This is a genomic window from Caviibacter abscessus (assembly GCF_001517835.1).
GTDB classification, from domain to species: domain Bacteria; phylum Fusobacteriota; class Fusobacteriia; order Fusobacteriales; family Leptotrichiaceae; genus Caviibacter; species Caviibacter abscessus.
Genome location: NZ_LOQG01000036.1, coordinates 57,672 through 115,342 on the forward strand (window position 1 = coordinate 57,672; position 57,671 = coordinate 115,342).

Below are 57,671 nucleotides of genomic sequence, written 5' to 3' on the forward strand. Positions count from 1 at the left end.
TATTTTATCATATTTTAAAGGTATTTACAAATTTAACAAATGCATTTATTTTAATAAAAAAACAGTAAACCCTTTTTGATTTACTGAATTTTATCTAAATATAATTTTAAATAATTGAATGATTATAATCATCATTCCTATAAAAAATATAACCCATGCTGACTTATAATTTTTAGATGCTACTGCATCTTTAATCATTAAAATCCAACTTACAAAACACATCACAAAACTTATAAACATCAATAGCAATCCTATTGGCATAAATATTTTAAAAAACTGATTTGGGTAAACTACTCCAGAAAAAACAATTAGTAAAAGTATTGCTAATCCAATTACTCCTATAAAAATAGATATTTTAAATAATTTTTTACTATACATCATATTCTCCTTTTTAATTGTTGAAGTTTAAGACTTATTAATTTTTGAACTACTTCATCAGAAAGAGACCATTTTCTTTTTGTCATTTCATAATAGTACTTAGCTATCATCTCTTGCGTTTTATCAATTGTAATGGTATCAAGATTTTTAAAGTTAAAAAAAATAAATTTATTAATAGCTTTTTCTTCTTGCATTTGCACTCTATTTTTAATTAGAACAGTTTCATAAGTTTCTAAATTTGTCTTAGTACATAAGTCATCAATTACATTCATTATCCAAGATAATTCTGTTAATACTTCCTCTTTAAACTCTTCTTTTACCATTCCTGCCATTGTAATTTTCTTCTCCTTTCACTTTATTTTAACTCTATTACTTTATTAGCTATATCTTTAACAAATTTTCTATCATGTTCTACAAATATTAAAGTTGGATTTACCTCTTTTATAATTTCTTCAATCTGTATTCTTGAAATTACATCTATATAATTAAGTGATTCGTCCCAAATAAATAAATGAGCAGGTTTTGCTAAACTTATTGCAATTAATACTTTCTTTTTTTGTCCATCACTATAATTTTGCATTTCCACTTCAAATAGTTCTCTTGAAAAATCTAATTTTCTAAGAATTGTCTTACACAAAGTTTCATCAACATTTTGTTTTGAATGTAGCTATTTAAACTCCCAGTTAAATCAGATGTATCTTGAGGTATATATGATATTTTCAAATTACTTGCTAATTTTATCTCTCCTGTATAATTACAATTTAGTCCTAATAATATTTTAATTAATGTTGATTTTCCGCTTCCATTTTGACCATATATTGCTACCCTATCGCCTCGTTTTATTTCAAAACTCACATTATTTAATACCTGTTTTTCTCCATAATATGCCAACAAGCTATTTACTGATACTAACTCATTTTTGTGATAATGTAGTGAATTTAATATTAAAGTTTCTTTTGTTTCAATATCCTTTAATAAATTTTGTTTTTCTTCTATCGCCTTATTTTGTCTATTTTCTAAATTCTTTGACCTTTTCATCATTTTAGCTGACTGATGTCCGATATACCCTTTATCAGATCTTAAACCTGATATAGTTACTCCATTTTTTGTTTTTTCAATTTTATCAGGCCAAACTTTACTTTGTCTTGCAGATTCTTTTAACCTTTTAATTTATCATTTTTACTAATTTCAAATTGATCTTTTCTCATTTTATTTTCATACCAAGATGTAAAATTACCTGTTTGAACATCAATAGAATTTCTGTTAATTGAAATAATATGATTTATACACCCATCTAAAAAATCTCTGTCATGAGAAATAAGTAAAAAACCTTTCTTATTTTTCAAATATTCACTTACAATTTTTCTGCCAGCCATATCTAAATGATTTGTAGGTTCATCAATAAGTAAAAATCCATTTTCTTTAGTAAATAAAATTGCCAAAAGAACTTTTGTTTGTTTTCCTTTTGATAAAATTCTAAATTCTCTATAAATAATATCTTCCTCTAGATTTAATAAATTAAGCTCTTTAAATAATTTCCACTCTTGTTCATATGATGTTAATTCCTGAAACAATTCTATACCCAATTTTGAATTATCAGTTATATTTGGTGGAAATTTAATAAAATCTACACTTTTATTTATTTTTCCATTATAAACTTCTTCATTTAAAAGTAATTTAGAATAGTGTTGATTTTCCAATTAGTATCAAAATAAAATGATACGTTATCAAATATAGGATTTATATATCCATAATATGAAAAGCTTAGGTTTTCAATTTTAATCAAAGAGATAAAATCACATCCTTATTTTATATTATACCATATTCTTTTGTATTTTATCTCTAAATTTTCATGGTAAAGACCATGTTTTTTTGATATAATTCATATTAAAAGGGGAGATAAAATTGGATATTAATTTTAAATTTAATGATATAACTTTAAATGTCAGAGTTGCCGGTATTTATATAAAGAATAATAAAGTGCTATTTAATAGACATAAAGACTCTACTTTTTATAACTTACCCGGAGGAAGAATAAAACTTGGTGAATCAAGTAGTAACGCTTTGATAAGAGAATATTTTGAAGAAACAAATGAACATATTGAAATAATATCAAAACCATATATTTTAGAAAACTTTTTTTCAAGAAATGGAAATAATTATCACGAATATCTTTTTTTATACATTATAAATATTAAAAGTCTGAAAAATTTAGATAACTATAGTCAAGATAATCAAATTTTTAATATGTTTACAAAAGAAGAAATAATAAAATTAGATATTAGACCCTTAGAAGTTAAAAATTATTTAATATCTCTTCTTTCGGAGGAAAATAATGGATAATATACCAAAGCACATCGCTATTATTATGGACGGAAATGGTCGTTGGGGAAAACAGTATAACGGTAGTAGAAGTTATGGGCATAAAATTGGAGCACAAGTTTTAGAAAATACAATAAAAGATTGTCTTGAATTAGGAATATCTTATCTTTCAGTCTATGCTTTCTCAACAGAAAATTGGAAAAGGTCATCAATAGAAGTATCAACTATATTAAAACTATTTTATTCATATCTGGAAAATAAAAAAAATGATCTAATGGATAAAAATGTAAAATTAGTTGTTTCAGGTTCTACAAATATGATTCCTGATAAATTATTAAATAAAATAAATGAAACTTGCGAGTATTTAAAAAACAACAAAAAAATGGTTTTTAATATTTGCTTTAATTATGGTGGAAGACAAGAAATTATAGAGGCAATAAATAAGATAATAAAGGATAAAAAAGAATTTATTGATACTTATGAATTTCAAAATTATCTTTATTCTCCTAAAATTCCTGATCCTGATTTAGTTATTAGAACAGGCGGAGAAACTAGAATAAGTAATTTTTTACTTTGGCAAATCTCATATAGTGAACTATATTTCACTGATGTATTGTGGCCTGATTTTAATAAAGATGAACTAAAAAAGGCAATAGAATATTACTCAAAAAAAGATAGAAGATATGGAGGATTAAATGTTAAATAGAACTTTTTTATTTATTTTTATACCATTTTTAATATATAGTTTTTTAAGTACAAATATATCAATTTTAATATTTACCGAAGTTATTATAGTTTTTTCGTTATTTGAATTATACGAGATGTTTAAAAGAAAATCCATTGCAGTATATGATTATTACGGTATACTTGTAGGATTTTTAATTCCTATATTTGTTTATTATAGAAAAAATCCGGTGCTACTTTTAATATTTTCCGCTTTAATATTAGCGGTTCTTCAAATAAGTACAAATAAAATAGAAAAAGCTATTGAGAAATTATCTTTTACTTTTTTTGGTATTTTATACATAGCCTTTTCTTTTACTTACACAATTAAAATTAAACAATTAGAAAATGGTGGAGCACTACTTCTTTTTGTATTTTGCTTAATATGGGTTTGTGATACATTCGCATATATTTTCGGTATGACACTTGGAAAACATAAATTTTCAAGAATATCTCCTAATAAATCAATAGAAGGTCTTTTAGGTGGTTTTCTGGGAACTTTATTACTTTGTTTTAGTTATGAACACATCCTTTATTACGCTTCAATATTAATTTCTAAAATAATAAATACACCTGTGCTAAAAGTTAAAATCTTTGATTCAAAATATGAAATGATAATATTTGCTTTTATAGTTACTGCTTTAGCAGTTCTAGGTGATCTATTTGAATCAAAATTAAAAAGAGAATTTGGTATAAAAGACAGTGGTAAAATTTTATTAGGGCATGGTGGTTTTTTAGATAGATTTGACAGTGCTTTATTTGTTCTACCTTTTGCTTTTTATATTTTTAAACTCTTTGTAAATTAGGTGAAATAAATGAATTATAAAATAAAGATATTTTTAAAAAAAGATATTGATTTATCTAATAATAAAGTAATGGAATTTATTGATACATTTAATGAAAAGTTTGATGTTTTAGATGAAAATTTCATATTTTATGAAAACAATTCTATTGAATACTACAATGAGTTAAAACTTAACTGTTATTTAAATTATCATATAAATGCAAAAAATCAAAAAGATATATCCCTTTTTTTAGAGACATATAACTTTATAGATAAATTTAATATTACTGTTGAAAACAATTTGAAAAATAACGAAGATATTGTTATAAACACAAAACAAATTGATAAATTAGTAAACAGTATAGATAAATTGTTTTTTATAAGAAAAGAATTTCAAGAAATGACAAAATATTTAGATGAAGAAAAAAAAGAAAAATACTCTAAATTATTAAAAGAGCTTTCTCTAACTAAATATTTTTTAAAAAAGGAAACTGTAAATCTTAGAATTGTTGACTTAGAAGAACAATTAAATAAAATGGATAAAACATTAAAAGAATACGGTCAATTATTTGGTTTAGATTTAAAATTAAATTTTAAAATTGTTGATTTAAAACTTGATAAAATCCTATTTTTCAACATAAAATCAGCATTAATAGATGTGATTTATAATATAATTTTAGCTGAAGTTGACAGAAAAAATATTGAACTTAATTACTCTAAAAATAATGTATTTAACATATATTTACTATTAAAGCAAGAATTTAATCAATTAAAAATAGAAATAAGTGCTCATAATCATAAATTAAATTACAATAAAATAATAGAAAGATTTTTGGAACAAAAAATTATTGAAGAAAGTAATGTTTATTCAAAAAATGAAATATACAATATGATGTTTACAAATGATTTTTTAGCTTCTTCTAAAGATTACGAAATAAAAGAAAGAGAACTAGCTCTTCTTAATTTTTATAACACTTCTAAAAATTTAAACGGTAAAATGTATATAAGACGCAACGAAAATGATGAAATTACATATGTTGCCAAAATACCGTTACAATTTTTAATACTTAATGCAACTATTGTTAAAATTAAAGAAAACTATTATGCTATTGAAACAAAGTGTATAGAAGATATTTCAGACTTTTTTATAACTAATACTTTTACAACTAACAATTTTATGTATTATAAAAATAAAGAAGCTGAACTTCCAATTATTAATATGTACAATGAAGCTATAAAAGCACTTACTGTTGTTATAAAAAATCAAAGACATGTATTTTTAACAGATGATCTTTTGTATCAAGAACAAATATTTGTTAGACCTCTTCAAGTTGATTCAAACATGTACATAGGAGATTGTCTTTTAAAGGATAATAAAAGAGCATATATCATAGATTTTAATAAATATTTACAAAAAGGTGTAAAATATGAAAACTAATAATTTTGATTCTATTTTAGAAAATGATATAAAAATAATACGTGAAATATCAGACTTTTTACTAAAAATTGTAAATCCTGAAGAAATTGATTTTCAAATATGTATAAAAAAGATAAATAAACTTGAAAATGACACATTTTCATTAACCAATATACATGATATTGATTTATTAAGTAACATAAAAAAGATATTTTTAAATATTGATAGAAATAAATTTTTGTTTTTTGAATTTAAGTATGACTTATTTTCCGTATTATCAAAAATAGAACAACTCTACTCAAGTTACAAAGATATCGGGATAAAACAAGATAATAGTAAAATAAAAAAAATTGAAAGCGAATTAATTGATTACGATAAAAAATTTTCAAATGATTTATACATTAAAAACAAAGATAAAACTTATTACTATATTAAAATAACACTTGATACAAGTGTCCCTTATTTTTATTTATCAAGAAAAAATATACTTAATCATCTTAGAGAATATGGAAAGCCATATAATTATATACCCATTTCATTAGATGATGATTCATATAATTACTTTATTTTAGACTATAAAGTAGATAATAGTATAAATGTACAAGAAATTTTTGAAAATCTAAAAAAAATAGATGATGCTATAATAAAATATACACTATTTAAAGTTAATAATGAAAATAATATATATAATATTAAATTTTTCATAAATGAAAAAATAAATGAACATTCTTGTATAATGATTAACACTCTTAATTTCATTGATTTAATTCATTATAAGGATTTTTATGATACTTATGTTGAAGCTAAAAATCAGATACATATAATAAATAAACTTTTAAATTTAAAAAATGAAAACATAAATTTAATACTTCTTAAAAAAATTAGTGACAGAGAATCTAAGATATTTTTACCCAATGGTATTACAAAAAATAATATAACAAAAATAAAAAAAATAATTGAATATATCTTAATAGATAAGACTATTTCAGAGATTTTATATTATGGTAATATTGACTTTTATGGTTTACAAATGTTAAAATATTTGAGAAAAAGATATAATACTGAATTTAGTGAAATAGTTTACTAAATTTTTAAATGGAGGAATTATGCAAACGATTACAAAAGATCAACTAAAGGAAAAAGTTGAACTTGCATTAAGAAGACAATATGGTAAAACTGTAGATGAAGCTCATGAATATGAAATTTATTACGCCGTTGCTAGAGCTACAATGGACGATATTGTTGAAAAATGGTACAACTGCAAGAAATCACAAGCACAAGATAAAGTTAAACAAATGTATTATTTGTCGGCAGAATTTTTAATGGGTAGATATTTAAGTAATAATTTAATAAATCTTCAATATGATAAAATTGTTAAAGAAGTTTTATCTGAACTGAATGTAGATATTGACAAACTTGAAGATAATGAAATGGATGCAGGACTTGGAAATGGTGGTCTTGGTAGATTGGCTGCTTGCTTTCTAGATTCACTTGCAACATTAAGCTTACCAGGACATGGATATGGTTTAAGATACAAATATGGTATGTTTGAACAAAAAATTGAAAATGGTTTTCAAGTTGAATATCCTGATGACTGGACAAAATATGGTACTCCTTGGTCTATTATAAGACTTGATAGAACATTTGAAATTAAATTTGGTGGACAAATTGAAATACATAAAGATGAAGTAGGAAAAGAATATTATAAAAGAGTAAATACAGAAAATGTTAAAGCTATTGCTTACGATGTACCTATAATAGGTTACGGAAATGGAGTTGTAAATACATTAAGACTTTGGGAAGCAAGATCACCTGAAGGATTTGATTTACAATTATTTAATGCTCAAAGATATATGGCTGCTTCTGAAAAAGCTGTAGAAGCTGAAGATATTTCAAAAGTTCTATATCCAAATGATACTGAAAGAAGCGGGAAATGGCTTAGACTTAAACAACAATACTTCTTTACATCAGCTTCATTACAAGATATAGTTAGAAGATATAAGGCAATTTATGGAAATAATTTTGATAAATTTGCTGACAAAGTTGCAGTACAATTAAACGATACTCACCCTGTTGTAGGAATACCTGAACTTATGAGAATTTTCTTAGACCAAGAAAAATTAAGTTGGGATGAAGCTTGGGAAATATCAAAAAATGTATTTGCATACACTAACCATACTATTTTGTCGGAAGCTCTTGAAAAATGGGATATCTCATTAATTCAACCTTTACTTCCAAGAATTTACCAAATCATTGAAGAAATAAACAGAAGATTTGTAAATGAATTAAAAGAAAAATATAGTAATGACTATGACAGAATAAACAGAATGAGTATAATAGCAAATGGACAAGTTAAAATGGCTTGGCTTGCAATTGTTGGTTCTCATCAAGTAAACGGTGTTGCAGAGCTTCATACAGAAATTTTAAAACATCAAGAATTAAAAGACTGGTATGATTTATATCCAGAAAAATTCTTAAATAAAACTAACGGTGTTACTCAAAGAAGATGGCTTCTTAAAGCAAATCCTGAGTTAGCAGAATACATAACTAGTCTTATTGGAGATAAATGGATAACTGATTTATCAGAACTTAAAAAATTAGAAAAATATATTGATGATGAAAAAGTATTGAACAATTTATTAGAAATTAAATTAAATAATAAGAAAAAACTTGCTAAATATATTTTAGATACAACAGGTGTTGAAGTAGATCCTAACTCTATATTTGACATACAAGTTAAAAGATTACATGAATATAAGAGACAATTACTTAACGTCTTACATATCATGAATTTATATAATAAATTAAAAGAAAATCCATTACTTGACATAGAACCTAAAACATTTATATTCGCAGGGAAATCAGCTCCTGGATATAGAAGAGCTAAAGGTATCATAAAATTAATAAATACAGTAGCTCAAACTATAAACAACGATGCAAGTATAAATGGTAAAATTAAAGTTGTATTCTTAGAAAATTATCGTGTATCATTAGCTGAAAAAATATTCCCTGCTGCTGACTTATCAGAACAAATTTCAACAGCAAGTAAAGAAGCTTCAGGTACAGGAAATATGAAATTTATGTTAAATGGTGCTATGACAATAGGTACAATGGACGGTGCAAACATAGAAATAGTTCAAGAAGCTGGAATTGAAAATGAGTTTATATTCGGATTAAGTTCTGATGAAGTTCAAAGACTTGAAGAATGGGGTAAATACAATCCTATGGAAGAATACCACGTTGTTGAAGGACTTAAAGAAGTTATAGACCAATTAACTGATGGTACTTATGATGATAATCATACAGGACTATTTAAAGAATTAAGTAACTCATTATTATATGGTGTTGACGGAAATAGACCTGATACTTATTTCGTATTAAAAGACTTCGCACAATACAGAGAAGCTCAACAAAAAGCATCTAAAGCTTTTAAAGATAAAACTAAATGGGCTAAGATGATGCTTAAAAATATAGCAAATTCAGGTAAATTTACTTCAGACAGAACAATTGAAGAATATGCTAAAGAAATATGGAACATTAAACCATACGAAGTTAAAAATTACATTAAATAATAAATGTAAAAGACTAATTCATTAATGAGTTAGTCTTTTTTATAAAAATATGCTAGAATACTTATAAAAAAAACGGAGGAATAAAATTGGATATTTTGCCGCAGATACTATTTATTTTGATATTAATCTGTATTAACGGATTTTTTTCTTGTGCGGAAATAGCGATAGTATCAGTCAATAAAAGTAAACTTAAAGTTTTAATTGAAAATAAGGATATAAGAGCAATAAGGTTGCAAAAATTAATAGATTCACCAAGTAAAATGCTTTCAACTATACAAGTTGCAATAACATTATCTGGATTTTTAGCATCTGCAAGTGCTGCCATAAGCATTTCAGATAAGTTACATTTAATTTTGGAAAATTTAAATATTCCATATACAAGACAACTATCGGTATTTATTATTACTATTTTATTATCATACATAACATTAATATTAGGTGAGCTTGTTCCAAAAAGAATTGGTATGCAAAACTCATATAAAATTTCACTTAAAGTTGCAGGAATAATCACATTTATATCTATAATTTTTACACCTATTATAGCAATACTTACAATTTCAACAAATATGGTTGTATGTCTTTTTGGACAGAAAAAATCAAAATCACAAGATGATATATCAAAAGAAGAAATACTTGCAGTTATTAATTCAGGTTCTCTTGAAGAAAATGAAAAAGAGATGCTTGAAAATATAATAGAATTTGATGAAAAATTTGCAAGAGAAGTAATGATTCCAAGACCAAGTATATACGCAATTCCAAATGATACACCTATATATAAACTATTTGATATGGATGATATAACAAGATATTCAAGAATACCTGTATATGATAATAATCTTGATAATATAATAGGTATACTTCACACTAAAGATTTAATAAAAATATCAAGAGATTCTAAAGACACAGTGGAAAGTATAATAAAAGAAGCATATTTTGTTCCTGATACAAAAAAAATAAGTTCTTTATTTATTGAAATGAAAAAACAAAATAAACATCTTGCAATATTAATTGATGAATATGGCGGAGTTTCAGGTATAGTAACATTAGAAGATTTAATTGAAGAAGTTGTTGGAGAAATAACAGATGAATATGATAAAGAAGTTCATGATATAACAGAAATAGGTAAAAATAAATATTTAATCAGTGCTGAATTATCAATTAGTGATTTAAATGATTTTTTTAAAACAAACTTTGATTCTGATTATTATGATTCTGTAGGTGGACTTTTAATTGAAAAATTAGGCTTTATTCCTGATGACAATCAACGTATTGATGAAATTATCATTGACAATACCTGTTTTAAAATACAAAAAGTAAAAAATAAAAAAATACAAAAAATCATTATAACAAGAAAAGAGGAAAATAATGTATAAATTAATTGCTACCGATATGGATGATACATTACTTACATCACAAAAAAACATATCACCGGAAAATATGAAAAGTATAATTAAAGCCCAAGAAAAAGGAATAAAATTTGTACTTGCAAGTGGAAGACCAACTTTTGCTATGAATGATTTTGCAAATCAACTACAACTTGAAAAATTTGGTGGATATATAATATCATACAACGGTGCTGCTATAACTGATTGCAAAACAAATGAAACAATATTTTCTCTAGGTCTTAATAAAGAAGATATCTTTTTTCTATTTGATAAAGCTAATGAGTACAATGTATCAATTATAACATATAACGATGATGTAATTTTATACAATAAATACACAGAGTACATTGATCTTGAAGTTGAATGTACTAATTTTAAGACAAAACAAATTTTGGACTTATCATCAATTGATTTTACTAAGACAATGAAATGCATGATAATTGCACATCCTGAAAAAATAAAAGAACTTTATTTAAAATTAAAAACAATTGTTGGAGATAAATATTATCTATCAATATCTAATCCACACTTTTTAGAAATTACTAATATAAATGTAAATAAAGGTAATACAATTAAGTATTTATGCGACATATTAAACATAGATGCAAGTGAAATAATTGCATGTGGAGACTCATATAATGATTTAGATATGCTTAAGCTTGCCGGTCTTTCTGTTGCAGCCGGAAATGCTTTAGATGATATAAAAAAAATATGTAAATATGTATCAGTAAATCATAATGAAAATATACTTGAAGATGTTATAAAAAAATATTTATAGTACTTAAAAATCTTGCAATTATACTATTTTTATGATAATATTACACTATGTAAATAAAAGCTATTTTAATGGAGGAAAAAAATGAGAAAAATTATTATAGCAGGAAATTGGAAAATGAATAAAACGAGTTCAGAAACCAAAACTTTTTTTAATGAACTATTACCATTAATTACTAATATTAAAGCTAATGTTGTAGTTGGTGTTCCTTTTACATCAATACCCGCAGCAATTGAAGCAACTAAAGGAAGTATAATAAGCATAGCAGCACAAAACATGAATCCAAATGAATCAGGTGCATATACTGGTGAAATTTCACCTCTTATGTTAAAAGATTTAGGTGTTGATTATGTAATTCTTGGACATTCAGAAAGAAGAGAATATTATAAAGAATGTGATAAATTTATTAACCAAAAAGTAAAATCTGCTTTAGCTCACAATTTAAAACCAATTTTATGTATTGGTGAAAAATTGGAAGAAAGAGAAAGTAATATTACTAATGATATTATAAAAACTCAATTATTAGGTGGACTGGAAAATGTTACAGCTGATGAAGCTAAAAACGTTGTTATTGCTTATGAACCTGTTTGGGCAATAGGTACAGGTAAAACTGCTACTCCTGAAATGGCTCAAGAAGTTCATAAATTTATAAGAGAATTATTAATTTCTCTTTATTCAAAAGAAGTTGCCGATGAAATTACTATTCAATATGGTGGTTCAATGAAACCTGAAAATGTTGTTGAATTATTAAAACAAGAAGATATTGACGGTGGTTTAATAGGTGGTGCAAGTCTTACACCTAATTCATTTAAAGAATTAATATTAGCCGGACAGGAGGGCTAATTCATGAAAAGTTTATTAGTTATATTTATGATATTACTCTCAGTTATACTTGTAGTTGTAATATTACTTCAACCTGATAAAAGCCAAACTGTTGCTAAAACAGAAAGTGTGCTGGACCAAGAAAAAGATGGAATTGAAAAATTTACGGAATATGTAGCAGTTCTATTTCTAGTCTCGGCAGTTATTTACAATGTTATCAGATAATTAGTTATATTTTATAGGAGGTTAGAGAAAATGTCAAAAAAAGAATTTATTGAAGCTTTCGCAGCTAAATCAGGAGAAAATAAAAAGAGATCTGAAGAATTATTAAATCACTTCTTAAATTTAATAGAAGAAAATTTATTAGAAGATAGAGACGTTCAATTTGTAGGTTGGGGATCATTCTCTACTAAAATTAAAGAAGCTAGAAATGGTAGAAACCCTAAAGATGGTTCAGTAATCAGCATACCTGCGAAAAAAATTGTTAAATTCAAAGCTGGTAAAAAATTAGCTGACGCAGTTGCTAACACTAAATAATAATATTGGAAAGTTGTTAAATTACAACTTTCTTTTTTATAATCTCAATCAAAAAAATTCTTAAAATTGATACTTTGTCATAAAAAAATTGACCTCTAGATTTAGCGGTCAAATTTTTTTTATTAATGTCTTTCTCTTGAATAAAGTTTATTTATTTTTCTAATCTTTTGGGCTACTTCATCAGTAAGTAATGAACCGTCTATTCTCCAACTCCAGTTTCCTAAAGTTGCAGGAATATTCATACGTGATGAATTATCTAATTCTAAGAAATCTTGTATTTGAGTTATAGCAATATTGGCTACACTACTCCAAGCTCCTCTAATAAAGCCCCATACATATCCTTCTTCTTTTGTTAATTTTAGATAATCAATTGCAAAATCAAGTTCTACTGAACCTTGTTTATTATCAAACCAACCTTTAACAGTATCACTATCATGTGTGCTAGCATATGCTGCCCAGTTTCTTTCAATGTTGTGAGGTAAAAAATCACTTTCATTATTTGGATCATATGCAAATTGCATCATTTTCATTCCAGGAAAACCAGTTTGTTCTCTAAATTCAACTACTTCTTTAGTAGTATAACCTAGATCTTCTGCAATTATTTTTATATCTCCAAGTTCTTCTTTTATCTTTTTGAAAAGTTCATATCCCGGACCTTTTACCCATTCTCCTCTTTTAGCATCTATATCTCCTTTAGGTATCGACCAATAAGCTTCAAATCCACGGAAATGATCTATTCTAGTTATATCAAATAGTTTTAAAGTTTTTTCAACTCTATTTACCCACCATTTATAACCATCATTTTTCATGTATTCCCAATTATATATCGGATTTCCCCATAATTGTCCTCCTTCTGAAAATCCATCAGGTGGACATCCTCCAACTTTATCATCTAAAAATTGTTCTTTATTTGCCCATACATCAACTGAATCATATGAACAATAAATTGGTAAATCTCCTATTATTTGAATACCTTTACTATTTACATATTTTTTTAATTCATTATATTGCTTGTAAAACATATATTGAACAAAATATTCATAATTTATTTCATCTTTTAATTTTTCAGTATATTCTTTTATTGCTTCATCTTTTCTATTTTTTATATCACAAGGCCAAGTATCCCAAGGATTACCTCCTAAGTGATTTTTTATTGACATAAATAAAGCATAGTCACAAATCCAATCTTCATTTTCTTTAACAAAAATTTCAAGTGATTTATAATCTTCAAATCTACTATATGCTTTTTTTAGTATTGGTAATCTATTATTGTATAATGTTCCATAATCAACTCTACTTGTATCATTTCCAAAATAAATATCTTTATATTCTTCTTCTTTTAAAAGCCCTTCTTTAGCTAATAAATCTAAATCAATAAAATAAGGGTTTCCTGCAAATGATGAAAATGATTGATAAGGTGAATCTCCGTATCCTGTTGGTCCTATAGGTAATATTTGCCAATAATGTAAACCAGTTTTTACTAAGAAATCGCAAAATTTATAGGCTTGTTCTCCAAAAGTCCCTATTCCATATTTTGACGGTAGTGAACTTATGTGCATTATAACTCCACTTTTTCTTTCTGTATTTATTGCTTTGTAATCATATTCTTTATCCATTAAAATCTCCTATTCTATTATGTTTGTTTCAATTATGCTAAAGTTGATTTTATTTTCTACTTTTTTAAGCTTATTTATTAAAAGCTTACAAGCAGCTGAACCCAGTTCTTTTACATTTATATCAACAGTCATAAATTTGTATCTTCCATACTTTCTAAGTGAAGTGTTATTATATCCCGTTACTTTTACATTGCCAAAACCTTTGTCCTGTAATACTTTAGTTGCGGCTATTGCAAACACATCATCCGTTGTAATTATTGCATCAACTTTTTTATGTTCTATAAACTCCTCTATTAGATTATATGCATACTCTTCATTAAAAGTAGACTCAAGAACATTTGATTTCATCACATTAATCCTATATTCATGTAATGCTTTTTCATAACCACAATATCTAAATTTAGTAACATTAAGAGATTGCGGTCCTCCTAAAAAGCATATCTTTCTTCTTCCTTCTTCTATCATTTTCTTTGTTATATAGTAGCTAGTTTTTATATTATCATTATCTACCCAAAGATAATTATTTATTTTTTTAGGAGTTCCTATTATTACAAATGGAAAATCAACATCTTTTAAATACTTAAATAATGTCTCATCTTCATATGCTCTTAAAAATATCAATCCATCAACCCTATTACTATTAACCAGGGCTTGTATATTATTCATCTCTTTTTCGCTGTTGCTACAATGAATATATAATGTGTAATATCCACTTTCAAGTAATTTATCGCTTATATTACTAATTATTTCAGAAAAAAAGTTGTTTGATAAAGGATCGATATCTTGTGAATTAAGTACTATCCCTATAATATTTGTATTACTGTTTGTCAAGCTTTGTGCTATTGAATTTGGAATGTATTTCAATTCTTCAATAGCTTGTCTTACAATTTTTTTTGTAGATTCACTAATTACAGAACTATTCGACATTACTCTTGAAACAGTTGCTATACTTACATTAGCTCTTTTGGCAACATCGGATATTGTTACTCTTTTCAATTGTTATACATCCCCATTCTTTTATATTCTATTACCTTCTGAATCAAAGAAATGTAATCCATCTACATCAAATTTAAAGTTATGTACTTGACCTACTTCATACTCATAATAACTTGGAACTGTTATTATTAATTGTTTTCCATCTTGAAGTTTTACATATAAGGCTTTTTCTTTTCCTAACATTTCTATTACATCTATTTTTGCTGCAAATCCATTAATATCTGATTGTTCTGATGAGAATCTTTCACTTCTTATTCCCACTGTTACATTTTGCCCTTCATATTGTGAAAGTTTTTCTTTCATTTCACCATAAGCATCTATTTTAACTTCTCCACTTGTGCTTACAAATAAACCATTTTCAATTTTACCTTCAATAATATTCATTGTAGGTGATCCTATAAATTTAGCAACAAATAAATTTGCTGGTCTATTATAGAAATCTTCCGGTTTACCTACTTGTTGTATTACACCTTTATCTAATAACACAATTTTAGTTGCCATAGTCATAGCTTCTGTTTGATCATGTGTTACATAAATAGTTGTTGTTCCTAAATTTTGATGTATTCTTACAAGCTCAACTCTCATGTGTTCACGAAGTTTTGCATCAAGATTTGATAATGGTTCATCCATTAAGAATATATCAGGTTTTCTAACAATAGCACGCCCAAGTGCAACCCTTTGTCTTTGTCCTCCTGATATATCTGAAGGTTTTGAGTATAGATAATCTGTTATTTTTAATATTTTTGCAGCTTCTAATACTCTATCATGAATTAATTTTTTATCTATTTTTCTCATCATAAGTGAGAATGCCATATTATCATAAACTGTCATATGTGGATATAGTGCGTAACTTTGGAACACCATTGCAATATTTCTATCTTTTGGTGCAAGTTTATTTACCACTCTATCTCCAAATACTAATTCACCTTCAGTTATTGAATTAAGTCCAGCTATCATTCTAAGTAATGTACTTTTTCCACAACCTGATGATCCAAGTATTACACAAAAATCTTTATCATTTATTTCTAAATTAATATTTCTTATTGTAAAGTTTTCTCTTCCTTCATACTTTTTACCAATATTTTTTAATTCTACTTTCATCTTATCTCCCTCTATCCTTTAACTGAACCTGACGCAAGTCCTGATACTAGTTCTTTTTGTAATACTGCAAATAGTAAAACAATAGGTATTGCTGTTAGCAGTCCTCCTGCTGCGAATGCCGGTTGATTCATTGTTCTTTGGTCTGTAATAAGTGTGAATAAACCTGCTGCAAGTGTATAACTTTTTGGATTAGTAAGTAATACTTTCGGTAGTAAGTAATCCATAAATGGACCTATGAATGACCATAATGCTATAATTGCAAGCATTGGTCTTGCAATAGGCATTACTATAAGTCTATATATTTGCATATTTGAACAACCATCAATTTTTGCAGCTTCATCTAATTCTGTTGATATAGAATCTATATATCCTTTTAATATGAAAGTATTTCCTGCTATACCACCTATTGCATATATCAATATTAATGTCATTTGTCTTGTGAAAAATGGAAATATTGAAGTTATTATTTGGTGCATAGTAAAGTAAGCAACTATTCCTCCAAATGCAGGTATAACTTGTATTAACATTATTGCCATAAGAGATTGTTTTCTACCTTTAAATCTAAATCTTGAATAAACATAACCTGTAAATGATACTACAAGTAATGTTAAAAAGGCTGTTGAAAACGCAATATATAAAGTATTAACAACCCATCTTAAATATAGAGTTTTTGTAAATAAATATTTAAAATGTTTTAATGAAAACATAAATTTACCATTTAATATTATATTTTGTTCTTGTGCCCCATTAAATGATGATAATACCATTTCAATTAGAGGTACTATTATAAGTATAGCCCAAGAAATTAGTAGTATATAACTTATAGCTAGGTTAATTTTTCCTACAAGTGTTAAAGGTGGTTTATCTGATAAGTATAAATTATTATTTTTCTTTTTCATTATAGTTTTTCCTCCTTAAATGCCTTAGAATTTTTATAACCTATAAAAGCTACTATCATAAGTCCTATTGATATAAATATTGTAATTGCTGATCCTGCTGCTTGATATCTATTTTCTATTGTAAGTTTATATATATATGAAATCAATAAATCAGTAGATCCTGCTATATTTCCATATTTAGATGGTAAGAATGGACCACCACTGTTAAATAGGTAAATAGCAGAGAAATTATTAAAATTAAATGTATATTGACCAACTAAAAGAGGTGATGTTTGAAACAATACTAATGGCACAGTTATTTTAGTAAGCCTTTGATAATTTGTTGCTCCGTCCATGTCTGCTGCTTCATACAAGTCATTTGGTATTGCTTGTAAAACTCCTGTTGATAATAAGAAAACATATGAACTTCCAAGCCATGTTTGCATTAATATCAAGAATATTCTTGTATATGTTGGACTTTGTTTTATCAGTATATCTGTTCCTGTTATAATATGTAATATTCTTGTAATAGATCCTGTTGATGAAGCCATTATACTAAAGAACATAATTGTGATAAATGCAGGTACTGCCCAAGGTAGAAGATATATTGTTCTAAATATAGCCTTACCTTTTATTCTTTCATTATTTGCAATTATTGCTAACATAAATCCTACAAATACTGCAAGTGATGTTGCACCGAAAGTCCATATCAATGTCCAACCTATAATTAACCAGAATGGTCCTCCAGCAATTCCTTGTCCTTTTAATAATAATTTATAATTATTAAGACCTAACCAACCAAATTTTGATTGATGATTTGGATCCATTCCTGTAAATGATAAGAATATTGTTGTCATTATTGGAACAATTACTATAAATAGTATTAATATAAATGCAATTGTTGCAACTATATATGGTAATCCTTCTTCTTTTAAATTTTCTATTGTTTCAAAGAAAACTCTAGGTCTTACACCTTTTAATTTATCATTTAAAACCTTTTTTACATCATAAAATGATAAGTAAAAAATCGCAACTACTATACATACTAAAATTATGGCAATTATACCTTCAATCATAAATATCATAGATTTATCAAGTTTTTTACCATTTTGTGCTAAAGTATAAAGCCCATATAACCCTTTACCTTGATAATTCCCAAATCCAAGTGCATAAGGTATAGCTGCTAAATAAATGAATAAAGTTCCTATAAATGCCATCAATGCTTTAAAATATTGACCATTTAAAAATTGACCAAGTCCTGGTATAGGTAATGTTAAGTAAGGTAATGCCTTATTTACACCTTCAACTTCTACAGGAGTTCTTCTTCTAATATCTGAAATATCGTATTCTAAAATGCTTATATCTGATTTAATATCGTGTTTTAAAGAGTATTCTAAACTTCTTTTTTCGCTTTTTAACGCAACACTAGGTATTGCCAGCTTAACTATTTCAAGTTCATCTTTTATTCCTCTTTTTAGCATTTTTACAGCATTTGAATAAGCTTTGCCTGAAATAATGCCTTCTTCTTTTTTAGCCTTTAAATCTTCAATACCTTTTTGTAATTGTATTTTCTTTTCAGCTATTGCATCTTGATATTCTTTTTGTTTTTGGTTTTCTATATGAGTTTTTATATTTTTTGAAGCCTCATTGATTTTTATAAGTGTCTCTCTAATAGCTTTATGTTTTGAAATAATCTCACCAATTCTAGTCATTTCAAGATAGCTTACTTCAAAGTAATACTTAGCATCATAACTAAGTTCAACATAATCTTTATAGAAGTCATATTTTTTCTTGGCAAGTTCTTGTCTTATAGCAAGTTTTCTTAATATACCAGTTTCTTCATTAACTTCTATTTTGAAATTTTTTAATTTATCATTGAACTCTTTTTCTTTTTTCAAAAACTCGTCTAATTTTTTCAAATAATCCAAGTCTTGTCCACCGGAAGCCTTAGCTTTTAGATGTAAGTTTTTTCTCTCGTGTTCAATGTCATAGCTGTCAAATAATTTTTCACTAATCATCGCACTTATCCTTTCTCTTGATTTATTAATGTTACTATGTATATTGCAACTAATATTTGCATAATAATACTTATATAATAAAATATTAAATCTTTTCCTAATGGATATACAAATAACTTATATAAAATATTTGAAGCTATAAGTATTAACCATATTAACTTATATGTTTTATCTATTTTTATTTTCTTATGTATTATAAAAGTATAAATTGCTAAAAATATATAAATTATAATATTAAAAAAATAATTAATAGTATTAGCTATAATATAATCCTGCCTTGATATTTTTTGTATATAAATATTTATATCTTTTGTTATTACAAGTGATTGTAAACTTTCAATAACTATGACTAAAAATACCATAGCTAATAATATTAACAGCTGTTTTTTATTTATGTAAAATTTATTATTCATTGTTCCCCTATAATATAAAATTGAGTAAGAGCAAAAATAACTCTTACTCAATTAACATTTTTTTATTTTCCAAGGTTTGTTAATAAAGCTTTAAATGAAGCTTGTATTTCTTTATATGCATGTTCAACAGTTGTAGGTTTTTTAGCATTCCATGAAAGTATTGCATTTTGCCAAGTATCCCATACTTGTCCCCATTCTTCAAGTAGTGGTCTGTATGCAGCTTTGTCATAAGATTCTAACATTGAAGTAACAACTTTCTTTTCAGAAGCTGATAAATCTGATTTTTCATAAGTTTCTTTTGTTACATTTTCCATAACTTTTCCAGTTGTTTTGAAAAATTCTACCGCATAAGCAGGGTTCATTAATTCAGATATTAATTCTTGAGCTAATGCTAATTTATTAGCATCTTCTTCTATTCTTGCATTAATTCCTAAAGCCCATCCACCTTTCCAGTGTCTTAATGCTTTTCCAGCAAATGTTAAGTTGCTTATAGGTAATATTTCAAGATTTTCTGCTCCTGCAAGAGAAGTTAAAGCAGATGTAGACCATGGTCCTTCTATTCTTGCTACTGCTGAATGACCTGTTTTAAATTCTTCGTCCATATATCCAAATCCTGAATTTAAATCAAATAAAGCTGTTTTTGCTTGATGATTTTTTTGCCAGTATTCAAATATACCTTTTATAACTGCTTGTTTTTCAGCAGGTAATTCGCTATATTCCATTGCTAAATCACTGAAGAATTTATTATCTTTTTTACCTAATAATTCTATGTCAGCTGAATTAGTTACTGCTACACCGTACCATGCATTAAATACAGGTAACATAGCTTGATTTACAGGTAATGCAGTTATTTCAATAGGTTTAGTTATATCAACTTTAGCATTTTCCGCATTTACTTTATTAACAAATGTTATTAAAGTTTCAATGTTAAATGGGAATCCAACATATTTATCTCCGTCTTTTAATTGTCCTCCAAGACCTTTTTCATAATCCGCAAATCCTCCAACTCTATCAGCTATTGTTTTAGCATCAAATGTTGCTAAAGCTTGCTTTTGCATTAAGTTAGCTAATCTATCTAATGGATATGCAAAAACGTCAGTAACATCTTCATTTTGAGCATCAGTTGAGTCTAAAATTCCTAAATGATCAAATGAAGATATTTCTTTAATATTAATAATAGCTTCTGGATTATTTGCTTTTACTCTTTCTATAGCTTTTTCGTAGTAAGGAACCCATTCTTTTTCAGCTTGAACTGTTATTTCTGCTTTAATTCCTTTAGCGGCTCCTGTAGATTCTTCTTTTTTACCGCAAGATACAAATATAGCTAGTCCTGCCATTGCTAGCCACATCAATTTATTTTTCAATTTCATCTTTCCTCCTCAATTAGCATGTAATCGTTTTCATTTATATAGTATACCTTGATTTTGTTAAAAGTCAAGATAATTGTAGGCTTATTTTAACTCTATAATCTCATCAAAATATGGTTTACTTTCATCATATAAGTGGTGAGTAACCATTACTATTGTTAAGTCTTTTTGAGCTAATATATTTTTTTCAATTTCTATAGCTTTTTTCTTGTCAAGGCTTGCTGTACTTTCATCTAATATCAAAATATCTTTTTCACCCATAATTTCTCTAGCTATTGAAATTCTTTGTTTTTGTCCACCAGATAAATCATCTAAAAATACATTATCTAGTCTATCCATTGCAAATTCATCTACATATGATAATTTCAATGATTTATTAAAGACTTCTTCATTTATATTACGCCCTATTAATAAATTATCTTTTAAAGTTTCTTCAAATATATATGGCTTTTGTTATATTATTCCTACCATTTTTTGTAAACTTCTAAAACTTATATTTTTATAATCCATTCCATCTATAAAAATATTACCACTATAATTTTGTATTTCTCCAGTTAAAAGTTTTAATAATGTTGATTTCCCTGATCCTGATTCTCCAATTATAGCAACTTTCATTCCTTTTTTTATTTTTAAGTTAGGATAATTAATCTCTTTATTATCAAAACAGACTTTTAAATTATATGTACTCAATTCATTTTCAAATTTTAACTTATTTTCTTTTTGTTCATAAGAAAGTATATATTTATCTAGTAATTTAGAAGTCGCACTAAATGTTACTATATTGTAAGCAGCACCTCTTGCATAATTAAATAAACAACTTGTTAAATTAGCTATTGAAAACATAACCCCTGTTGTTACTTTTCCTTTTATAATTAAATACCCTGTTGCAATAAACATAATAGTTTGTGCAATTATACTAGCTGTCATAGATACAGAATTAGCAATGGTTGAAACTTGTGTTAATTTAACTTTAGGATTTATCAAGCTTTTAAAACTTGATAAAATTTCATTTTTAAAATATGAAGTTTGATTATTATGATAAAAAACTTCAAAACCATTTATATAATCATTTGTCTTGTTTAAAACACGATTAGAATAATCTGATACTATTTGTGTAGCCTTAGATAACTTGCTTTCAAATATTTTTGATGAATAATAAACAAAAGCAGTCATAGCTATTGCAATTAATAATAGTAACCAATTTATATATATTATTGCAAAAGCATTTAATGATACAGTAACTATACTTTCAATAGCTCCGTAAAATTGATTAAAACCGTTATCTCTTAATAAATTCATATCATTTATTAACCAAGATACATAATCAGATTTACTGTTATTTTTAAATAAAGAGTAATCATTTTCTGATAAAGGAGTTAAAATGTATGCTCTTATAGCATTTAATTCTTCTTGCATAAGTCTTTCTTTAATTGTATCTTTTACTGCCTGAGAATAACTTACGCCAATCCAACATAATATATCTGCTAGCGACATCAAGATAAATAAATTCCAATTTTTAGAAATTATTGCATTTAAAACAAATGTCAATAGTAACGAAGATAAAACGTTTGTTGCAGCCCACACAAACACCAAAAAAGAAACCATATATTTTGTAATTTAAATTTTAATATGTAATTATATATAACTTTTTTATTTTTCATTTAATAATTAATCTCCTCTTATTTAACTGAACCTGATGTAACTCCTTTTATAATATGCTTTTGAGCGATAAAATAAAATATTATTACAGGTATTATTGCAAGAGTTAATCCTGCTAATGCCAAGTGCCATTGTTTTGTATACTCTCCAAAGAAAAAGAACATTTTAAGAGGTATAGTTTCAAGCCCTGTCTTATTTATTACAAGTGAAGGTAATAAATAGTCATTCCATATCCATATTGTATTAAGTATCATTACAGTTACTGTTATAGGTTTTAACACAGGAAATATTACATACCAAAACACTTGAAATCTATTACAACCATCTATAATTGCAGCTTCATCAAGTGATCTTGGAAGTGCATTTATGCTACCATGATATAAAAAGATTGACAAGCTTGAACCAAAACCTAAATACATAAACATAAGACCTGCTCTATTTAACATATGAGCTTTACCAAATAATGAAATAAGAGGTATCATTACAGCTTGAAATGGTATTAACATTGCTGCAACAAAGACAAAAAATATTATATTACTAACTTTACCTTTAACTCTTGACAATGCATATGCTGCCATTGAAGAAAATATAACAATAATTGATATACTTACTACAGTTATTAATATTGAATTAAAAAATGTTTTAACAAATGATAAATTTTCTGCTGCTTTTATATAATTATCAATATGTATACCTTTTGGCAAGTTTATTGGTGATTCAAATATTTCTCTTTTAGTTTTAAAAGAATTTGATATCATTAAATAAAAGGGAACTAACCAAAGCATTCCTAATAATGAACCTAAAAACGTTAAAAATATTTTAGACTTTTTCATTAAAATTCTACCTCCCTTTTCTTATTATAATAAACTTGTATAAGGGAAATTGCTGCAACAGCTATGAAAAATATTATAGCTTTACTTTGTGCGTATGCCATTTTATTTTCTGCAAATGCCGTATTATATATATTCATCGCAACCATTTGAGTAGAATTAAATGGTGCTCCACCTGTTAATGATAAATTTTGATCATACAATTTAAAAGAATTGGATAACGTCAAAAACATACTTACTGTAAATGCAGGTGCAACAAGCGGAAATATTATGTGTCTTAAAATTTGAAACGGATTTGCTCCATCAATTCTAGCAGCTTCAACAAGTTCACTTGGAACACTTTCCAAATGAGCTATATATATTATCATTATATATCCAGCCATTTGCCAAGCAGTTAAAATTACAAGCCCCCAAAATCCAGTTTTTGTAGTCGATAACCAGCCTTGAAGTGCTTCAAAACCAACTAATTCACCTAAAGAATTAAAACCTTCTAAAAATACAAATTGCCATATAAATCCTAGTATAAGACCACCTATTAAATTAGGCATAAAGAATATAGTTCTTAAAAAAGTTTTACCCTTTATTTCTTGCGTTACTAATAAAGCAAGAGATAAACCTACAAAATTTATTATTATAACCGAAGCAATAACAAATTTAACGGTAAATATTATAGAATCTCTAAATCCTTTATCTTTAAATATTCTCATATAATTTGAAAATCCTTTAAATTCAGGAATATTAATACCATTCCAATTAGTAAATGAATAATAAATACCATATAATAAAGGAATAATTACAACTATAAATAATGCTAACAAAATAGGAGATAAAAATAGCCAAAAAAATAATCTATTTCTCTTTGATGTACTTTTCATTTTATAAATTTGTGTGATTATTTATAAATTATAAATAATCACACCTCTCCTCCCTAGATATTAATTTTATCTATCTTGTTGCCAACTATCTTTAGCCGTTTGAATAACTTTTTCCCAAGTTGTTTGACCACTTACATATCTTTGAATTTCAGCACCAAGTACATTCATTCCCCAACCTGATGGATAACCCATAAATACCCAGTTAATTGTATTTCCTTCTTTAGAATACTTATATATATCTTTTGCAAGAGGGTCTAATATCTTAGTTTCATCATATCCATTGTATGCAGGTATAAATTTAAATTCATTTAAAACATATTCTTTTCCTTTTTCAGAAGTATACATCCATTCAAGGAATGCTATAGCTGCTTTTTTAGTTGCTTCATCTTTATTTTTATTTATAGCCCAATACATAGGAACACCTACAGGTAATTTACCTTCAGCAACACCTTCAACATGTATAGGTATAAATCCTATATTTTTAGCTAATTCTGGATCTATTTGTTCTACTGAATTTAAAATCCAGTTACCTTGTTGTATCATAGCAACTTTACCTGTTGAGAATAATTTTTCAACTTGTTGTGAGTAATCCAAACTTACAGTTGGTTGTACTGAATATTTATTTTGTAGATCTAAAATATTTTTAAATTGGTTCGCATATTTAAATTCAACTGTTTTTGATTCAAATACTTTATTTATATTACCGTCAAATTCAGGTGATAAGAACACATTTGACAAATGAAGTCCTGTAACCCATGTTTCTTTTGCAGGTAGTGCAAATACCGCTTTAAGACCTAATTCTGCTTTTTTAGAATCTAATACGTTTACTGCTTCTACTAATTTTGCATAAGTTGTTATTTCTTCCGCTTTAATTCCAGCTTTTTCAAATACTGCTTTATTGTAAACGAAACCATATCCTTCTTGATTAAAAGGTAAACCATAAACTTTTCCATCAACAGTTACACCATCTAAAGTTTTAGGTAATGCTTGTTTTGCTAGATTTACATTTGTTAAATCTTCTAATTTACTCATGTAATCACTTACATCTTGAGGTCCACCAACATTAAATATTGTAGGTTCATTTCCAGAAGAAAATCTTGTTTTTAGAGCCGGACCATAGTCATCTCCGCCACCTACTGTAGTTACATTAATTGTAACATTTGGATTTTCTTTCATATATTCTTTAGCAATTTCTGTAAATTTATCTTTAAATTCAACTTTAAATTGAAATACATCAATAGTTACTTTTTCATTTGTAGTATTTTCTGTTTTATTCTTACAACCTACCAACAAAAAAAATAGCATTGACAATAATAGTGATAAGTTAAAAAACTTTCTCATCATAAACCCTCCTCATTAAACGCAAACGCTTTCATTTATACTAGTATATCCCATTTTTTTCAAAAGTCAATCTTGTTTTTTTATCAATTTAAAGGTAAAATATAGCCATTAGGAGGAGACATGAACAATCGCACAAAAGGACTAATTTTATCAATTTTCAGTGCTTCTCTATGGGGAATCGGTGGAAATTTTACACAATATATTTTTGCACATTCTACTTTCACATATATGCCACTTGTTACAATAAGAATGTTTCTAACAGGTATTATTGTACTATTAATAGGAATTTATTTAGAAGGTTTTGACAAAGCTAAAAAAATGTTACAAGACCGAAACACCAGATTAAAGTTATATATATACTCAGTTTTTGGCATGATAGGAGTACAAGTGCCTTTTTTTGCAACTATACAATATAGTTCCGCACCATTTGCAACATTAATACAATTTTCAACACCGCTTATTATTATGATATACATCAGTTTAAGAACAAAGAAAATGCCTACAAATAATGAAATAGCTTCAACATTGACAATATTAGCAGGTGTTTTCCTTGTAGTTACAAACGGTAATTTAGAAACTCTTATTGTTGATAAAAAAGCTATACTTTGGGGAATAACAACAGCTTGTGGATTCGCTTTTTATTTATTATATGCAAAAGAATTTTTTAGTTGGCCCACTACTTTTACTATGGGATATGGTATGTTATTAGGTAGCATTGAACTTTTTATTTTTTTACCTAACAAAAACATATTTATTCATTTTACAGATATAAAAGTAATACTTGCATTTTTATTCATGGTTATATTCGGAACAATAATACCTTTTTATTTTTTTGTGGAAAGCATAAGATACATCAGTGCTAAATTAACCTCAATTTTAAGTGTTGCTGAACCAATAGTTTCACTATTTGTTGCAGTTATTTTTTTCAAAGATGTTTTTGGAATTATCCAATTAATAGGAGTATTTCTAGTTATCGTTTCAGTATTAATAATAGGATTATTCGCAAAAGAATAAGGGGAGGTTATATATGATAAAAAAAATGGGATTAGTTCCAAAACTTATTTTATCTATTATTTTAGGTATAATAATAGGACTTTATATGTCACTTGGAATTATTAGAATTTTTAAAACTTTTAGTATTTTTTTTGGAAGTTTTTTATCTTTTTTCATTCCATTTATGATAATAGGATTTGTTGTAATAGGGATTGCAAGACTTACTAATGGTGCAGGTAAACTTTTAGGAATTACTGCCGGCATCGCTTACATTTCAACGATAATTGCAGGAACATGTTCATATATATTTGCATCACTTTTTTATAAAAATTTAATAAAAGGACTAAGTGAAAAAATTGGTATTCACTCAAAAATAGTTAATCCATATTTTTCAATACCTTTAAAACCTGTCCTTGATGTTACCGCAGCAATAATATTTGCCTTTATGATAGGTATTACTATAAGTTACCTAAAAAAGGAAAATAAAGGAAATTATACTTTTCATTTTTTTGAAGAATTTGAAATGATTGTTACTAAAATTTTGTCAAACTTTGTCATTCCGTTATTACCTATACATATTTTAGGAATATTTTCTGAATTATCGTATTCAGGACAAGTTTTTTCAATAATAAAAATATTTGTAAAAATTTATTTGTGTATATTTGCTATACACTATGCATATATGCTTTTTATGTTTTCAATTGCAGGTATATTTACTAAGAAAAATCCATTTACATACATTAAAAATCAATTACCTGCTTATTTCACAGCTGTAGGTACACAGTCTTCTGCGGCTACAATACCTATAAATGTAAAATGTGGTTTAAAAAATGGCACTTCTGAAGAAATAGTTGATTTCGTTATACCATTATGTGCTACTATACACTTATCAGGTAGCATGATTACTTTAACAAGTTGTATTATGGGTATTTTAATTATGAATAATATGCCACATTCATTTTCTGTGATATTTCCATTTATTTGTATGTTAGCAATAGCTATGGTTGCTGCACCAGGAGCACCCGGAGGAGCTGTAATGAGTTCTTTACCTTTCTTATTTATGGTAGGTATCGATTCTCAAGGTGCATTAGCTTCTTTATTAATTGCACTATATATAACACAAGATAGTTTTGGCACAGCTATAAATGTTTCAGGAGATAATGCTATTGCAATTTATGTAGATACTTATTACAAAAAATATATAAAATCATGAAAAAAAAGCCTGTTTTTGCAGGCTTTTATTTAATTATTATTTCAACTCTTCTATTTGAAGCTAAATTTTTATTCACTTTATTATTATATCCAAAACTTGATACTTTTCTTATATTTTGCGGATTTTTAAGTCCTAATTTAATCATTAAATCAACAATTTTATTTGCTCTTTTAAGTCCTAAATCAAGATTATACTTTTCATTTGCATTTGTATCAGTATGTCCTGTTATATCTATTATTCTATCTGAATATTTTTCATTTATTTCTTTTATAATTGCTTTTAATTTTTCTATTTGTGTATTTTTAGGAACATATTTATCATTAGTAAATTGATCTATTACATATAGCTTTTCTTCAAATTTACTTGTTTTAATACTTTTAATTTCTTCTCTTAATTCATTTATTTCATTTTTTAATTTATTAAATTCTTCTCTATCAGCCATTACATAAGATTGATTTGATGAAATAGCAGGTTTTGCTAAGTTTCCAAAATTTGCATTTATTCCGGCTCCAACTACAAAATCTTTTCTAGTATCTATTCCTGCACTTAGCTTATATACTATTCTTCTACTTGGCTCAGTTCCACTTATTCCTAGTGCAAAACCACCTTGTTTATTATAATAAGCAGCTCCAAATCCTATAGAAACTAATCTACCTTCTCCTACTTGAGGTATATTTGCCATTGCAGATGCTGTTGCAATTCCTCCACTTAAATCTTTTCTTAGCTCTTTTATTTGATAAAAGTTAACGGCATCTGTATCTTCTGTACCTGCTACTACATTTGTAATTTTTTGATTATTTGCATTTAATCCCGTATCCCCTATATATTTTTTTCCATTATAACTAACACCATTATTATCAATAGTTGTATTTCCTGTTTTTACACTGTCAAACTCAGGTTTTTCAGACATTTGAATTTTTAATACATTTGATTCTATTTTTGTTTTTATATTTTTAGAACTTGCGTTGTTTCCACTATAGTCACCTTTTATTGTAAATGTATCTCCTAAGGCTACAGTATGTTCAATACCTTCATTAGCTGCAAATTTTAATCCCTTTTCTGCTAAGTTTTTTAATTGTCCTTCTGTTGCAGCTCTACTTTCATCTACATTACTTTTATCCCAAGTTGTATTTTTAAGTCCTGTTATTTCAGCTTTTACACCGTCAACTTTGACTTTTCCAACTTGTACATTTCCTTCCTGACCATTTAATTTTACTTGTTTTTCAGTATCTGAACCTAATGTTATTGTATCTTTAAGTTTTACTTTTATCTCACTATCTGTAACTTCAGTTTCTGTATTTTTATCATCTCCTGAAATAGTTAAAGACTTATTATTATTAATTGTCCCTTTCATATTTTTCATATACTCATATACAGTTTTACCTGTTACAAAATCTGTATTATTTTCTTCAATATTTCCATTACCTAATGTCTTTTTCCAATTTTCTTTGCTAAAACCAGTTGCTTTTTCAGGATCATTTGCTAATTTATGTAATTGAGAACCTGTTACAGCATCGTGCGAACCGTCTTTTATTTCCCCGTCTTTAAGATTAACTAATTTTCTTTCAGAACCTGATTTACCAATTGATAACGCATTTGTAACTGCTTCTGATTCCTTACCTAATACAATCGCATCTTTTACACCTGTATTGGCTATAATTTTTTCACCAAAAGCATAAATATCGTGTCCTGAATTGCTATCATTTCCTTCATTTATTTTATGATTATTACCAATAATATATGAATTACTACCATTTAATATATTATTAATACCCATAACTCCAGAATAATTACCTTTTATCTTATTACTTTTACCAAATGCACTATTATCATGCCCTTCTATTTTATTAGCTTCTCCAAATACATAATTATTATTGCATTTTTCACCTATTTTATTTATATCTTTACATTCTCTATTTTCTTCATTTACTTTATTATTATTACCTATTGTATAAGAATTTCCTGCGTATAATACGTTATTTAATCCAACCGCTCCTGAATATGGTCCATATATTATATTTCCTTTTCCAAAAGCACTACTTGCTTGTCCATTAATTTTATTATTTTCTCCAAAAACCTGTACTTCAGTATCACGAGCAGTCATACTGGAATTTTTCTCTATTCTATTACTGGTTCCCTGATTTGTTTCTGCATAAACTAAAGATGACGCAAATAAAAGTATTGCTACTTTTTTAAAGTTAAGATTTTTAAACATCTCTACACGCCCTTTCAATTCTTATATATTTAAATTTTTATTTTATTAAATCGTTTTCATAGCAAATATTTATACGAGTTTACCTTAATAAAATTAAAAGGCGAATTTTACATGTTTTTCTATTTACATATTATTTAACTGAAAATATAATATTGATTTATACTACATAAATTACAAATAAATATATGATTTACTATTAATTTAACTAAAAAAAATGGGGATAACCCCATTCTTAAAATACCGGATAACCTTCATTTGAATATTTTTCTTTTAAAAACTCTTTAACTGCTTCTGAAGCCATTGCTTTTTCAATATCTTTTATTTTTTTACTGTTTTTGTTATCATTTCTTGCTGCTAGTATTATTGCATATTTATTATTGTTAGATTTTTCTAAAAATAGTGCATCTTTAGGAGAAACTCCTATTTTTAACATATGCGAAGGCCAGTTAAATACTAAATCTGCTTCTTGATATGCTTGAACAAGTGCAGGAATTTTAATTTCTAAAAATTCAAAATTCTTAACTGAACTTTCTATATCTGAAACTTTGTAAAGTCCATCTTTTTCTTTTAAACTTATTAGTTTTTCCTCTGCCAGTATTCTTAACGCCCTATCTTGATTAGTCGGATCACTTGGTATTGCTATCTTAGCTTTTTCTGGTAATTCATTTACTGCCTTATATTTTTTTGAATAAAATCCAACATATACGTCATATATTGCTTTTATCTTAACAAGATTTCCATTATTTTTAGCATTAAATATATTCATAAACGGTTCATGTTGATGAAAGTTTGCATCAAATTCTTTTGCATTAAGACCTACATTGGCTGTAACATAATCAGTTAAAACTTTTATTTCTACCTTATATCCTTTCTTTTCTAAATCTTTAGAAGCAATTTTTACTATTTCTTCCATAGGATAAACAGAAGTTGCTATTTTTATTGTTTTATCATTTTCTATTGTACAAGAAATAAATAATAATGCTGAAAATAGTAATGTCATTATTTTTTTAATCACAAAATATCTCTCCTTTTTTTATCTAATTTTTTTGAAATTTTATTTCCTAATGTTTGAATAAAAAATACTAGTATTATAATTATGATAACGATTTTATATAAAAGAGCAAAATCATATTCATAATAACCATGTCTTATTGCATAATCACCTATACCGCCACCTCCAACTATTCCCATAACAGTTGAATATGAAATAAAACTTATAATAGATGATGTAAGTCCTCTAATTAAACTACTTCTTGATTCTACTAATAAAAAGTGCCATACTATTTGAAATGTTGTAGCTTTCATTGAAAGCGCGGCATCTATTACACCTATATCAATATCATGAAATGATTGCTCAACAAAACGTGCAAAAAGTGCTACTGCTATAAAGCAAATAGGAAAACTTGCAGGAATAAGCCCAAAAGATGTACCAAATATTTTTCTTGTAACAGGTATTAACACTACAACAAATATCAAAAATGGAAAACTTCGTACAATATTTATATATATATTGGCTGGGACATATAAATACATGTTTTCTCTTATTGCTCCTTTATTTGTTAAAAATAAAGTTGCTCCTAGCGGTATACCTATAAAAATTGCACAAATAGTAGGGATTAATACCATAATAAAAGTTTCAAAAAGTGCTTTTAAAATTTCCATTATCTTAAATACTCCTTTGCATACTCAGTGTATGATTTTTGATAATTTAAATTACTAGACTTTCCAACTTTAATTACATCTAAAATTTTACCATTATCTATAATAGCTGCTCTACTGCAAATGTTTTTAACAACTTCCAATTCATGCGTTACAATTACAACAGTAGTTGAATATTTTTTATTTATTTCATTTATCAAATTTAATATTTCATATTTTGTTGTACTGTCTAATGCACTTGTTATCTCATCACAAAGTAATATATCTGGTTTTGTGACTAATGCTCTTGCAAGTGCAACTCTTTGTTTTTGACCGCCTGATAAATTAGCAATATATTCATTTTCTTTATCTAAAAGTCCTACAAATGATAAATATTTTTTTATTTTGCTATCAATCACCTTATTTTGTAACAATAGCGGCAAAGCTACATTTTCATAAACTGTTTTATTATAAAGTAAGTTATATTCTTGAAAGACATATGATATTTTGTCTTTTTTCATTTGAATATCACCTTTATCAGGTATTATAAGCCCTTGTATAATTTTTAAAATCGTAGATTTCCCGCTACCTGATTTACCGATAATGCCAAAAATTTCACCCTCATTAATTGATAGGTCTACATTCAGTTTAAAATTATCATAGTTTTTATTTATATTTTTTAAATTAATCATATTATCACCTTTTTTTAATTTTATTCCCCTTTTATTTATCAGTCAATCATGCAAAACTTAAAACTGCCTAAATACAGGCTTTAAAAAATAAAGTTAATAAAATAACAAGGATTAACAGTATAAAGTTTCATTATATGAAAATAATTATTACTGTAAATAAAAAAACCTGAATCATCAGGTTTAGTTTATTTAAGCATATATCTTTGTAATTTACGACTTGATACTGCAAGTATTAATGTTCCAAGTATTAGTATAGTTGATAACGCATTAATTACAGGCGTAACTCCAAATTTTAACATTGAATATATTTGTATAGGCAATGTATCTGAATTTGGTCCTGTAACAAAACTTGTAATTACATAATCATCTAATGATAATGTTAATGACATTAAAAATGCAGATATAATTCCAGGTTTCATTGACGGAATAATTACTCTTATAAGTGCTTGAAACTCAGTTGCTCCTAAATCTCTTGCAGCCTCAACTATTGAAAAATCAAATTCATCTAATCTTGACATAATTATAAAAATTGAAAATGGTATATTAAATGTTGTATGTGCTATAAATACAGTAAGCATACCAAGAGGTATAGATCTATACATATTAAAAAAATTAAGCAAAGATACCCCTATAATTAAATCCGGCAAAACAAGCGGTATATATGATAAACTTTTAACATATTTTTTTATTTTAAAATTATACCATTTTATTCCTATTGACCCCAAAGTTGCAATTATTACAGATATAAATGATGAACTTATAGCTATTAATATACTTCTCCAAAATGTAAGCCACAGCTTAGGAGAATTAAAAAATAATTGTTTATACCATTTTAATGAAAATGAACTCCATGTATATGACTTACTACTATTAAATGAAAGTACTATAAGCATTACTATAGGTAAGTAAAAAAATAGCATAACTAATACAAAAAACAATAATGATACTCTTCTTTTATCATCCACTATTACTCACCGTCCTGTTCTTTAACACTTATAAGCACTCCAATTACTGTTATAATTATAAACAGTGTTGACATAGCTGATGCTGACGGCCAATCACGAAGTACAAACATTTTAGATGCTATTACATTTCCAAGCATTATTCCGTCTGTTCCTCCAACTAAATCAGGAACAGCATAAGAACCTATTGCAGGTATAAATGTTAATATAACTGCTGTTATAATTCCACCTTTTATACCGGGTAAAAACACTTTATATAAAGCTTGATATTTACTTGCTCCCAAATCCCTTGCAGCATCTATTAATGAAAAATCAAATTTTTCAATTGCTGTATATAAAGGTAATATTGCATAAGGCATAAATATATATACACTCACTATAATTACAGCAACTCTATTATATAGTAATGGTAACGGTGCTGATAAATTAAAAATTTTTATAAACATTTTATTTATTATTCCGTTATTACCTATTAAACCGATAAGTGCAAATATCCTAACTAAAAAATTAGTCCAAAATGGTATTACTATCATAAGTAGCCATAAGTTTTTATATTTTGATCTTGATATAAAATAAGCCGTAGGTATTGATAAAAATATTACTAAAGCTGTAATAATAAGTGATATATTAAAGGTTTTTAAAACAATTTTTAAAAGTTCCGGTGTTATCAATTCTTTATATGCCTTTAATGAATATTTAGTATATCCTGCTATTCCACCAAAAGGCCCCTTTTTTAAAAAACTAAAATATACAATTATAGATGTTGGAATTGCAAAAAACACAGTCATCCATATGGTAAGAGGTAAATAATATAGATTTCTTAAATCTTTCTGGTTTTTCAATTACATCACCTCTACAAGATATGCGTCTTCATAATTCCAATAGAAATACACCTTCTCTTTCCATTCAAACAATTCATCTTCTTCTAAAAATTCTCTATGTTGGTCAAATGCTTTTATTATTCTATTTGAACCTTCAATTTTTATAAATAATTTACTTTGAAATCCTGTATATATTACTTCTTCTACAACACCTGATAAAACCTTATATTTCTCATTTTCTTTAGGAGGCTTTACATCTACCTTTATTTTTTCAGGTCTTAACGTAAGTTTAACTTTGTCTCCAATTTTAACAGGTTTATCAAGTTCTACTTTAAATTCTCCAATTTCATTTGAAAATGCAAGTGCATAATTATCAAATACTTCTTTTATTTCACCTGTTATAAAATTAGTTGCTCCAATAAAATCTGCAACAAATCCATTTGCAGGTGTTTCATAAATTTCATTTGGTGTTCCAACCTGTAATATATCTCCATTATTCATAACTGCTATTCTATCCGATACACTAAGTGCTTCTTCCTGATCATGAGTTACAAACACAAAAGTAATTCCAACTTCATCATGAATTGTATCAAGATCAATTAAAAGTCTTTGTCTTAATTTTGCATCAAGTGCTGATAAAGGTTCATCTAAAAGTAAAACTTCAGGTTTGCTTATCAAAGCTCTAGCTATTGAAACTCTTTGTTTTTGTCCCCCAGATAATCCTTGTGGAAATTTATTTTTAAACTTTTTAAGACCTACTAAGTCTAAATATTTATCTACTTCTTTTTCTATTTCATCTTTTGGCAATTTCTTTAATTTAAGAGAAAATGCAATATTATCAAATACAGTCATATTCGGAAACAATGCATAATTTTGAAATACTGTATTTACATTTCTTTTATTAGGTGGCAAAATATCTATTCTTTGACCATTAACTTTAATTTCTCCCTCATCTGGAGAAATAAATCCAGCTATCATTCTAAGTAATGTTGTTTTACCACAACCTGATGGTCCTAAAATTGAGAAGAACTCACCTTTTTTTATATTTAAATTAACATTTTTTAAAATTTTATCTCCATCTTCAAACGATTTAGAAACACCTATTATCTCCAAGTCTTTTTCCAATTTTACCTCCTTATTTTTTGTCAAAATATACTCTTGCTAATTCTTTTAAATCAAATACATCATTAATACCACAAAGTTCTCTTACTGAATGCATTGAAAGCATAGGTACACCTAAGTCAACAGAATCAATATCTAAATGTCTTGCAGATAAAGGTCCTATAGTTGAACCACCAATTTCATTAGAATTATTTACAAAATACTGTAACTTGATATCTGTTCCACTTACTATTTGTTTTAATACTGCCATAGAAAAACCATCAGATGTATATTTTTGATTTACACTTAGCTTTATTGCTATACCTTTATTCATTTCACATTGATTTGTTATATCTGATTTATTAAGATGTGATGGGTGAGCTACATGTCCACCATCAGCTGATAAAATAAATGAATTATTTAATACTCTTAAATAATCAGCTCTTGTATACCCTAAAGAATAAATTATTCTCTCTAGTATGCTTGATAAATAATTTGAATCTGCTCCTTGTTTTGTTGAACTTCCTATTTCTTCATTATCAAAACCTACAAATACATTTATTTGTCCTGCTTCATTTTCAGATTCAACCAGTCCTATTGTACCAGCATAAACTGATAATAGATTATCAAGTCTTGCTGCTGAAATCATTTCTTCATTTGCTCCTACTAAACATCCTTTTTCAATAGGATACATAATTAAATCAAAATCTAATATATCATCAAATTTAATATTACATTTTTTAGATATTAACTTTAAAAGATAGTTATCTTTTTCCAAATAATTATTAGCTAAAGTAATTATAGGTAAAAGTTCATTTTGTTTATTTATTTGATGTCCTTTTTCATTAACAGCCCTATCTTGATGTATAGCTAAATTAGGAATTATCATTATAGGCTCATCTATTTTAACTGCAACTGTTTTTGGTTTATACACATCACTACTTTTAATTATTACTCTACCTGCAACAGACATAGGTCTATCAAACCAAGTTGATAAAAGAGGCCCTCCATAAACTTCAGTATTAAGTCTTATCATATTATTAGTTAAAATTTCTGAATTTGGTTTTATTCTTAAGCTTGGACTATCAGTATGTGAAGCAAATATTTTAAAACCCTTTTCTATATCTAATTCATTTGCTATAGTAAAGCCTATTATAGTTGTATTTGTCTTTTTAAGAAAATATCTTCCACCTTGTTTTAATTCCCATTTTTTATTTGGTTCTAATCTTTCAAAGCCATTTTCTTCAAATATTTGGCTACAGTTTTTTACAACGTGATATGCACAAGGACTATCATCTATAAATTCAATTATTTCTCTTGCAAATCCCTTTACTTCCAATTCCTTTAAACTATCTTTTGTCATTTTATTCACCTTCTATATTATATAACTTTGAAAATTTGTCTTTTAAATAATCTACATAATAATGTGGATTAAATTCTTCCTTAGAACAATTAAATATTAATTCAGCCGGCGTTTTTGCACTTCCATATTGGTGTATAGTTTCTCTTAAAAATTCATTTATCTTACTAAAATCTCTTTGTTTTATAGCTTCTGATACTTTTACTTTTTTTAACATTGCATTATACATTTGAGACGCATAAGCACTTCCTATTGCATACGAAGGAAAATATCCTAAAAGCCCTCCGCTCCAATGTGAATCTTGTAAAATTCCAATAGTATCGCTATCTGGTCTAATTCCTAAATATTTTTCATACATATCATTCCATATTGTAGGTAATTTATCAACATCAATTTCAGAACTTAACATTTCACGTTCTATTTCATATCTTATAAGCACATGTATAGGATAAGTAAGCTCATCTGCATCAGTTCTAATAAAACTTGCACTTACACTATTTATTACTAAATGCAATTGTTCTTTTGTAATTTCAATTCCAAAATATTTATCTATAAGCTCATAAACTAAATATGAAAATTCTTCCTGTTTACCTATTACATTTTCATAAAATCTTGATTGGGCTTCATGTATTCCCATAGTAGAACCGCCAGCTAATATTCTTGTTTTATCGTATTCATCAGCAATTTGTTGCTCATATATTGCGTGTCCTGTTTCATGTACTACTGAATATATACCAGACAAGATATCATGTTCATAATAATGACTTGTTATTCTTACATCTTTATTATTCATATTTACTGTAAAAGGATGTTCACTTTCACTCATTACACCTTTTGTAAAGTCAAAGCCTAAAATTTGAGCCAATTCTTTACACAACTTTTTCTGAGTTTCAATATCATAAGTTTTACTGTTTAATTTTTCTTTCCATTCTTCTATTTTACTATCTTTATGTTTTAATACTTTAATTATAAATGGAGATAATTCTTCTTTTAAAAGATTGAAAAATTTATCTGCAATATCTACTGTAAGACCAGTTTCAAAATCATCTAAAAGAACATTATATGGATGATCTTTATATCCTCTATAAGTTATAAATTTCTTATTTGTATCTATTATTTGTTTTAAATAAGGTTTAAATATATTATAATCATTTTCATTTTTAGATTTTTCCCAGTTATATGATGACTTTGAAACTAATGCTGTATATTTTGAATATTCATCAATTGGAATTTTACTCATTTTTTCAAAAACATTTTTCTTTAATTTTTCTACAACCTTTTTATCAATATCTGATAATTTTTGTGTATCTATTGAATATAATAATTCCTTAAATTCAGGATTAACAAAATTTAAATACGAAAGTTGTGATAAAACTCCCATAGTATTTGAAATCCCTTCTATAGCTTGTTTAGGTGCCTGTGTTTCAAGATCAAAACTAAGTAAATTCATAGCATGATTTAAAGCACTATCTTTTTTTATATATTCATATATTCTATCCACTATTATCATCTCCCTTGTAAATAAATTAAACAAAAATATTTGAAAACTTACGTTTTCTTAGTTGTTTTTTTGGAATTTTTATCAACTAATTTAGCAGAATAAATTTCCGTATATCCGCATTGAGCACATACTTTTAAATAAAAAAGCTCATTATTAAGTGATAATAAATTAATTAATTTACTTTCACTTTCTATCTCTTTCGTAGACATGTATATACTTTTTAAATAGTGTTCTTTATTGGAACACTTTATACAACGCGAAGTTATCATAACTATCAGTCCTTATTTAAAAATTTCTTTAAAAAAGTTTTCCTGTGTATTGGTAATATTCCATATTTTTCTATTGCTTCGTAATGTTTTTTTGTTCCATATCCTTTATGATTTGCTATATTGTAATTAGGATATATTTTATCATATTCATACATAATCTTATCTCTTGTAACTTTAGCAATTATTGATGCAAGAGCTATACTTAAATTTTTGCTATCTCCCTTAACAAGATATTCTTGTGCTCCATTATATCCCTTTATTAATTTATTTCCATCAACTATTACTAACTTACCTTGAATAGCCTTATTTTTACTATAAAGATTATCTAAAGCTCTATTCATAGCTAAAAAAGTTGCATTTAGTATATTTATTTTGTCAATTTCATTTTCACTTGCCATTCCTATGCCATATGAAATATTGTCAGAAGCTTTTAATTTATCATAAATAAAATCTCTTTTACTTTCACTTAATTTTTTTGAATCATTTATCATTTCAAAAATTTCATTGTCAATCTTATTTATATATACACAACAAGCAACAACGCAACCTAGAAGAGGCCCTCTTCCTGCCTCATCTACTCCAATATTATCTTTATATTCCAGCATAATCTATTTCAAGTCCCATCTTTTTAATATTTTCTTTCATATCAGAAGGTATATCAGCTATTATTTTCATATTCTCATTTGTAATAGGATGTGTAAATTCCAACATATATGAGTGAAGCTGTTGTCTGTTAATTTTGTCAACTTTACCATATATGTGATCACCTACTATACAATGATTAATTTTTTTACTATGTACTCTTATTTGATGCGTTCTTCCAGTTAAAAGTTTAACTTTTACAAGTGAATACTTTTCATTATAACTTATAGAAGAAAAAATACTCATGGCAAGTTTAGGATTATTTGTATTTTCACTTATTTTTTTTCTGTCTTTTTTATCCCTTCCTATATATGAACTTATATTCTCATCTATCTTAGTATATTTACCACGAAGTATAGCTATATACGTTTTATTTATTAAATGCTCTTTAAACATCAACTCCAATTTATCATGCACTTCATTAGTTTTTGCTATAATGATAAGACCACTTGTATCTTTATCAAGTCTATGTACTATACCGTTTCTATTTTCATATTTATCTGATAAATTTGAAAAATGATATAAAAGAGCATTTACCAACGTCTTATTTTTTGTACTATCACTTGGGTGTACAACTAAATTATATGGTTTATTTATAACTACTAAATACTCATCTTCATAAACTATATCAAGTTTAATATTTTCAGGCTCTAAGCTTATTTCTTCAAAATTATTTTCCAGCTCAACTTCTATTTCATCATCTTTCATAACTTTGTATGATAATTTAACTGGTTTCCCATTACATAAAATTTTTGAATTTGCTATTTTATTTCTTGATACTTCAAGTACTTGAGATAAAACTTTATCAACTCTTTGATTTACATTATTTTCATTAATAATTATTTTCATTTTAACTCCTGTCATCAGCATCTTGAAATAAGCACATATATTCATCATCTATTTTATCATGATGTTTAGAAATTAATACTGCAAGTTCCAAATTTATATCTTTAACTTTATTATATCCAAGTTTTGGGTGTTCTCGTAATATAGTCTTAAACCCTAACTTATGAATAACTCTTTTACAAAATGAAATGTTTTCTTTACCGCAATCATGAAGCAAAGCCAATTTTAAATAAATAGCTGGTATATCTTTATTTTCAAGTTTTTTATACACATTGATTGAATGGTATTTATCATAACTATCCATATTATTAAATATATCAAATTCTTTAAAACTTAAAATATCAGAAACTTTTTGCAAGTCTTTTTCACTTATTTTATGAAAATAATACTCACAAAATTTTCTATAACAGTATTTAATCATGTAACCTCTTAATTATTTCATCTACATCTGAAACTTCATATTCTTTATAATGATTTTTATTATCATATCCCCAAGTACAATGTATATATCTAACTCCTGCATTTTGAGCTGTCATATAATCTACAGACATATCTCCTATAAATACAATTTTTTCTTTTGTATATCCTTTAGATATTACTAAATTTATACCATAAGAGTTAGGTTTTGTAGGATAAAGCCCTTGTTCACTTGCTCCAATCACAAAATCAAAATTCCATTTAGATAATATTGTTTTTGTATGTTCTAAAGCTAAATTATGATCTTTATTTGTAACTATTCCTATTTTAACTTTATTTTCAACTAAAGTATCTAATAATTTATCAATCCCATTATATAGTTTTATATCTTTTAACATATTTTGGGCATAAACTTTTCTCACTTTTGATACAAAAAATTCTTTATCCTCTTTAATATTTTGTAACTTGTTTATTCTATCAAAGAGATTATAAAACCCACCGCCAACAAAATTTTTATATTCCGTTACATCATATGTATCATATGAAAATTCTTTTAAAACTTCATTAAACGCATATGCTATTGCAGGTATAGTATTAGCTAATGTTCCATCTAAATCAAACAAGACTACATCTGCATTCATCGTGTACCTCTCCCGTTATTATTTGTTCTAAAAATCTTACTATTCCTCTTCTTCCGTATTGATTAAATTTGTATGGTGCATTTTCTTCTAATAACTCTACATAATTTTTGGCAAATAAATCATACACATAATCATCAAAAAAGAATGATTTATCTAAGTCTTCATTTTTAACATTTTCTTTTACAAACTCTATATATTTTTGCATATCTGTATTTTCATGCATAAGTTCAAGCATTAATTGAACATTAATTGAACTTTGTAAATTTTGATCAAGTTCTTCCATTTCACATTTTAAAGTTTTAGTTATATTCATACACCCTAATTGTTCCAAAGATGATATACCATTTGGAAATATTATACTTTTAGCATTAAACTCATCATTTTTTAAAATTAAATAAACTGAATCATTAAATGTATACTTATCAAGTTTATTGTATTTTCCTTGTATATCATTTAAAAAATCTGAATATCCATTTTTCCAGTTATTTTCTATAATTTCGCTTAATTCATTCAATTTTTCGTTATTTTTACTTGTAAGTTTTATAACAGAAAGCGGATACTTAAGTATTTCAATTTTTATATCATGATAACTTTCAAAATGTAATTTTGTACTTGCTTGTGATTTAAATAAAGGATATTCCATTTTTTCATCATATACTGCATTTTCCATTAGTTCAAAGTCCACGTAATCAGTAGAATGTACGTATTTTATTTCGTTCATCATTTCTCCTATTTAATTAGTTTTCTCCCTGAAAACAGATTTGACATTACAAGTGAAACTGAACCTAATTTTTCTATATCAGTACCTAATCTAGAAGGTCTTACAAATGTTTTATTTAATATTTCACTAGAAATCGACTTATTCATTCCAGCAATTAATGCTTCATTTAAAGTCATACATGTATTTAAAATTTCTCCTGCTAAAATTAAATCTCCTATGTCAGAAACATTTAAAATATTACCTAATATTGTTCCAACTTTAAGCCCTAAATCTGTTATAACACTTTTATATGGTTCTATTCCTTCATTTGCCTTTTTATATATTTCATGTATAGGTTCATCATATTCAAGATGTTCTTCTTCATTTGTTATCTTTTCATTTATTTTATCTATGATACTACTATCCATACATTCATTTTCAAGAGATGATTTAAATGCAAATCCACTTAAATCAGTCGTAACATGACCTATTTCTCCTGCGGCATAATGTGCTCCTCTTAATATACTTCCATTTATTAAAAATGAAGATCCTATACCATTCTTTAGATAAACTAACATTGCATTTTTTATCTTATTTTTCTTAGAAAATGTATTTTCAGCTTTAAGCATTGCTTTTACATTATTATCAATTATTACAGGTATATTAAATAAATCTTGTATATAGTCTTGTATTTTTAAATTTTTATCTTTAAAACTTTTTGAACTTTTAACTATACCTTGATCATAGTCAACTATTCCAACAACAGATATTCCTATACCTGCTATATTTTTTTCACCGTGTTTTTCAATGTTTGCTGTTAATTCATCAACCATTATTTTTATTAATTTATCTTGTAATTTATTATTTTGATAACTTCTTCTTCTCGTTTCTATAATACTTCCATCAAGATTTGTAACTGTTGTGTCAATGTAATCCAAGGCTAAATTTACACCTATTATTTTTTTAAATTTTTTATTTATTTTTATAGCCATTCTAGGTCTTCCACCTTCAGATTTTAAAACTTCATCTTCTGTTAGCAGTAATTTTTTACCTTGTAATTTTTTAATTATTTTTGAAACTGCTGGCGGTGAAACATCTAATATACGAGATAATTCTATTCTACTCATAGTTTCTGATGTTGCTATCATCTCAAGAGTAGTGTAATCATTTAGATTAAGTTTTTTCATAGTTGTTCTCCTATTTCTTATTAGTTAAATATTTGATACGACTTGTAACCATTTTAATTCCTACTTTATTAGTTTTACCACGAGGTATTATTACATCTGCATATCTTTTTGAAGGTTCAACAAATTCCAAGTGCATGGGTTTTACTGTATTAATATATTGCTCTTTGATATTTTTAAAACTTCTTCCACGTTCATTCATGTCACGTTCAATTCTTCTTAATAATCTTTCATCATCGTCAGTGTCAACAAAAACTTTCATGTCTAATAATTCTCTTAATTTTTCAATTGCAAGTATTAATATTCCTTCAATAATGATAATTTGCTGTGAATTAACTATTTCAGTATCAGGAAGTCTTAAATGCTCTTTAAAACTATAGATGGGTTTTCTTATACTATTACCCTCTTTTAGTGCTTTCACATGTGATATTAGTAGATCAAAATCAATTGCATCAGGGTGGTCATAATTTAATTTTGTTCTTTGTTCAAAAGATAAATGTTTGTTGTCTTTGTAATACGCATCTTGTTCAAGTAAAACAACTTTACAACCCCACTTTTTCAAATCTTCTACAATTAATGCTGCAACACTAGTCTTACCAGATCCAGTTCCTCCTGCTATACCAAGTATAATTCTTTCCCTCATAAACCACTCCTACAATTTAGATAATATTTCTATAATTTCATTTTTGTCATTTGTATTAATAAGCTTTTGTAAAGCTTCTTCTTCAAAAGATAATTTGGCAATTTTAGCCAATATATCTAAATGTTCTCTTTTGGTTGTTTCTGGAGCAACTATCATAAAAAATATTTTAGATAATTCATCATCTAAAGCTGCAAAATCTTTTCCTTCTTTAGAAACAACTACTGCCATTGCCATTTTATTTATCGCACTTGATTTGGTATGAGGTATTGCTATTCCATCTTGCATACCTGTTGACGAAAGATTTTCTCTGTCATATAAATCTTCTAAAAGAACGTTAAATTCTCCTTCTTTTACTATATCATCAGAATTTAAAAATAGTTTTGCTATTTCTTCAATTATTTCTTTTTTTGTACTAGAATTTAAAGTAAATGAAATTCTATCCGATGTTAAAAATTCATTAATGTCCATAATTATCCTTCCCTAAATTTTTCAAGTATTTTTTGAATAATATTCTCTTCATTTTGCTCATCTAAATTGTATTTTATATATTCATCTTTATTTCTAAACCAAGTAAATTGTCTTTTTGCATATCTTCTACTATTTTTTTTTATTTCTTCTATAGCTTTTTCTAAAGTTATTTCTCCTTTAAAATATGAAAAAAGTTCTTTGTATCCTATAGCTCTAATTCTATTTATATCATAGTTATCATAAATAAACTTAGCCTCTTCTAAAAGCCCTTCTTTTATCATTATGTCTACTCTTTTATTTATTCTATCGTATAAGCTTTGCCTTTCTCTTTCAAGAAATATATGTAAAAAATTAAGATTATTTCCCTTAATATTATTATATTCAATACCATAAGTTTCAATTTTTCTAATAATTCTTACTTTATTATTAACATCAAAAGTTGAAAAATCAACTTTACCTTCTAGAATTGCTAAAAGATCTTCTATATTTTTTGACATTAATTCTTCTCTATATTTCTTATCTATTTTAGGCATAGCTGTAAGACCTTTTGTTATTGCTGCGATATAAAGACCGGTACCGCCTGTTAAAATTGGTATTTTTCTTTCTTTTTTTAAAATTTCATTTACCATTTCATAATACATACCTAAGTCAAAATCTTCATCAGGATTTACAACATCTAACATATAGTGAGGAACTCCTTGCATTTCCACTTTTGTAACTTTTGATGTCCCTATATCCATATGCTTATATACTTGCATAGCATCTGCTGATATTATTACTGCGTTTAATTTTTTTGCAAGTTCTATTGAAAGTGCCGTTTTCCCTACTGCTGTTGGTCCTGAAATTACAATAGCATTATACATATTCAAATTCATACCCTTCAATTACTACAGTATCGCCTTCAACAACTCCAGCTTGAATTAATTTTTCTTCCATACCAATATTTCTCATTATTTGTAGAAATTGTATTATACCATCTTCTCCAACTAATACATATTTATTAAGTACATTATCTACAACTTGACCTGAAACTTCAAATACATGCGGTTCTATTTCTTTTATTATCCAATCTTGTTTTTTAGCTATAACCTCAGTTAATACTTCATCTAAAGGATCAACATTCTCTAGCTCCTCTTTAGGTAATTCTTTTAATAACAAGTATGCCTTTTGAATAACTTCTTTTATTCCTTCGTTAGCAATTACAGATATAGGGTAAACCTTTTTACCTACAAATTTTTCAAAATCATCTATAACTGACTCATCATATAGCATGTCAATTTTATTTAAAACTATAATCTGCTCTTTATTTGCAAGTTTTTCACTATATTTTTTTAATTCTTCATTTATTTTTATATAATCTTGTTTAGGATCTCTACCATCTACTGCTGATATATCAACAATATGTACTATTACTCTACATCTTTCTATATGTCTTAAAAATTTGTCTCCTAAACCTACACCTTGATGAGCTCCTTCTATAAGACCTGGTATATCGGCAATTACAAAACTTTCTTCATCATTTATTCTTACAAACCCTAATTTAGGCTTTAGTGTTGTGAAATGATAATTTGCAACCTTAGATTTTGCTGCTGATACCTTGTTTATAAACGATGATTTACCTACACTTGGATATCCTATCAAAGCAACATCAGCTAAAAGTTTAAGCTCCAATTTTACTTTTAACTCATATCCAAGTCTTCCACTTTCAGAAATTCTTGGAGCCTTTCTAATTGAGTTTTTAAAGTGTATATTACCTCTACCTCCGTCTCCACCTCTAAGTAAAAGTTTTTTTTCATTTGGAGTATCCATATCAAGTAATAATCTATTGGTTTCAAAATCTCTTATCATAGTTCCAACAGGTACTTTTATAACTACATCTTCACCATTTTTACCAGTACATTTTGCAGCCATACCCTTTTCACCGTTAGTTGCTTCTATTCTTTTTATATTTTTAAAATTAACTAAAGTGTTCATATTCGGATCAGCAAGAAAATAAATAGAACCTCCTCTACCTCCGTCTCCACCATCTGGACCTCCGAATTGAACAAATTTTTCTCTTCTAAAAGTTGCGGCTCCATCACCACCATTACCTGATTTTACAGTTATTACACTTTCATCTATAAACATTTTGTTCCTCTCTAAAATAGGACTTAACAAAGTAAGTCCTAATATTAACTATTCTATACTTCTTGCCCCAACTGAAGCTCCTCTAATTTCATACCTTTTGGAATTGAAATAAAAACCTTATCAGTTATTTTTGAGATATTTCCACCTAACGCATAAGTTGCTCCAGCTATAAAATCAATTAATCTTTGTCCTTCTTCCTGGTTTAATTGCTCCAAACTAAAACTAACTATATTACCTTTTTTTATCGGTTCTATAAGTGATTGTCCATCTTTATATGATGTTGGTCTAGTTATATTAATACACCCTGAAGTCGCAACATATTCTTGTTCAGTTTCTATATTATTTATTTCTTCTTTTTCATCATCTTCTTTAAATACATTAAATAGTTTCATATATTTCCTCCACTTTTATTTAACTGAATTATATAACTTTTTTAACTTTTTTGCAATAGTTAGTACACTAAATTTTAATACTTACATGAAAATAGAGAGATTTTCAGCAAAACTAAACAAATACAATTAATTTAACTGTATCAAAAGATTTATTAACACCTCTCTATAATACTATTTTCTTCTTTTTCCAAATAATCTTAATAAATTTAAGAATAAATTGATAAAGTCTAAATAAAGAGCAAAGGCTCCAACTATTTCTATTCTATCAACTAAATCAGTTTGTCCGTGTCTAACCGCATATATTATATTATTTTTTATAATATATGTATCATATGCAGTGTAAATAACAAAAACTATTACACCTAAAATTGAAAATATAAAAGTTAATGTATCACTTTTTAAAAATATATTAATAATCCCTATTATAATTATTGAAATTATCCCAGCAGTTAAAAAGGTTTTATACTTTAAAAGATTACTTTCTGTTGTATAACCATATACAGCCAAGATGGTAAATAATAATATTGTTCCTCCTAAAACTGCTAAAACTGAATTAAAATCATACGCAAAAGCTATAAGAGTTAATGTTTGCCCTGTTGCTAATGCATAAAGTACAAAAAGTGATTTTAAAACTACAGCACTTGCTTTATACGATAAAAGTGCTAGTGAAAATCCACCTATAATTTGTACAATAATAGCGATTGAATATGTTTTCTCAAATATAGCATAAAATGAAGCAACACTTGAATTTAAAAGTATCATACCAAAAGTTAAAAATAGTCCAAATGCCAACCATAAAAAACTTCCTCTAATTTTTATACCTATAAGTTGTTCTAAGTCAACACTTTCTCCATTTATATCATAATACATAAACTACCTCCTATAATTTAGGTTCTACACTTTCAGATAACATTAATATTAATTCATCAATTGTCATAGTTTTACTTTCTTGCATTCCATATTGTCTAACATTAACAGTATTTTGTTCAACTTCAGATTTACCAATTATTAATTGTAATGGTATTTTTTGTTCAACATTTGCTTCTCTTATCTTATAACCAATCTTTTCATCTCTTGTATCAATCTCTATTTTAAATCCTAAATCAATAAGTTTATTATATAGTTCTTGTGCATATGGAACTTGTTCTTTTGATATAGTTAAAATTCTTGCTTGTATTGGTGCAAGCCATAAAGGAAATGCTCCTGCATAATGTTCTATAAGTATTCCCATAAATCTTTCAAGACTTCCATATAAAGCTCTATGTATCATAACCGGAGTATGTTTTTCTCCATCTGCTCCTATATAACTTGCTTTAAATCTGTTTGGTAAATTAAAGTCTAATTGTATTGTTCCTGTTTGCCATATTCTTCCTATTGAATCTCTCATTTTAAAGTCAATTTTTGGTCCATAAAATGCTCCATCTCCAGGATTTAGCTTATACTCTTTATTTGATTTTAAAAGAGCTTGTGACAGTGAATTTTCTGCAATTTCCCATAAGCTATCTTCTCCAATAGATTTTTCAGGTCTTGTAGATAGCTCAATATGATATGTAAATCCAAATAATTTGTAATATCTATCATATAAATTAATTATTTCTATTATTTGTTCTTCTATTTGCTCTTTAGTACAGAATATATGAGTATCATCTTGAGTAAATGCTCTAACTCTCATAAGTCCATGTAAAGCTCCTGAAAATTCATGTCTATGTACATGCCCCATTTCAGCAAGTTTTAATGGTAAATCTTTATATGATCTAAGACTACTCTTATACGCTAAAACTGTTCCAGGGCAATTCATAGGTTTTATAGCAAAAACTTTATCATCAATTTCAGATGTATACATATTTTCTTTGTAATTATTCCAATGCCCTGATGTTTCCCATAATTCTCTATCTAACATATTAGGGGTTCTTATTTCTTTATATCCAGCTTTTACATGTTCTTTTCTCCATAAATCTTGTAATTTCAAGAACATATCCATTCCTTTTGGTAAAAAGAAAGGAAATCCAGGTCCATGTTCATCAAGGAAAAATAGATTTAATTGTTTACCTAGTTTTCTATGATCTCTTCTTTCTGCTTCTTCAAGCATTTTTAAATAATCATTTAATTCTTCTTTTGTAGGGAAAGCAACTCCGTATATTCTTTGTAGCATTTTATTATCCGAGTTTCCTCTCCAATAAGCTCCTGCTTTACTCATAAGTTTAAATGCTTTTACATATCCTGTTGAAGGTAAATGTGTTCCTCTACACAAATCAAAAAATTCTCCTTGTGTATAAGCACTTAAAGTTTCATCTTCAAGTCCTTCAAGTATTTCTACTTTGTAAATTTCATTTTCTGCCTTATATTTATCAATTAATTCTTGTCTTGAAAGCTCAAGTCTTGAAAACTTATAATTTTCTTTTATTATTTTATTCATTTCTTTTTCAATATTCACAAGATCTTCATCTGTAAAAGGTCTTTGTGGATCAAAATCATAATAAAATCCATTTTCAACAACAGGACCTATTCCAAGTTTAGTATCAGGGAATAATCTTTTTACTGCTTGTGCCATTATATGTGTTGTACTATGTCTTAATATATGTATTCCTTGTTCACTTTCTATAGTTATTAATTGAAGGTCTCCAGATTCTTTTAAGGTGTATGAAACATCAACTTGAACTCCATTAAATATAGCTCCAACTGTCTTTTTAGCAAGACTTGTTGATAGCATTTTAGCAAATTCAATAACTGAAATTTCATTTTCTAATACTCTTAAACTACCATCAGGTAAATTGATTTCTACCATCTTTTCTCCTCCATAATTATAAATTACACCTATTTTATCACGATTTAGTTATTTTGTCTAACTTTAAAAAAATAGTAGATAAAAAACGCCTATTATCCTAATTTAAATATTTTTTTGATTTATCCCCCACTTAGTGATATAATTTATGTAGGGAATAAAGTGGGGGATAAATTATGGATAATCTTAAAGAAAAATCTATTGAAAATATTGAATCAAAATATCAAGACCTTAAATTTAACAGACTCTTTACTTATTATTCCGGAAAAGGAATAACACTTAATCAACAAAATTTCAAGAAAAATTTAAATTTACTTACAAAAGATGGAAAATATAATTTACTGGCACAATTATTATCTGATGATTGCCATATGCCCATTAGAATTTCTATTTTTTTACCGGAGAAACAAAATCATCTTCTTTATACTCAATAAAAGAATTTGGAAACACCTGCATACTTTTATCATTATATCAAGTTCTTGTATACGCTGATGTTATTAATATTATTCAAGTAGATGAAACAAACAGAATATTATCAAGAAAAGATGTACCTTTATTTGATATGAATGCCTTTCGTGAAGCAACTATAAATGCTTTTGTTCATAATAAATGGATAAATGGTAATGCCCCTATGTTTACCATTTACAGCAATAGAATCGAAATACTTTCTCACGGAAAACTTGCATCTAATCAAACAATGGAAGGATTTTTTCTTGGAGAATCAATACCTGTTAATCAAAAATTATCAGATATATTTTTACAACTACATATAAGTGAACGTTCTGGAAAAGGTGTCCCAAAAATAATAGATACATATGGTAAAGATGTTTTTGATTTTAGAGAAAATTCGATAGTCGTTACTATCCCTTTTAATTGGATAAACAATAAAGTTGGGGATAAAATGATAAACAAAAGACTAAATCTCACCAGAAAAACAATCCTTAAAGAAATAAGAATAACCCCAACATTACGCAAGAACAATTAATGCAAATAATTGATATTGGGAAAACAGCTATTCAAAATAACATATCATATTTAAGAAATAACGGATATATTGTAAGAGTAGGTTCAAATAAAGATGGATATTGGGAAGTACAAAATTAAAAAAAGGAGCATAAATATGGAAAAAATACAAATTGAATTAATGAATGAGTTTAAATACTTATCAAACTTAAAATCTAACAAATCAAAAACTATGTTTACATTTAATGTAAGAACTCCAGATGTAAAAGAAAATAGGTACTTAAATAATCTATATTTATATAAAGATAATCAAAGTATATGTTTAATTGAAAATGACACTTTTACATTTAATGATTGGTTAACTGATGATAGTATAATAATCAAAAGAAAAAATAAAGATGATGATGATTATACTTCAACATTTTTTAAACTTACATTAGGACAAGGAGAAGCAAAAAAATTATTTAGCATACCTTTACCTGTGTTAAATATAAAAAGAATTGATGATGAAAACTATTTGATTCATGCAACTATTAATACGAAATATCCTGATCTTTATTTAAAAAATTCTAATGAGAGAAAACAAATAATTACTGACATAACTGAAAATAATTTTAAAGTTGAAATAGAAGAAATTCCTTTTTGGGAAAATGGTGGAACTTATACAGCATACCAAAGACATCATTTATTCATATTTAATAAAAATCAAAATGAATTAACACCTATAATGAATGATGTTTATGACAATGTTTCAACGTTTGATATTGATAAAAATAAAATAGTATATATTTCATCTAATTTCAAAGAAAAACTTGATTTTTATTCTGGAATATATGAATATGACTTATTAACTAAAACAACTAAAGTTATTTATGAGAAAAAAGATTTTGGATTTTCTAATGTATTATATACAAAAAACTATATCTTTACATTAGCTTCAGATATGAAAACTTATGGAATAAACGAAGACACAAGACCTTATTTAATTTCACGTGATACAAACGAAATGAAACTTATGTTTTCTGAACCTTTACGTTTTGGAAACACAACAGGTTCTGATGCAAGAATGGGTTCAAATAAATACATTGAAATTGATTATGAAACAAATAAACTTTTATTTATCTCAACAGATGAAAATATAGCAAAACTTATGAAATATGATGGTAAATTAACTGTTGAATCAGATTATAACGGTTCTATTGATGGATTTACAATGATTAATAACGATATTTATACTTTAGCATTTGTTAATAACAATTTAGCAGAAATATATAAAGGATCTGAAAAAATAACTAATTTTAATGACAGTATTTTTGAAAATAAATATGTAGCTACACCTTTAGCTATAAAGTTCTATTCAAATGGAAGTGATATAACAGGATTTGTTATGTTACCTGAAAATTTTGATAATACGAAAAAATATAAGGCAATACTTGATATTCATGGAGGACCTAAAACTGTTTACAGTACTATATACTATCATGAAATGCAAGTTTGGGTAAATTTAGGATATGTTGTTATGTTTACTAACCCTCATGGTTCTGATGGTAGAGGAAACGAGTTCAGTGATATCAGAGGAAAATATGGTTCTATAGATTATCAAGATTTAATGAAATTTGTAGATGTTGTTTTAGAAAAATATCCTAATATTGATGAAAATAATCTTGGAGTTACAGGTGGATCATATGGTGGATTTATGACTAACTGGATAATAACACAAACAAATAGATTTAAATGTGCTGTAACTCAACGTTCAATATCAAACTGGACTTCAATGTATGGTGTAAGTGACATAGGATTCTGTTTTGCAGGCGATCAAAACAATACAAAATTTGAAGATGACAATTTCTTTGATACTTTATGGAATTATTCACCGCTTAAATATATAAAAAATTGTAAAACACCTACTCTAATAATACATGCAGATGCTGATTATAGATGTCCTATAGAACAAGGATATCAATTATTTAATTCTCTTAAAGTTATGGGAATTGATTCTAAAATGATTGTATTTAAAGATGAAAACCACGAACTTTCTCGTAGTGGTAAACCAAAAGCAAGAATTTCAAGACTTACAAATATTACAAATTGGTTTGAAAAATATTTAAATGGATAGATAAAAATAAAGTGGACTATTGCAAGCATAAAAAATGCTTTAGCTCATCAAAAAAACTCGTAATCATACTATTAGATTACGTGTTTTTTCTTTTAATTTATGCAGTATTATTCCATCTATCCTTATTCTTTTGCATATGTATTTTTAAATTAAAGCCCATTAAACTCTTTTCTATGAATTGCTTTGACTTTTCTAATATCTTTTGCTTTATCGTTTTTTATATCCTTTTACAAAAACTTGATAAAAAAGATAATATTTCATTAAGTGATTCGAAATTTTTTGAGTAATAACTGTTTGTATAACTTATTAAATTATTAATTTTATTAGAAAAAGCATAGATAAGCACAGAAAGAAGTCTAACGGGATGAACTTTAGTTTTGTAATAAAATACTTTATTTAAATAACTTAGATCTAACACCTCCAAAATATTTTTATACACTACAGGATCATTGTTAGGAATTTCCAAATGTATCAAATTGAAAAATTTAGGTTGATTTATTTTTAAATTTAGTTTAAAATGAAATACGTTGTTCATAGGTACATTATACCATAAAACCTTGATTTCACTAGGTTTTGTTGGGATTTTGTACCTTTTTTTGTAAAAAAAAGGAAGCTTAAATTTTTGCTTCCTTTTGGGGACTTATTTTGCAACAGCCCCTTTTTATTATGATTGCCTTTTTTTCTATTTATCTCCATTTAAATGAATCATATTATCTGGCATATCTCTAATCCATACTTCTATCTCCCATGCTAATGATGATGAAAATATTTTAAAGTCTAAAAATGCAGTTATATATATTTTCCCAGCATAAACATTTTCTGTCATGTTTTCAATTTTTTTATTCTTTTTGGATCTGGTATTCCTACTGAAGTTATAGCCTCAATAAAATAAATACAGTTTTTTCTTTTCTGAATTATGCCTTAAGTATTAAAGTTTAGATCTTCTCACTTTACCAATTCTATTAACTTCAATTTTATATTCATATGAATTATTCCTTCAATTTCTTACAGTGAAATTTCTATATTATAAAGTTTATTATTATAGATTTTTACTGTATAATACTAGGATTATGTGTGTTACTAGTCTATTATTACCCTTTTGTTTCCATTAACAAGAAATTTTAAAATCTTATATAAAAGGTCGCTGCAACTACCTTTTTAATTAAAATAATTCTAATATATTATTCTTGGAAATAAAAGAAAAATTAGTATTAAAATTATAAGTATTACACACTTAGAAAGCATAGCTTCACCTCCTTTCGAGATGTGCTTTATTATTATATCATACGAAATAATATAAAAAAAGAGAGATTGCAGTCTCTCTTTTTTATGCTCTCTAAGTGTTTTTTATTTAACAATATATTGTACATTTTTATTATATACTTAATTTTAAAAATAAGCAATACTTTTTTATTTTCAGATTGAGATAATATCTGGCATTTTTCTTATTATTTTTTTTGGACTATATAAATAAATTAAATTTTCATGAGATTTCAAAAAAATATCTTTTTCTTTTTTCCACTGATTTGATTTATATGTTTTAATTAATACTAACATTTCGTCAGTTAAACAATACACGTAGCTAGGACTGTTTGTTGCTTTCCAATTATCTTCAATAAAAGCTACATTTCTAAAGTATGCATTGCCTATTAGCATATGAAACTTCGTAAAAACTTCTGATAAAAGCTATAACATCATGTATTCTTATACATTTATTTGTAGCTTCGACCATTCATCATTCTTTTTAGTATTTGCCATTGCTAAAATAACATATCCACATAAGTCTTATTGTTGTTTTAGTGGAACTTTAAATTCATTTAAAATGTTCTTTTCTTGGCTTCTTCTAATTTAGAAATACATAAATCTCCTTAATATTTCATCGTACATTATTTCAGACTTAGATATAACCAATAGCATTTGTCTATTCAACCTATTTTTATAAGATCATAGCAATCATTTCTAAACATATCTAATTTTAAACGATTAAAATTTTTATTATTAAAAATTTTCAATAATTAAAAAAATTCTAAAAACCTTTAGCTCTTATTTTCAAACCATTACAAATTATAATAGTTTGATTTCAATTTTCTTAAATTTTCCCTATTGATAAAAAAAGATTGGCGTTTAAGCCAATCTAATATATATTACCATTCATATTTAGCTGATAAGATACCTTTACCGTTAATTTCTACTTGTGGTTGGAATTTAACCTTTAAAGGCATTTGTGCTATAGCACCTAATTTTAATCCAATAACTGGTCTATATTCAACCTTTAATTCAGGTTCAAAAATAACTTGAGCCCATTGTGAATTGTTAATAGCTTTTATATCAGTAAGTTCTGCTTTTAATGTAAATTTAGGAGTTAGTGTAACAACTTCTATAGGTTTGTAATCATATAAAACTGAAACTAAAGATTTAACACTTCCTTCAAGAACATTACTACCATTCTTTTTATAAGCAATTACACCTTCTAATTTACCTTCTACTGTTACTATATTTGTATATTTCGCTTCAGGTCTAATTTCAACTTTTAATTCTTCATGTTTAGTGGTATCTGTCTTTACTGTTTCTACAGCTTTAACTTGTAATTTTAATTCTGTTGAAGGTATAGTTTTTAATTTACCATTAAATTCTAATCCTGCGTGTGCTTTAATTTCATCAAACTTCACTCCACCTAAAGCTTTAAGACCTAATTCAACATCTTTTATACCTTTATAATTAAATCCTAATTCAGCATCAAGACTTCTATTTTTTTCTACAACTTTTTTAGCTCCATAACTTAATTTACCAAAAATATCATAATTAGATACATTAGTATTTGCTTCTAATTCAAATTTAGTATTTAAATCAAAATTAGTTTCTGCTTTTAATGATGTTCCTATTCCGTAAAATTTAGGGAAAGCATATTTAGCCCAAACTTTTGAATCTTCTTTTTTGAAAAAATTGTACTCTGACATTTTATTTCCATTAGATTTAATCTCTAAACCTGCTGAAAACCCTGTATTTTCTACTTTTATTTCACCTTTTAATTTTGTTTCTAACTTTGTTTCTTCTGATTTATAATCTTTATATAATTTACTTGATATTGCTCCTTCTACTTCAACGAACCCTTTTACACTACCATATGATAGTGCGGTGCTGATAATTGATAACAATATTAAACTTTTCTTCATTTTTAAATATCCTCCTAGATTATCATTGTATTCTATATCTAATTGTTAGCACAAGTATACCTTTTTTTGTAAAAAAACGATTTCAAATCTTAGAATTTCCTTAGAAGATATTTAACTTTTTTTATAGAACTCTTTGTATAATCTTATATACATTAAGTGTATAAATATAAAAATATATTTAACCATTTTGGTTCACGTTTAGAAACAAATTAACAAAAATACTTTGAAAACTTGAATTTTTGTACTTTCCAGGCATTTTATTTACATATATAGTCATTTGTGATATAACGTAAAAAATTATGCTCATATATTTTAGGAAAGGATTTAAATTAAATGAAAAAATTACTTTTATTATTTAGTTTTATAACTATATGTTTAGCTAAAGAGAATTTAAAACTTGAATACAATTATAATAATGGACATAAAATTATTGTTAATTACAACGGTAAATATGTTGATGCTAATACAAATTATGAACTTTCTTTACATTCTAATAATGAAAAAGATATTTTTGGAAGAATAAATCTTTCTTATATTAATGAAAACATCAAATTAGGTGGATTTACAGATTATAAATACAAAGATGCAAAATTTCATTTTGAAGCTGGACTTTATGCAGGCTTAATATTAAAAACGATTTATTATTACCTACAACAAAATATTTTGTAGCTGAAAAAACAACCACTTTTAAATATAAAACACCACAATCTCAACAACTTCTTGCTCTATCTAAACCAGAATCTGATGAAAAAAGTAAAATAGAAAAAGGATTAAATACATTTTTAAATAATAAGGTTATAAAAAAATTAAAAGATTTTGCTCAAAAAGGTAAAATTCCTAAAATGAAAATTTCATATTATGATAATTATTCTTTAATGTCATTTAAAGAGGAAGGTTTAAGTATATATCAATTAGCTCCTTTACGCACACTATTTAATGACCAAAATGTAAAAAATGCAATCATTCAAAATTCTCTTAGTTGGTTTCTTCCTTATGAAAAATTTATTACATTTGAAAATTGGGAAATAGAACAAGATGCAAGAAGAAAAGTAATTCAAACAAATAAAAAGAAAGTTAATTACATAATACCTTTGTATGCTAAATTAGGTTATCATCAAAAAATAGATAATATAAATATAGGATTTGACACAGAATTTAATTATGAATCTGTTGGATTAAATTACTATATAAACCATAGAATTGAAAAAACTGGAGAAATAGTCAAAAATCAAAATGTTTTTAAAGTACGCAGTAACTTACAAAATTTTAAATATAGTATAAAACTATATGCAAATTATGAAATAAATAATTGGAATATAAGCAGTTCGATATATTTAAAATATAGACTATCAACTCAGGATATTAGTATAGATGAAGTAACTGATCATTTTGTACTTAATAAAGCATATTTAATTAAATTTTTGATAATGAACTACGGATTAAAGCTTGGTATTGCAAAAGATGATTATATAAAAGGAATTACTCACGAATTATTAGTTAATCCAAAATTTAAGGTTTCTTATACATATAATATGGAACAATTTAAGTTAATTCCCTCTGTTACTTTATCTATGAATTACTATAAATTTGATAAAGACTATATAATAAAGATTTTTAGTAATGAACTAACAGAAAAAGAAGCTAAAGAAGGATTTATAAAACCTATTAAAGCTCAAAATATAAATTTAAAAGAAAATATCATATACCTTGACTATTCAATTAAACCAGAACTTACTTGTTCGTATGAAATTAATAAAAACGTAGAAATTTTTGCAAATGGTGGTGCAGATTTTACAATGAAACCTGTTAAACTAAATGGAAAAAACACACATGAACTTAATGCTAAAGGTATTGGGAGTCTAGGATTAAATTTTAAATGGTAAAAAATTAAATTATCATTAAATAAATGAAATGAAACAAATCCTTAAATATCATATGGTTAAAATATTTACCTTAATATTTATATCGTTATAATATACCAATAAATACCTCAAATAAAAAAG

At 26.2% G+C, this 57,671-nt stretch carries 58 protein-coding genes and 2 pseudogenes; 18 read left to right on the forward strand and 42 right to left on the reverse strand.

The genetic code is table 11. The features are described from left to right. Positions 1-90: 90 nt before the first annotated feature. The 5 genes from AWT63_RS04750 to AWT63_RS06630 all read right to left on the reverse strand — a co-directional run bounded on the left by AWT63_RS04750 (position 91) and on the right by AWT63_RS06630 (position 2,078). The gene (locus tag AWT63_RS04750; RefSeq protein ID WP_068268674.1) at positions 91-378 is read right to left on the reverse strand and encodes a hypothetical protein; all 288 of its coding nucleotides are present in this window, start codon (positions 376-378) and stop codon (positions 91-93) included. Further along, the gene (locus AWT63_RS04755) at positions 378-710 is read right to left on the reverse strand and encodes a hypothetical protein (RefSeq protein WP_068268675.1); all 333 of its coding nucleotides are present in this window, start codon (positions 708-710) and stop codon (positions 378-380) included. Before AWT63_RS04755 ends, AWT63_RS04750 begins: the two co-directional genes overlap by 1 nt. Positions 711-733: 23 nt before the next feature. Further along, positions 734-1,015, reverse strand: coding sequence for a P-loop NTPase family protein (locus AWT63_RS06620; protein WP_269431485.1), 282 nt, complete (start codon positions 1,013-1,015; stop codon positions 734-736). After that, the gene (locus AWT63_RS06625) at positions 988-1,416 is read right to left on the reverse strand and encodes an ATP-binding cassette domain-containing protein (RefSeq protein ID WP_269431486.1); all 429 of its coding nucleotides are present in this window, start codon (positions 1,414-1,416) and stop codon (positions 988-990) included. Before AWT63_RS06625 ends, AWT63_RS06620 begins: the two co-directional genes overlap by 28 nt. Positions 1,417-1,535: 119 nt before the next feature. After that, on the reverse strand, positions 1,536-2,078 hold the full coding sequence (locus tag AWT63_RS06630) for an ATP-binding cassette domain-containing protein (RefSeq protein WP_269431487.1): 543 nt from the start codon (positions 2,076-2,078) through the stop codon (positions 1,536-1,538). Positions 2,079-2,283: 205 nt separating this feature from the next. Here AWT63_RS06630 and AWT63_RS04765 point away from each other — a divergent pair, with 205 nt between their 5' ends. The 11 genes from AWT63_RS04765 to AWT63_RS04815 all read left to right on the forward strand — a co-directional run bounded on the left by AWT63_RS04765 (position 2,284) and on the right by AWT63_RS04815 (position 12,715). Beyond that, positions 2,284-2,721: an NUDIX hydrolase gene (locus AWT63_RS04765; protein ID WP_068268676.1), complete on the forward strand. Its 438-nt coding sequence runs from the start codon at positions 2,284-2,286 to the stop codon at positions 2,719-2,721. Beyond that, complete coding sequence (uppS, locus tag AWT63_RS04770; protein ID WP_068268677.1) at positions 2,714-3,406, forward strand: polyprenyl diphosphate synthase; 693 nt, start codon at positions 2,714-2,716, stop codon at positions 3,404-3,406. The genes AWT63_RS04765 and uppS overlap by 8 nt, the downstream gene beginning before the upstream one ends. Next, positions 3,396-4,229, forward strand: coding sequence for a phosphatidate cytidylyltransferase (locus AWT63_RS04775; protein WP_068268678.1), 834 nt, complete (start codon positions 3,396-3,398; stop codon positions 4,227-4,229). Before uppS ends, AWT63_RS04775 begins: the two co-directional genes overlap by 11 nt. A gap of 9 nt (positions 4,230-4,238) precedes the next feature. Next, a complete protein-coding gene (locus AWT63_RS04780; RefSeq protein ID WP_068268679.1) occupies positions 4,239-5,645 on the forward strand; it encodes a hypothetical protein in 1,407 nt (468 codons plus the stop codon). After that, positions 5,635-6,711 (forward strand): hypothetical protein, encoded by a 1,077-nt coding sequence (locus AWT63_RS04785; RefSeq protein WP_068268680.1) that lies wholly within the window; start codon positions 5,635-5,637, stop codon positions 6,709-6,711. Before AWT63_RS04780 ends, AWT63_RS04785 begins: the two co-directional genes overlap by 11 nt. A 19-nt stretch (positions 6,712-6,730) precedes the next feature. Continuing rightward, positions 6,731-9,196: a glycogen/starch/alpha-glucan phosphorylase gene (locus AWT63_RS04790; protein ID WP_068268681.1), complete on the forward strand. Its 2,466-nt coding sequence runs from the start codon at positions 6,731-6,733 to the stop codon at positions 9,194-9,196. A 116-nt stretch (positions 9,197-9,312) separates the two neighbouring features. Continuing rightward, positions 9,313-10,569, forward strand: coding sequence for a hemolysin family protein (locus tag AWT63_RS04795; RefSeq protein ID WP_231723221.1), 1,257 nt, complete (start codon positions 9,313-9,315; stop codon positions 10,567-10,569). Beyond that, a complete protein-coding gene (locus AWT63_RS04800) occupies positions 10,562-11,359 on the forward strand; it encodes a Cof-type HAD-IIB family hydrolase (protein ID WP_082680456.1) in 798 nt (265 codons plus the stop codon). Before AWT63_RS04795 ends, AWT63_RS04800 begins: the two co-directional genes overlap by 8 nt. An 81-nt stretch (positions 11,360-11,440) precedes the next feature. After that, positions 11,441-12,199, forward strand: a complete 759-nt coding sequence (tpiA, locus tag AWT63_RS04805; protein WP_068268684.1) for a triose-phosphate isomerase — start codon at positions 11,441-11,443, stop codon at positions 12,197-12,199. Positions 12,200-12,202: 3 nt separating this feature from the next. Further along, complete coding sequence (gene secG, locus AWT63_RS04810; RefSeq protein WP_068268685.1) at positions 12,203-12,403, forward strand: preprotein translocase subunit SecG; 201 nt, start codon at positions 12,203-12,205, stop codon at positions 12,401-12,403. Positions 12,404-12,433: 30 nt separating this feature from the next. Beyond that, the gene (locus AWT63_RS04815; RefSeq protein WP_068268686.1) at positions 12,434-12,715 is read left to right on the forward strand and encodes an HU family DNA-binding protein; all 282 of its coding nucleotides are present in this window, start codon (positions 12,434-12,436) and stop codon (positions 12,713-12,715) included. A 122-nt stretch (positions 12,716-12,837) separates the two neighbouring features. On the opposite strand, the gene malQ is transcribed toward AWT63_RS04815, so the two are convergent. The 11 genes and pseudogenes from malQ to AWT63_RS04870 form a co-directional block, all read right to left on the reverse strand. Continuing rightward, positions 12,838-14,331: a 4-alpha-glucanotransferase gene (malQ, locus tag AWT63_RS04820; RefSeq protein ID WP_068268687.1), complete on the reverse strand. Its 1,494-nt coding sequence runs from the start codon at positions 14,329-14,331 to the stop codon at positions 12,838-12,840. A gap of 9 nt (positions 14,332-14,340) precedes the next feature. Further along, the gene (locus tag AWT63_RS04825; RefSeq protein ID WP_068268688.1) at positions 14,341-15,327 is read right to left on the reverse strand and encodes a LacI family DNA-binding transcriptional regulator; all 987 of its coding nucleotides are present in this window, start codon (positions 15,325-15,327) and stop codon (positions 14,341-14,343) included. Between the two features lie 21 nt (positions 15,328-15,348). Continuing rightward, the gene (locus tag AWT63_RS04830) at positions 15,349-16,428 is read right to left on the reverse strand and encodes an ABC transporter ATP-binding protein (protein ID WP_068268689.1); all 1,080 of its coding nucleotides are present in this window, start codon (positions 16,426-16,428) and stop codon (positions 15,349-15,351) included. An 11-nt stretch (positions 16,429-16,439) separates the two neighbouring features. After that, positions 16,440-17,327 (reverse strand): sugar ABC transporter permease, encoded by an 888-nt coding sequence (locus AWT63_RS04835; protein WP_068268690.1) that lies wholly within the window; start codon positions 17,325-17,327, stop codon positions 16,440-16,442. Further along, positions 17,327-19,324: a carbohydrate ABC transporter permease gene (locus tag AWT63_RS04840; protein WP_068268691.1), complete on the reverse strand. Its 1,998-nt coding sequence runs from the start codon at positions 19,322-19,324 to the stop codon at positions 17,327-17,329. Before AWT63_RS04840 ends, AWT63_RS04835 begins: the two co-directional genes overlap by 1 nt. A gap of 5 nt (positions 19,325-19,329) precedes the next feature. After that, positions 19,330-19,737 (reverse strand): hypothetical protein, encoded by a 408-nt coding sequence (locus AWT63_RS04845; protein WP_068268692.1) that lies wholly within the window; start codon positions 19,735-19,737, stop codon positions 19,330-19,332. Positions 19,738-19,799: 62 nt separating this feature from the next. Then, positions 19,800-21,107: a sugar ABC transporter substrate-binding protein gene (locus AWT63_RS04850; RefSeq protein ID WP_082680457.1), complete on the reverse strand. Its 1,308-nt coding sequence runs from the start codon at positions 21,105-21,107 to the stop codon at positions 19,800-19,802. 81 nt (positions 21,108-21,188) lie between these two features. Beyond that, positions 21,189-22,709 (reverse strand): annotated as a pseudogene (locus AWT63_RS04855) (ATP-binding cassette domain-containing protein). 74 nt (positions 22,710-22,783) lie between these two features. Then, a complete protein-coding gene (locus AWT63_RS04860; RefSeq protein WP_068268693.1) occupies positions 22,784-23,596 on the reverse strand; it encodes a carbohydrate ABC transporter permease in 813 nt (270 codons plus the stop codon). Continuing rightward, complete coding sequence (locus AWT63_RS04865) at positions 23,596-24,468, reverse strand: carbohydrate ABC transporter permease (RefSeq protein WP_068268694.1); 873 nt, start codon at positions 24,466-24,468, stop codon at positions 23,596-23,598. Before AWT63_RS04865 ends, AWT63_RS04860 begins: the two co-directional genes overlap by 1 nt. Positions 24,469-24,534: 66 nt before the next feature. Beyond that, positions 24,535-25,812 carry an ABC transporter substrate-binding protein gene (locus AWT63_RS04870; RefSeq protein ID WP_068268695.1) on the reverse strand — a complete coding sequence of 426 codons (1,278 nt, stop codon included), beginning with the start codon at positions 25,810-25,812 and terminating at the stop codon, positions 24,535-24,537. 117 nt (positions 25,813-25,929) lie between these two features. On the opposite strand from AWT63_RS04870, the gene AWT63_RS04875 reads away from it, so the two are divergent. Then, positions 25,930-26,823 (forward strand): DMT family transporter, encoded by an 894-nt coding sequence (locus AWT63_RS04875; protein WP_068268696.1) that lies wholly within the window; start codon positions 25,930-25,932, stop codon positions 26,821-26,823. A gap of 13 nt (positions 26,824-26,836) precedes the next feature. After that, positions 26,837-28,015 carry a dicarboxylate/amino acid:cation symporter gene (locus tag AWT63_RS04880; protein ID WP_068268697.1) on the forward strand — a complete coding sequence of 393 codons (1,179 nt, stop codon included), beginning with the start codon at positions 26,837-26,839 and terminating at the stop codon, positions 28,013-28,015. Positions 28,016-28,040: 25 nt separating this feature from the next. Here the strand turns inward: AWT63_RS04880 and AWT63_RS04885 are convergent, their stop codons facing one another. The 23 genes from AWT63_RS04885 to thrS form a co-directional block, all read right to left on the reverse strand. Beyond that, positions 28,041-30,230 (reverse strand): OmpA family protein, encoded by a 2,190-nt coding sequence (locus AWT63_RS04885; protein ID WP_068268698.1) that lies wholly within the window; start codon positions 30,228-30,230, stop codon positions 28,041-28,043. Between the two features lie 232 nt (positions 30,231-30,462). Next, the gene (locus AWT63_RS04890) at positions 30,463-31,245 is read right to left on the reverse strand and encodes a MetQ/NlpA family ABC transporter substrate-binding protein (protein WP_231723222.1); all 783 of its coding nucleotides are present in this window, start codon (positions 31,243-31,245) and stop codon (positions 30,463-30,465) included. Beyond that, entirely contained in the window at positions 31,242-31,892 is a 651-nt protein-coding gene (locus AWT63_RS04895) for a methionine ABC transporter permease (protein ID WP_068268699.1), read from the reverse strand. The genes AWT63_RS04890 and AWT63_RS04895 overlap by 4 nt, the downstream gene beginning before the upstream one ends. Next, positions 31,892-32,560 (reverse strand): ATP-binding cassette domain-containing protein, encoded by a 669-nt coding sequence (locus tag AWT63_RS04900; protein ID WP_068268700.1) that lies wholly within the window; start codon positions 32,558-32,560, stop codon positions 31,892-31,894. The genes AWT63_RS04895 and AWT63_RS04900 overlap by 1 nt, the downstream gene beginning before the upstream one ends. Positions 32,561-32,745: 185 nt before the next feature. Next, positions 32,746-33,480: an ABC transporter permease gene (locus AWT63_RS04905; protein ID WP_082680464.1), complete on the reverse strand. Its 735-nt coding sequence runs from the start codon at positions 33,478-33,480 to the stop codon at positions 32,746-32,748. 47 nt (positions 33,481-33,527) lie between these two features. Continuing rightward, positions 33,528-34,364: an ABC transporter permease gene (locus AWT63_RS04910; RefSeq protein WP_068268702.1), complete on the reverse strand. Its 837-nt coding sequence runs from the start codon at positions 34,362-34,364 to the stop codon at positions 33,528-33,530. Further along, on the reverse strand, positions 34,365-35,468 hold the full coding sequence (locus AWT63_RS04915) for an ABC transporter ATP-binding protein (RefSeq protein ID WP_068268703.1): 1,104 nt from the start codon (positions 35,466-35,468) through the stop codon (positions 34,365-34,367). A 10-nt stretch (positions 35,469-35,478) separates the two neighbouring features. Then, complete coding sequence (locus AWT63_RS04920; protein WP_068268704.1) at positions 35,479-36,807, reverse strand: M18 family aminopeptidase; 1,329 nt, start codon at positions 36,805-36,807, stop codon at positions 35,479-35,481. A 1-nt stretch (position 36,808) separates the two neighbouring features. After that, the gene (locus AWT63_RS04925; RefSeq protein WP_068268705.1) at positions 36,809-38,314 is read right to left on the reverse strand and encodes a carboxypeptidase M32; all 1,506 of its coding nucleotides are present in this window, start codon (positions 38,312-38,314) and stop codon (positions 36,809-36,811) included. A 38-nt stretch (positions 38,315-38,352) separates the two neighbouring features. Then, on the reverse strand, positions 38,353-38,574 hold the full coding sequence (locus tag AWT63_RS04930; protein WP_068268706.1) for a zinc ribbon domain-containing protein: 222 nt from the start codon (positions 38,572-38,574) through the stop codon (positions 38,353-38,355). Positions 38,575-38,579: 5 nt separating this feature from the next. Continuing rightward, a complete protein-coding gene (locus tag AWT63_RS04935) occupies positions 38,580-39,179 on the reverse strand; it encodes a ribonuclease HII (protein ID WP_082680458.1) in 600 nt (199 codons plus the stop codon). After that, the gene (locus AWT63_RS04940) at positions 39,166-40,065 is read right to left on the reverse strand and encodes an RluA family pseudouridine synthase (RefSeq protein ID WP_068268707.1); all 900 of its coding nucleotides are present in this window, start codon (positions 40,063-40,065) and stop codon (positions 39,166-39,168) included. The genes AWT63_RS04935 and AWT63_RS04940 overlap by 14 nt, the downstream gene beginning before the upstream one ends. Position 40,066: 1 nt before the next feature. Further along, on the reverse strand, positions 40,067-40,483 hold the full coding sequence (locus AWT63_RS04945) for an HD domain-containing protein (protein ID WP_068268708.1): 417 nt from the start codon (positions 40,481-40,483) through the stop codon (positions 40,067-40,069). Beyond that, positions 40,476-41,120, reverse strand: coding sequence for an HAD family hydrolase (locus AWT63_RS04950; RefSeq protein WP_068268709.1), 645 nt, complete (start codon positions 41,118-41,120; stop codon positions 40,476-40,478). Before AWT63_RS04950 ends, AWT63_RS04945 begins: the two co-directional genes overlap by 8 nt. Continuing rightward, positions 41,095-41,841, reverse strand: a complete 747-nt coding sequence (locus AWT63_RS04955; RefSeq protein ID WP_068268710.1) for a hypothetical protein — start codon at positions 41,839-41,841, stop codon at positions 41,095-41,097. Before AWT63_RS04955 ends, AWT63_RS04950 begins: the two co-directional genes overlap by 26 nt. Positions 41,842-41,849: 8 nt before the next feature. Next, positions 41,850-43,007, reverse strand: a complete 1,158-nt coding sequence (locus AWT63_RS04960) for an ROK family protein (RefSeq protein WP_068268711.1) — start codon at positions 43,005-43,007, stop codon at positions 41,850-41,852. Between the two features lie 10 nt (positions 43,008-43,017). After that, the gene (gene udk, locus AWT63_RS04965) at positions 43,018-43,647 is read right to left on the reverse strand and encodes a uridine kinase (protein ID WP_068268712.1); all 630 of its coding nucleotides are present in this window, start codon (positions 43,645-43,647) and stop codon (positions 43,018-43,020) included. Positions 43,648-43,656: 9 nt separating this feature from the next. Beyond that, complete coding sequence (locus AWT63_RS04970; protein WP_068268713.1) at positions 43,657-44,115, reverse strand: PTS sugar transporter subunit IIA; 459 nt, start codon at positions 44,113-44,115, stop codon at positions 43,657-43,659. Between the two features lie 2 nt (positions 44,116-44,117). Next, entirely contained in the window at positions 44,118-44,990 is an 873-nt protein-coding gene (gene miaA, locus AWT63_RS04975; protein ID WP_231723223.1) for a tRNA (adenosine(37)-N6)-dimethylallyltransferase MiaA, read from the reverse strand. Continuing rightward, on the reverse strand, positions 44,971-46,242 hold the full coding sequence (obgE, locus tag AWT63_RS04980) for a GTPase ObgE (RefSeq protein WP_068268714.1): 1,272 nt from the start codon (positions 46,240-46,242) through the stop codon (positions 44,971-44,973). Before obgE ends, miaA begins: the two co-directional genes overlap by 20 nt. 53 nt (positions 46,243-46,295) lie before the next feature. Next, positions 46,296-46,634 carry a cell division protein SepF gene (locus AWT63_RS04985; RefSeq protein ID WP_068268715.1) on the reverse strand — a complete coding sequence of 113 codons (339 nt, stop codon included), beginning with the start codon at positions 46,632-46,634 and terminating at the stop codon, positions 46,296-46,298. A 171-nt stretch (positions 46,635-46,805) separates the two neighbouring features. After that, positions 46,806-47,504, reverse strand: a complete 699-nt coding sequence (locus AWT63_RS04990) for a Bax inhibitor-1 family protein (RefSeq protein WP_068268716.1) — start codon at positions 47,502-47,504, stop codon at positions 46,806-46,808. A gap of 10 nt (positions 47,505-47,514) precedes the next feature. Next, positions 47,515-49,419, reverse strand: coding sequence for a threonine--tRNA ligase (thrS, locus tag AWT63_RS04995; protein WP_068268717.1), 1,905 nt, complete (start codon positions 49,417-49,419; stop codon positions 47,515-47,517). 173 nt (positions 49,420-49,592) lie between these two features. On the opposite strand from thrS, the gene AWT63_RS06340 reads away from it, so the two are divergent. The 3 genes from AWT63_RS06340 to AWT63_RS05010 all read left to right on the forward strand — a co-directional run bounded on the left by AWT63_RS06340 (position 49,593) and on the right by AWT63_RS05010 (position 52,495). Next, positions 49,593-49,850, forward strand: coding sequence for a hypothetical protein (locus tag AWT63_RS06340; protein ID WP_068268718.1), 258 nt, complete (start codon positions 49,593-49,595; stop codon positions 49,848-49,850). Between the two features lie 128 nt (positions 49,851-49,978). After that, a complete protein-coding gene (locus AWT63_RS06140; RefSeq protein ID WP_231723224.1) occupies positions 49,979-50,401 on the forward strand; it encodes an ATP-binding protein in 423 nt (140 codons plus the stop codon). Between the two features lie 135 nt (positions 50,402-50,536). Beyond that, positions 50,537-52,495, forward strand: a complete 1,959-nt coding sequence (locus AWT63_RS05010) for an alpha/beta hydrolase family protein (RefSeq protein WP_068268719.1) — start codon at positions 50,537-50,539, stop codon at positions 52,493-52,495. Positions 52,496-53,177: 682 nt separating this feature from the next. Here AWT63_RS05010 and AWT63_RS06345 read toward each other — a convergent pair. From AWT63_RS06345 to AWT63_RS05020, 3 genes and pseudogenes are all read right to left on the reverse strand, one after another. Continuing rightward, a pseudogene (locus AWT63_RS06345) lies at positions 53,178-53,339 on the reverse strand (BsuBI/PstI family type II restriction endonuclease); the annotation flags it as partial. A gap of 572 nt (positions 53,340-53,911) precedes the next feature. Next, entirely contained in the window at positions 53,912-54,151 is a 240-nt protein-coding gene (locus AWT63_RS06350) for a hypothetical protein (protein WP_068268720.1), read from the reverse strand. A 488-nt stretch (positions 54,152-54,639) separates the two neighbouring features. Further along, entirely contained in the window at positions 54,640-55,668 is a 1,029-nt protein-coding gene (locus AWT63_RS05020; RefSeq protein WP_068268721.1) for a hypothetical protein, read from the reverse strand. Positions 55,669-56,001: 333 nt separating this feature from the next. Here AWT63_RS05020 and AWT63_RS05025 point away from each other — a divergent pair, with 333 nt between their 5' ends. Together AWT63_RS05025 and AWT63_RS05030 are read left to right on the forward strand one after the other, a co-directional pair. Beyond that, positions 56,002-56,337 carry a hypothetical protein gene (locus tag AWT63_RS05025; RefSeq protein ID WP_068268722.1) on the forward strand — a complete coding sequence of 112 codons (336 nt, stop codon included), beginning with the start codon at positions 56,002-56,004 and terminating at the stop codon, positions 56,335-56,337. A 173-nt stretch (positions 56,338-56,510) separates the two neighbouring features. Beyond that, positions 56,511-57,551, forward strand: a complete 1,041-nt coding sequence (locus tag AWT63_RS05030; protein ID WP_068268723.1) for a hypothetical protein — start codon at positions 56,511-56,513, stop codon at positions 57,549-57,551. Positions 57,552-57,671 lie beyond the last annotated feature (120 nt).

Excerpts from the sequence above, each read along its gene's own strand:
- AWT63_RS04750 (WP_068268674.1), bottom strand. The coding sequence starts at position 378 with ATGTATAGTAAAAAATTATTTAAAATATCTATTTTTATAGGAGTAATT.
- AWT63_RS04755 (WP_068268675.1), bottom strand. The coding sequence starts at position 710 with ATGGCAGGAATGGTAAAAGAAGAGTTTAAAGAGGAAGTATTAACAGAA.
- AWT63_RS06625 (WP_269431486.1), bottom strand. The coding sequence starts at position 1,416 with ATGAAAAGGTCAAAGAATTTAGAAAATAGACAAAATAAGGCGATAGAA.
- uppS (WP_068268677.1), top strand. The coding sequence starts at position 2,714 with ATGGATAATATACCAAAGCACATCGCTATTATTATGGACGGAAATGGT.
- AWT63_RS04775 (WP_068268678.1), top strand. The coding sequence starts at position 3,396 with ATGTTAAATAGAACTTTTTTATTTATTTTTATACCATTTTTAATATAT.
- AWT63_RS04780 (WP_068268679.1), top strand. The coding sequence starts at position 4,239 with ATGAATTATAAAATAAAGATATTTTTAAAAAAAGATATTGATTTATCT.
- AWT63_RS04785 (WP_068268680.1), top strand. The coding sequence starts at position 5,635 with ATGAAAACTAATAATTTTGATTCTATTTTAGAAAATGATATAAAAATA.
- AWT63_RS04790 (WP_068268681.1), top strand. The coding sequence starts at position 6,731 with ATGCAAACGATTACAAAAGATCAACTAAAGGAAAAAGTTGAACTTGCA.
- AWT63_RS04800 (WP_082680456.1), top strand. The coding sequence starts at position 10,562 with ATGTATAAATTAATTGCTACCGATATGGATGATACATTACTTACATCA.
- tpiA (WP_068268684.1), top strand. The coding sequence starts at position 11,441 with ATGAGAAAAATTATTATAGCAGGAAATTGGAAAATGAATAAAACGAGT.
- secG (WP_068268685.1), top strand. The coding sequence starts at position 12,203 with ATGAAAAGTTTATTAGTTATATTTATGATATTACTCTCAGTTATACTT.
- AWT63_RS04815 (WP_068268686.1), top strand. The coding sequence starts at position 12,434 with ATGTCAAAAAAAGAATTTATTGAAGCTTTCGCAGCTAAATCAGGAGAA.
- malQ (WP_068268687.1), bottom strand. The coding sequence starts at position 14,331 with ATGGATAAAGAATATGATTACAAAGCAATAAATACAGAAAGAAAAAGT.
- AWT63_RS04830 (WP_068268689.1), bottom strand. The coding sequence starts at position 16,428 with ATGAAAGTAGAATTAAAAAATATTGGTAAAAAGTATGAAGGAAGAGAA.
- AWT63_RS04835 (WP_068268690.1), bottom strand. The coding sequence starts at position 17,327 with ATGAAAAAGAAAAATAATAATTTATACTTATCAGATAAACCACCTTTA.
- AWT63_RS04840 (WP_068268691.1), bottom strand. The coding sequence starts at position 19,324 with ATGATTAGTGAAAAATTATTTGACAGCTATGACATTGAACACGAGAGA.
- AWT63_RS04845 (WP_068268692.1), bottom strand. The coding sequence starts at position 19,737 with ATGAATAATAAATTTTACATAAATAAAAAACAGCTGTTAATATTATTA.
- AWT63_RS04850 (WP_082680457.1), bottom strand. The coding sequence starts at position 21,107 with ATGAAATTGAAAAATAAATTGATGTGGCTAGCAATGGCAGGACTAGCT.
- AWT63_RS04860 (WP_068268693.1), bottom strand. The coding sequence starts at position 23,596 with ATGAAAAAGTCTAAAATATTTTTAACGTTTTTAGGTTCATTATTAGGA.
- AWT63_RS04865 (WP_068268694.1), bottom strand. The coding sequence starts at position 24,468 with ATGAAAAGTACATCAAAGAGAAATAGATTATTTTTTTGGCTATTTTTA.
- AWT63_RS04870 (WP_068268695.1), bottom strand. The coding sequence starts at position 25,812 with ATGATGAGAAAGTTTTTTAACTTATCACTATTATTGTCAATGCTATTT.
- AWT63_RS04875 (WP_068268696.1), top strand. The coding sequence starts at position 25,930 with ATGAACAATCGCACAAAAGGACTAATTTTATCAATTTTCAGTGCTTCT.
- AWT63_RS04880 (WP_068268697.1), top strand. The coding sequence starts at position 26,837 with ATGATAAAAAAAATGGGATTAGTTCCAAAACTTATTTTATCTATTATT.
- AWT63_RS04885 (WP_068268698.1), bottom strand. The coding sequence starts at position 30,230 with ATGTTTAAAAATCTTAACTTTAAAAAAGTAGCAATACTTTTATTTGCG.
- AWT63_RS04895 (WP_068268699.1), bottom strand. The coding sequence starts at position 31,892 with ATGGAAATTTTAAAAGCACTTTTTGAAACTTTTATTATGGTATTAATC.
- AWT63_RS04900 (WP_068268700.1), bottom strand. The coding sequence starts at position 32,560 with ATGATTAATTTAAAAAATATAAATAAAAACTATGATAATTTTAAACTG.
- AWT63_RS04905 (WP_082680464.1), bottom strand. The coding sequence starts at position 33,480 with ATGCTATTTTTTTACTTACCTATAGTAATGCTTATAGTACTTTCATTT.
- AWT63_RS04920 (WP_068268704.1), bottom strand. The coding sequence starts at position 36,807 with ATGACAAAAGATAGTTTAAAGGAATTGGAAGTAAAGGGATTTGCAAGA.
- AWT63_RS04925 (WP_068268705.1), bottom strand. The coding sequence starts at position 38,314 with ATGATAATAGTGGATAGAATATATGAATATATAAAAAAAGATAGTGCT.
- AWT63_RS04930 (WP_068268706.1), bottom strand. The coding sequence starts at position 38,574 with ATGATAACTTCGCGTTGTATAAAGTGTTCCAATAAAGAACACTATTTA.
- AWT63_RS04935 (WP_082680458.1), bottom strand. The coding sequence starts at position 39,179 with ATGCTGGAATATAAAGATAATATTGGAGTAGATGAGGCAGGAAGAGGG.
- AWT63_RS04940 (WP_068268707.1), bottom strand. The coding sequence starts at position 40,065 with ATGAAAATAATTATTAATGAAAATAATGTAAATCAAAGAGTTGATAAA.
- AWT63_RS04945 (WP_068268708.1), bottom strand. The coding sequence starts at position 40,483 with ATGATTAAATACTGTTATAGAAAATTTTGTGAGTATTATTTTCATAAA.
- AWT63_RS04950 (WP_068268709.1), bottom strand. The coding sequence starts at position 41,120 with ATGAATGCAGATGTAGTCTTGTTTGATTTAGATGGAACATTAGCTAAT.
- AWT63_RS04955 (WP_068268710.1), bottom strand. The coding sequence starts at position 41,841 with ATGAACGAAATAAAATACGTACATTCTACTGATTACGTGGACTTTGAA.
- AWT63_RS04960 (WP_068268711.1), bottom strand. The coding sequence starts at position 43,007 with ATGAAAAAACTTAATCTAAATGATTACACTACTCTTGAGATGATAGCA.
- udk (WP_068268712.1), bottom strand. The coding sequence starts at position 43,647 with ATGAGGGAAAGAATTATACTTGGTATAGCAGGAGGAACTGGATCTGGT.
- AWT63_RS04970 (WP_068268713.1), bottom strand. The coding sequence starts at position 44,115 with ATGGACATTAATGAATTTTTAACATCGGATAGAATTTCATTTACTTTA.
- miaA (WP_231723223.1), bottom strand. The coding sequence starts at position 44,990 with ATGAATTTGAATATGTATAATGCTATTGTAATTTCAGGACCAACAGCA.
- obgE (WP_068268714.1), bottom strand. The coding sequence starts at position 46,242 with ATGTTTATAGATGAAAGTGTAATAACTGTAAAATCAGGTAATGGTGGT.
- AWT63_RS04985 (WP_068268715.1), bottom strand. The coding sequence starts at position 46,634 with ATGAAACTATTTAATGTATTTAAAGAAGATGATGAAAAAGAAGAAATA.
- AWT63_RS04990 (WP_068268716.1), bottom strand. The coding sequence starts at position 47,504 with ATGTATTATGATATAAATGGAGAAAGTGTTGACTTAGAACAACTTATA.
- thrS (WP_068268717.1), bottom strand. The coding sequence starts at position 49,419 with ATGGTAGAAATCAATTTACCTGATGGTAGTTTAAGAGTATTAGAAAAT.
- AWT63_RS06340 (WP_068268718.1), top strand. The coding sequence starts at position 49,593 with ATGGATAATCTTAAAGAAAAATCTATTGAAAATATTGAATCAAAATAT.
- AWT63_RS06140 (WP_231723224.1), top strand. The coding sequence starts at position 49,979 with ATGAATGCCTTTCGTGAAGCAACTATAAATGCTTTTGTTCATAATAAA.
- AWT63_RS05010 (WP_068268719.1), top strand. The coding sequence starts at position 50,537 with ATGGAAAAAATACAAATTGAATTAATGAATGAGTTTAAATACTTATCA.
- AWT63_RS06350 (WP_068268720.1), bottom strand. The coding sequence starts at position 54,151 with ATGCTAATAGGCAATGCATACTTTAGAAATGTAGCTTTTATTGAAGAT.
- AWT63_RS05020 (WP_068268721.1), bottom strand. The coding sequence starts at position 55,668 with ATGAAGAAAAGTTTAATATTGTTATCAATTATCAGCACCGCACTATCA.
- AWT63_RS05025 (WP_068268722.1), top strand. The coding sequence starts at position 56,002 with ATGAAAAAATTACTTTTATTATTTAGTTTTATAACTATATGTTTAGCT.
- AWT63_RS05030 (WP_068268723.1), top strand. The coding sequence starts at position 56,511 with ATGAAAATTTCATATTATGATAATTATTCTTTAATGTCATTTAAAGAG.